Source organism: Mesorhizobium sp. B4-1-3, assembly GCF_006439355.1.
Lineage (GTDB): Bacteria > Pseudomonadota > Alphaproteobacteria > Rhizobiales > Rhizobiaceae > Mesorhizobium.
Genome location: NZ_VFTG01000024.1, coordinates 1 through 56,295 on the forward strand (window position 1 = coordinate 1; position 56,295 = coordinate 56,295).

Annotated in this window: 51 protein-coding genes and 1 tRNA gene (1 of these 52 only partly in view); 26 read left to right on the top strand and 26 right to left on the bottom strand. The window is 63.5% G+C overall.

Translation table 11 applies throughout. The annotated features are described in order from the left end of the window. Window positions 1-315 precede the first annotated feature (315 nt). The 3 genes from FJW06_RS23710 to FJW06_RS23720 are packed head-to-tail and all read left to right on the top strand — an operon-like array spanning window position 316 to window position 5,471. Complete coding sequence (locus FJW06_RS23710; protein ID WP_140755057.1) at window positions 316-990, top strand: response regulator transcription factor; 675 nt, start codon at window positions 316-318, stop codon at window positions 988-990. A gap of 8 nt (window positions 991-998) precedes the next feature. Continuing rightward, window positions 999-2,480: a HAMP domain-containing sensor histidine kinase gene (locus FJW06_RS23715; protein ID WP_140755059.1), complete on the top strand. Its 1,482-nt coding sequence runs from the start codon at window positions 999-1,001 to the stop codon at window positions 2,478-2,480. A 12-nt stretch (window positions 2,481-2,492) separates the two neighbouring features. Further along, window positions 2,493-5,471, top strand: a complete 2,979-nt coding sequence (locus FJW06_RS23720; protein WP_140755061.1) for a bifunctional [glutamine synthetase] adenylyltransferase/[glutamine synthetase]-adenylyl-L-tyrosine phosphorylase — start codon at window positions 2,493-2,495, stop codon at window positions 5,469-5,471. Here FJW06_RS23720 and FJW06_RS23725 read toward each other — a convergent pair. The 4 genes from FJW06_RS23725 to pepN all read right to left on the bottom strand — a co-directional run bounded on the left by FJW06_RS23725 (window position 5,456) and on the right by pepN (window position 11,374). Continuing rightward, window positions 5,456-5,893 (bottom strand): type II toxin-antitoxin system PemK/MazF family toxin, encoded by a 438-nt coding sequence (locus tag FJW06_RS23725; protein WP_140755063.1) that lies wholly within the window; start codon window positions 5,891-5,893, stop codon window positions 5,456-5,458. The two genes, FJW06_RS23720 and FJW06_RS23725, sit on opposite strands and share 16 nt — an antisense overlap. Next, a complete protein-coding gene (locus FJW06_RS23730) occupies window positions 5,890-6,150 on the bottom strand; it encodes a type II toxin-antitoxin system prevent-host-death family antitoxin (protein ID WP_140755065.1) in 261 nt (86 codons plus the stop codon). Before FJW06_RS23730 ends, FJW06_RS23725 begins: the two co-directional genes overlap by 4 nt. Window positions 6,151-6,228: 78 nt before the next feature. Next, window positions 6,229-8,550 (bottom strand): PAS domain-containing sensor histidine kinase, encoded by a 2,322-nt coding sequence (locus FJW06_RS23735; RefSeq protein ID WP_140755067.1) that lies wholly within the window; start codon window positions 8,548-8,550, stop codon window positions 6,229-6,231. 178 nt (window positions 8,551-8,728) lie between these two features. Beyond that, the gene (pepN, locus tag FJW06_RS23740) at window positions 8,729-11,374 is read right to left on the bottom strand and encodes an aminopeptidase N (RefSeq protein ID WP_140755069.1); all 2,646 of its coding nucleotides are present in this window, start codon (window positions 11,372-11,374) and stop codon (window positions 8,729-8,731) included. Between the two features lie 213 nt (window positions 11,375-11,587). Between pepN and FJW06_RS23745 the strand changes: the two genes are divergently transcribed. Next, on the top strand, window positions 11,588-12,535 hold the full coding sequence (locus FJW06_RS23745) for a DMT family transporter (RefSeq protein ID WP_140755071.1): 948 nt from the start codon (window positions 11,588-11,590) through the stop codon (window positions 12,533-12,535). 2 nt (window positions 12,536-12,537) lie between these two features. Here the strand turns inward: FJW06_RS23745 and FJW06_RS23750 are convergent, their stop codons facing one another. From FJW06_RS23750 to FJW06_RS23760, 3 genes are all read right to left on the bottom strand, one after another. Beyond that, entirely contained in the window at window positions 12,538-13,350 is an 813-nt protein-coding gene (locus FJW06_RS23750) for a helix-turn-helix transcriptional regulator (protein WP_140755073.1), read from the bottom strand. Window positions 13,351-13,434: 84 nt separating this feature from the next. After that, window positions 13,435-14,373, bottom strand: coding sequence for a uracil-DNA glycosylase (locus tag FJW06_RS23755; RefSeq protein ID WP_140755075.1), 939 nt, complete (start codon window positions 14,371-14,373; stop codon window positions 13,435-13,437). Window positions 14,374-14,419: 46 nt separating this feature from the next. Beyond that, the gene (locus FJW06_RS23760) at window positions 14,420-15,058 is read right to left on the bottom strand and encodes a hypothetical protein (protein ID WP_140755077.1); all 639 of its coding nucleotides are present in this window, start codon (window positions 15,056-15,058) and stop codon (window positions 14,420-14,422) included. Window positions 15,059-15,307: 249 nt separating this feature from the next. Here FJW06_RS23760 and FJW06_RS23765 point away from each other — a divergent pair, with 249 nt between their 5' ends. Further along, window positions 15,308-16,987: an electron transfer flavoprotein-ubiquinone oxidoreductase gene (locus FJW06_RS23765; protein WP_140755079.1), complete on the top strand. Its 1,680-nt coding sequence runs from the start codon at window positions 15,308-15,310 to the stop codon at window positions 16,985-16,987. Between the two features lie 183 nt (window positions 16,988-17,170). Continuing rightward, the gene (locus tag FJW06_RS23770; protein ID WP_140755081.1) at window positions 17,171-17,773 is read left to right on the top strand and encodes a DUF922 domain-containing protein; all 603 of its coding nucleotides are present in this window, start codon (window positions 17,171-17,173) and stop codon (window positions 17,771-17,773) included. A gap of 32 nt (window positions 17,774-17,805) precedes the next feature. Here the strand turns inward: FJW06_RS23770 and FJW06_RS23775 are convergent, their stop codons facing one another. The 5 genes from FJW06_RS23775 to FJW06_RS23790 form a co-directional block, all read right to left on the bottom strand. Beyond that, window positions 17,806-18,816, bottom strand: a complete 1,011-nt coding sequence (locus tag FJW06_RS23775; RefSeq protein WP_140755191.1) for an endonuclease/exonuclease/phosphatase family protein — start codon at window positions 18,814-18,816, stop codon at window positions 17,806-17,808. 217 nt (window positions 18,817-19,033) lie between these two features. Then, window positions 19,034-20,494, bottom strand: coding sequence for an AMP nucleosidase (locus tag FJW06_RS23780; protein ID WP_246674812.1), 1,461 nt, complete (start codon window positions 20,492-20,494; stop codon window positions 19,034-19,036). A gap of 275 nt (window positions 20,495-20,769) precedes the next feature. After that, window positions 20,770-20,964, bottom strand: coding sequence for a hypothetical protein (locus tag FJW06_RS23785; RefSeq protein WP_140755085.1), 195 nt, complete (start codon window positions 20,962-20,964; stop codon window positions 20,770-20,772). A gap of 65 nt (window positions 20,965-21,029) precedes the next feature. Further along, on the bottom strand, window positions 21,030-21,164 hold the full coding sequence (locus tag FJW06_RS30875) for a hypothetical protein (RefSeq protein WP_281404898.1): 135 nt from the start codon (window positions 21,162-21,164) through the stop codon (window positions 21,030-21,032). Window positions 21,165-21,361: 197 nt separating this feature from the next. Then, window positions 21,362-21,703, bottom strand: a complete 342-nt coding sequence (locus tag FJW06_RS23790; protein ID WP_140755087.1) for a DUF2147 domain-containing protein — start codon at window positions 21,701-21,703, stop codon at window positions 21,362-21,364. A gap of 433 nt (window positions 21,704-22,136) precedes the next feature. On the opposite strand from FJW06_RS23790, the gene FJW06_RS23795 reads away from it, so the two are divergent. Both FJW06_RS23795 and FJW06_RS23800 read left to right on the top strand, forming a co-directional pair. After that, window positions 22,137-22,403: a sel1 repeat family protein gene (locus FJW06_RS23795; RefSeq protein ID WP_140755089.1), complete on the top strand. Its 267-nt coding sequence runs from the start codon at window positions 22,137-22,139 to the stop codon at window positions 22,401-22,403. Between the two features lie 373 nt (window positions 22,404-22,776). Then, a complete protein-coding gene (locus tag FJW06_RS23800; RefSeq protein WP_140755091.1) occupies window positions 22,777-23,898 on the top strand; it encodes an ABC transporter substrate-binding protein in 1,122 nt (373 codons plus the stop codon). Window positions 23,899-23,955: 57 nt separating this feature from the next. On the opposite strand, the gene FJW06_RS23805 is transcribed toward FJW06_RS23800, so the two are convergent. The 8 genes from FJW06_RS23805 to FJW06_RS23840 all read right to left on the bottom strand — a co-directional run bounded on the left by FJW06_RS23805 (window position 23,956) and on the right by FJW06_RS23840 (window position 32,130). Then, window positions 23,956-25,920 carry an acetyl/propionyl/methylcrotonyl-CoA carboxylase subunit alpha gene (locus FJW06_RS23805; RefSeq protein WP_140755093.1) on the bottom strand — a complete coding sequence of 655 codons (1,965 nt, stop codon included), beginning with the start codon at window positions 25,918-25,920 and terminating at the stop codon, window positions 23,956-23,958. 49 nt (window positions 25,921-25,969) lie between these two features. Next, window positions 25,970-26,347, bottom strand: a complete 378-nt coding sequence (locus FJW06_RS23810) for a hypothetical protein (protein WP_140755193.1) — start codon at window positions 26,345-26,347, stop codon at window positions 25,970-25,972. Window positions 26,348-26,466: 119 nt separating this feature from the next. After that, on the bottom strand, window positions 26,467-26,997 hold the full coding sequence (locus FJW06_RS23815; RefSeq protein WP_140755095.1) for an O-acetyl-ADP-ribose deacetylase: 531 nt from the start codon (window positions 26,995-26,997) through the stop codon (window positions 26,467-26,469). A 2-nt stretch (window positions 26,998-26,999) separates the two neighbouring features. Beyond that, window positions 27,000-28,607: a carboxyl transferase domain-containing protein gene (locus FJW06_RS23820; RefSeq protein ID WP_140755097.1), complete on the bottom strand. Its 1,608-nt coding sequence runs from the start codon at window positions 28,605-28,607 to the stop codon at window positions 27,000-27,002. A 1-nt stretch (window position 28,608) separates the two neighbouring features. After that, on the bottom strand, window positions 28,609-29,772 hold the full coding sequence (locus FJW06_RS23825; protein ID WP_140755099.1) for an isovaleryl-CoA dehydrogenase: 1,164 nt from the start codon (window positions 29,770-29,772) through the stop codon (window positions 28,609-28,611). Between the two features lie 49 nt (window positions 29,773-29,821). After that, entirely contained in the window at window positions 29,822-30,463 is a 642-nt protein-coding gene (locus FJW06_RS23830) for a TetR/AcrR family transcriptional regulator (RefSeq protein ID WP_140755101.1), read from the bottom strand. 205 nt (window positions 30,464-30,668) lie between these two features. After that, complete coding sequence (locus FJW06_RS23835) at window positions 30,669-30,950, bottom strand: acylphosphatase (protein ID WP_140755103.1); 282 nt, start codon at window positions 30,948-30,950, stop codon at window positions 30,669-30,671. Between the two features lie 67 nt (window positions 30,951-31,017). Beyond that, on the bottom strand, window positions 31,018-32,130 hold the full coding sequence (locus FJW06_RS23840) for a pyridoxal phosphate-dependent aminotransferase (RefSeq protein WP_140755105.1): 1,113 nt from the start codon (window positions 32,128-32,130) through the stop codon (window positions 31,018-31,020). A gap of 135 nt (window positions 32,131-32,265) precedes the next feature. Here FJW06_RS23840 and FJW06_RS23845 point away from each other — a divergent pair, with 135 nt between their 5' ends. Together FJW06_RS23845 and FJW06_RS23850 are read left to right on the top strand one after the other, a co-directional pair. Continuing rightward, entirely contained in the window at window positions 32,266-33,927 is a 1,662-nt protein-coding gene (locus FJW06_RS23845; protein WP_140755107.1) for a sulfotransferase, read from the top strand. A gap of 64 nt (window positions 33,928-33,991) precedes the next feature. Then, a complete protein-coding gene (locus FJW06_RS23850) occupies window positions 33,992-35,671 on the top strand; it encodes a sulfotransferase (protein ID WP_140755109.1) in 1,680 nt (559 codons plus the stop codon). Window positions 35,672-36,023: 352 nt separating this feature from the next. Here the strand turns inward: FJW06_RS23850 and FJW06_RS23855 are convergent, their stop codons facing one another. Next, a complete protein-coding gene (locus FJW06_RS23855; RefSeq protein ID WP_140755111.1) occupies window positions 36,024-37,199 on the bottom strand; it encodes a porin in 1,176 nt (391 codons plus the stop codon). 337 nt (window positions 37,200-37,536) lie between these two features. Between FJW06_RS23855 and FJW06_RS23860 the strand changes: the two genes are divergently transcribed. The 3 genes from FJW06_RS23860 (at window position 37,537) to FJW06_RS23870 (ending at window position 40,472) form a co-directional block, all read left to right on the top strand. Next, a tRNA-Ser gene (locus tag FJW06_RS23860) sits at window positions 37,537-37,627 on the top strand. A gap of 388 nt (window positions 37,628-38,015) precedes the next feature. After that, entirely contained in the window at window positions 38,016-39,152 is a 1,137-nt protein-coding gene (locus FJW06_RS23865) for a porin (protein WP_140755113.1), read from the top strand. Between the two features lie 243 nt (window positions 39,153-39,395). Further along, window positions 39,396-40,472 carry a site-specific integrase gene (locus FJW06_RS23870; RefSeq protein WP_140755115.1) on the top strand — a complete coding sequence of 359 codons (1,077 nt, stop codon included), beginning with the start codon at window positions 39,396-39,398 and terminating at the stop codon, window positions 40,470-40,472. 77 nt (window positions 40,473-40,549) lie between these two features. Here the strand turns inward: FJW06_RS23870 and FJW06_RS23875 are convergent, their stop codons facing one another. Together FJW06_RS23875 and FJW06_RS23880 are read right to left on the bottom strand one after the other, a co-directional pair. Further along, window positions 40,550-41,446, bottom strand: coding sequence for an alpha/beta hydrolase (locus FJW06_RS23875; RefSeq protein ID WP_140755117.1), 897 nt, complete (start codon window positions 41,444-41,446; stop codon window positions 40,550-40,552). Window positions 41,447-41,555: 109 nt separating this feature from the next. Next, a complete protein-coding gene (locus tag FJW06_RS23880) occupies window positions 41,556-43,589 on the bottom strand; it encodes a lytic transglycosylase domain-containing protein (protein ID WP_140755119.1) in 2,034 nt (677 codons plus the stop codon). 291 nt (window positions 43,590-43,880) lie between these two features. Here FJW06_RS23880 and dapA point away from each other — a divergent pair, with 291 nt between their 5' ends. The 3 genes from dapA to FJW06_RS23895 all read left to right on the top strand — a co-directional run bounded on the left by dapA (window position 43,881) and on the right by FJW06_RS23895 (window position 46,061). Further along, window positions 43,881-44,762, top strand: coding sequence for a 4-hydroxy-tetrahydrodipicolinate synthase (gene dapA / locus FJW06_RS23885; protein ID WP_140755121.1), 882 nt, complete (start codon window positions 43,881-43,883; stop codon window positions 44,760-44,762). Window positions 44,763-44,787: 25 nt separating this feature from the next. Then, entirely contained in the window at window positions 44,788-45,267 is a 480-nt protein-coding gene (gene smpB / locus FJW06_RS23890; protein WP_041002108.1) for an SsrA-binding protein SmpB, read from the top strand. Window positions 45,268-45,356: 89 nt separating this feature from the next. Continuing rightward, complete coding sequence (locus FJW06_RS23895) at window positions 45,357-46,061, top strand: GH25 family lysozyme (protein ID WP_140755123.1); 705 nt, start codon at window positions 45,357-45,359, stop codon at window positions 46,059-46,061. Between the two features lie 2 nt (window positions 46,062-46,063). On the opposite strand, the gene FJW06_RS23900 is transcribed toward FJW06_RS23895, so the two are convergent. Further along, window positions 46,064-46,720 carry a uracil-DNA glycosylase gene (locus FJW06_RS23900; RefSeq protein WP_140755125.1) on the bottom strand — a complete coding sequence of 219 codons (657 nt, stop codon included), beginning with the start codon at window positions 46,718-46,720 and terminating at the stop codon, window positions 46,064-46,066. A 12-nt stretch (window positions 46,721-46,732) separates the two neighbouring features. Continuing rightward, window positions 46,733-47,314: an NYN domain-containing protein gene (locus FJW06_RS23905; protein WP_042637844.1), complete on the bottom strand. Its 582-nt coding sequence runs from the start codon at window positions 47,312-47,314 to the stop codon at window positions 46,733-46,735. A 301-nt stretch (window positions 47,315-47,615) separates the two neighbouring features. Between FJW06_RS23905 and rpoZ the strand changes: the two genes are divergently transcribed. From rpoZ to FJW06_RS23925, 4 genes are all read left to right on the top strand, one after another. After that, entirely contained in the window at window positions 47,616-48,011 is a 396-nt protein-coding gene (gene rpoZ, locus FJW06_RS23910) for a DNA-directed RNA polymerase subunit omega (RefSeq protein WP_140755127.1), read from the top strand. A gap of 172 nt (window positions 48,012-48,183) precedes the next feature. Continuing rightward, window positions 48,184-50,415, top strand: a complete 2,232-nt coding sequence (locus FJW06_RS23915) for a bifunctional (p)ppGpp synthetase/guanosine-3',5'-bis(diphosphate) 3'-pyrophosphohydrolase (RefSeq protein WP_140755129.1) — start codon at window positions 48,184-48,186, stop codon at window positions 50,413-50,415. 66 nt (window positions 50,416-50,481) lie between these two features. Next, window positions 50,482-51,060 carry an orotate phosphoribosyltransferase gene (gene pyrE / locus FJW06_RS23920; protein ID WP_140755131.1) on the top strand — a complete coding sequence of 193 codons (579 nt, stop codon included), beginning with the start codon at window positions 50,482-50,484 and terminating at the stop codon, window positions 51,058-51,060. Between the two features lie 75 nt (window positions 51,061-51,135). After that, complete coding sequence (locus tag FJW06_RS23925; RefSeq protein WP_140755133.1) at window positions 51,136-51,519, top strand: VOC family protein; 384 nt, start codon at window positions 51,136-51,138, stop codon at window positions 51,517-51,519. Here the strand turns inward: FJW06_RS23925 and FJW06_RS23930 are convergent. Further along, window positions 51,497-52,027: a GNAT family N-acetyltransferase gene (locus FJW06_RS23930; protein ID WP_140755135.1), complete on the bottom strand. Its 531-nt coding sequence runs from the start codon at window positions 52,025-52,027 to the stop codon at window positions 51,497-51,499. The genes FJW06_RS23925 and FJW06_RS23930 overlap by 23 nt on opposite strands. Window positions 52,028-52,240: 213 nt before the next feature. Here FJW06_RS23930 and FJW06_RS23935 point away from each other — a divergent pair, with 213 nt between their 5' ends. The 6 genes from FJW06_RS23935 to recO form a co-directional block, all read left to right on the top strand. Then, window positions 52,241-52,828 carry a DUF2062 domain-containing protein gene (locus FJW06_RS23935; protein WP_140755137.1) on the top strand — a complete coding sequence of 196 codons (588 nt, stop codon included), beginning with the start codon at window positions 52,241-52,243 and terminating at the stop codon, window positions 52,826-52,828. Beyond that, window positions 52,825-53,238, top strand: a complete 414-nt coding sequence (acpS, locus tag FJW06_RS23940; protein ID WP_140755139.1) for a holo-ACP synthase — start codon at window positions 52,825-52,827, stop codon at window positions 53,236-53,238. The genes FJW06_RS23935 and acpS overlap by 4 nt, the downstream gene beginning before the upstream one ends. A 79-nt stretch (window positions 53,239-53,317) precedes the next feature. Next, window positions 53,318-54,067 carry a signal peptidase I gene (lepB, locus tag FJW06_RS23945; RefSeq protein ID WP_140755141.1) on the top strand — a complete coding sequence of 250 codons (750 nt, stop codon included), beginning with the start codon at window positions 53,318-53,320 and terminating at the stop codon, window positions 54,065-54,067. Window positions 54,068-54,071: 4 nt separating this feature from the next. Further along, window positions 54,072-54,788, top strand: coding sequence for a ribonuclease III (rnc, locus tag FJW06_RS23950; protein ID WP_140755143.1), 717 nt, complete (start codon window positions 54,072-54,074; stop codon window positions 54,786-54,788). Continuing rightward, on the top strand, window positions 54,773-55,705 hold the full coding sequence (gene era / locus FJW06_RS23955) for a GTPase Era (protein WP_181178530.1): 933 nt from the start codon (window positions 54,773-54,775) through the stop codon (window positions 55,703-55,705). The genes rnc and era overlap by 16 nt, the downstream gene beginning before the upstream one ends. Window positions 55,706-55,760: 55 nt before the next feature. After that, window positions 55,761-56,295, top strand: partial view of a DNA repair protein RecO gene (recO, locus tag FJW06_RS23960; protein WP_140755147.1) — the 5' portion only. Its footprint extends 209 nt past the window's final position; only the first 535 of its 744 coding nucleotides appear in the window; it begins with the start codon at window positions 55,761-55,763; its stop codon lies beyond the right edge, outside the window.

Below are 56,295 nucleotides of genomic sequence, written 5' to 3' on the forward strand. Positions count from 1 at the left end.
GTCTCCAAGGCGATGACCGATGCCGCCAAGGCCGGCCGCAAGGCCGTGCTGATGCAGATCACCCGCGACGACTCGAATCGCTTCGTGGCGCTGCCGGTCGGCAAGGGCTGATCTTTAGGATCTCAACTTTTCCCTGCGGCGGTATCAACACCCCCGAGCCGCCGCCGGGAAAACATGGGGCCGAGCACGTAAGTCAGTCACCGTGTTTTGCTCCTGGCGGCAGCGGGTTTCCCATCACCCGCTGCCGCTTTAACTTGAAAGCAAGAAGATATGGCTGCCCCTCAATCTTCCAGTGAAATCGCGTATAACGGTCCCATGAAGATTCTCGTCATGGAAGACGATCGCGAGGCGGCGGACTACTTGCAGAAAGCCTTTGCCGAAGCGGGCCACACTGCCCATGTCGCTGGCGACGGCGAGACCGGCTTCGCGCTCGCCGATGCCGGCGACTATGACGTGATGGTGGTCGACCGCCTGATGCCGCGCCGTGACGGCCTGTCGGTGATCGCCGCCCTTCGCTCGCGCGGCAACACCACGCCGGTGCTGATCCTGTCGGCGCTGGGCGAGGTCGACGACCGCGTCACGGGCTTGCGGGCCGGCGGCGACGATTATCTCACCAAGCCCTACGCCTTTTCCGAATTGCTCGCCCGCGTCGAGGTGCTGAACCGCCGCGCCAGCGCGCGCGAGTCCGAGACCGTTTACCGCGTTGGCGATCTCGAGCTCGACCGGCTGTCGCATTCGGTCAAGCGCGCCGGCCGTGAGATCACGCTGCAGCCGCGCGAGTTCCGCCTGCTCGAATATCTGATGCGCCATGCCGGCCAGGTGGTCACGCGCACCATGCTTCTGGAAAATGTCTGGGACTATCATTTCGACCCGCAGACCAACGTCATCGATGTCCATGTCTCGCGCCTGCGCGGCAAGATCGAGAAAGGTTTCAACAAGCCGATCCTGCACACGATCCGCGGCGCCGGCTACATGCTGAAAGGCGGCTAGGGAGCAAGATGGCTCTTTCCCTGCCGGCCATCATGAAGACGACGGCCGCCCGGCTTTCGGCGCTTTATCTTCTGCTTTTTGCGCTCTGCGCGGTGCTGCTCGTCCTCTACATGACGTCGCTGTCGGCGCGCATGCTGACCGCGCAGACGCAGGAGACCATCAACGACGAGGTGCTGGGCCTGGCCCGCGCCTATCAGCGCGGCGGCCTGCCGGTGCTGGTGCGCGTCGTCGAAGCCCGCTCGCGCCAGCCCGGCGCCAATCTCTATCTGATCGCTGATGCCAATGGCCAGATCCTGACCGGCAATGTCCAGAGCCTGGAGCCGGGGGTGATCGAGACCGAGGGCTGGACGACGCAGCCCTTTTCCTACCAGCGCTTCGGCGAGGGCGAGCTCGACCGGATGCGTAGTGGGGCGACCGACCAGCCGGCGCCCCAGGCCGGCGACAGCGGCAACACTCCCCAATCCCAGGGAGAAAAGGGCCACAACGCCATCGCGCTGGTGCTTAGGCTGCCCAACCAGATGATCATGCTGGTCGGTCGCGACCTCGGCGAGCCGGAGCGCTTCCGCGCCGTCATCAGCCGTGCGCTGACGCTGGCGCTGGGCATGATGGGGCTCGGTGGCATCCTGATCTGGTTCTTTGTCGGGCGCGCGGCGCTGAAGCGCATCGACAGCGTCTCGGACGCCAGCCGCCGCATCATGGGCGGCGATTTGTCCGGACGGCTGCCGGTCACCGGCGCCGGCGACGAATTCGACCGTCTGTCCGAAAACCTCAACGCGATGCTGGCCAGGATCGCCATGCTGAACGAGGGGCTGAAGCAGGTCTCCGACAACATTGCCCACGATCTGAAGACGCCGCTGACCAGACTGCGCAACCGCGCCGAGGCGACGCTCGCCGGCAGGCACAAGACCGAGGATTACCGCCAGGCGCTGGAAGGCACGATCGCGGAATCCGACCAGCTGATCAAGACGTTCAACGCCATCCTGATGATCTCGCGCCTCGAGGCCGGCTATTCCTCGGAACAGACAGGTCCCGTCGATCTCGCCGCCACGGTAAGCGACGTCGTCGAGCTCTACGAGCCGGTGGCGGAGGAAGCGGGCGTCGCGCTGGAGGCGACCGTACCCGAGGCCTTGACGATCAACGGCAACCGCGAGCTGATCGGTCAGGCGCTGTCCAACATCGTCGACAATGCCATCAAATATTCGACCGATGCCGCCGAGGCGCCGAAAGTGCGTGTGGCGTTGGAGCGCGCCGGAAGCGAAATCAAGCTTACCGTCACCGACAATGGCCACGGCATTCCCGACGACGCCGATCGAGCCCGCGCCACCGAGCGTTTCGTGCGCCTGGAAAAGAGCCGCTCGCAGCCGGGCTCGGGCCTTGGCCTCAGCCTGGCCAAGGCAATCATGACTTTCCACAACGGAAGGCTTGATCTTTTACCCGCCGATCCCGGATTGTCCGTGGTCATGAGTTTCCCGCAGCGGGAGACGCACTGATGGCGCGGATGAATGGCGAAGAAGAAAATCGAATCCGAGTTGCGGCTTAGCCCGAGACTGGCGCTCCAGCCTCTGGACGCGGACCATGCCCGGCGCGAATTGTCGGAAATCGCCGATGCCGCCGAGGAAGCGGAGCTTTCCCGTCTCGCTGCCTTTCTGGCAGGCGAGGGGCCGTTGCAGGACCTGCTGGCGGCCGTCTTCGATCTGTCGCCCTTCCTGCGCGATGTGGCGCGCCGGCGGCCGGCAATCCTCGAGACGCTGTTCGACGGGACGGTCGAAGCGCGACTCGCCGCCATCGGCGCGGCGATCGGCAGCGCGGCCATGGCGGACGATGCCTCGGAATCCGGCCTGATGATGGCGCTGCGGCAATGGAAGACCGAAGCCCATTTCCTGATCGCGCTGGCTGATCTTTCGGGCGAGGCGGAGACCGCGGTAACGGTGCGCCGCCTCAGCGATCTCGCGGACGCCTGTACAAACGCCGCGGTCGATTTCCTGCTGCTCGACGCGCACCGCCAAGGCAAGCTCAAGCTGCCGAATCCGGCGGAACCGGCCAAGGATTCTGGCTGGATCCTGCTCGGCATGGGCAAGCTCGGCGCGCATGAGCTGAATTTTTCCTCCGACATTGACCTCGTCGTCTTCTTCGACCCAGAGGCGCCGGCCGTCATCGATCCGCTCGACGCGACCGAGCTGTTCTCCAGGCTCACCCGCCGGCTCGTACCCATCCTGCAGGACCGCACCGAGCATGGCTATGTCTTCCGCACCGATCTGAGGCTGCGCCCCGATCCCGGTTCGACGCCGCTGGCGATTCCCGTCGAGGCTGCGCTTCGCTACTACGAGGCGCGCGGCCAGAACTGGGAGCGGGCGGCCATGATCAAGGCGCGGCCGGTTGCCGGCGACCTTGCTGCCGGCGCGGCCTTCCTCAAGGAGTTGCTGCCCTATGTCTGGCGCAAATACATGGACTATGCTGCGATCGCCGACGTTCACTCGATCAAGCGCCAGATCCATGCCCACAAGGGGCATGGCGAGATCGCCGTGAAGGGCCATAACGTCAAGCTCGGCCGTGGCGGCATCCGCGAGATCGAGTTCTTCGTCCAGACCCAACAGCTCATCGCCGGCGGCCGCTTCCCGGAACTGCGCGGCCGCGAGACGGTGCCGATGCTCGCAACGCTCGCCGCGCGCGGCTGGATCACCGCCGACGCGCGCGATGCGCTCACCCGCCAATACTGGTTCCTGCGTCGCGTCGAGCACGCCATCCAGATGGTGGCGGACGAGCAGACGCATATCCTGCCGGAAGAAGACGAGGAACTGAAACGCATCGCGCTGATGCTGGGCTTTGCCGGCGAGGCCGACTTCACGCAGGCCTTCCGTGCCTCGCTGCAGCAGGTCGAGCGCCATTATGCGGCGCTGTTCGAGACGGCGCCCGAGCTTTCGGCCGGCATTGGCAATCTGGTCTTCACCGGCGATGTCGACGATCCCGACACGCTGCAGACGCTGCATGGCCTGGGCTTCCACCGGCCGAGCGATATCTGCCGCGTCATCCGCGGCTGGCATTTCGGACGCTATCGCGTCACGCAGTCGGCCGAAGCGCGCGAGCGGCTGACCGAACTGACGCCGGCGCTGCTCAAAGCATTCGGCCAGACGCGGCGCGCCGACGAGGCGCTGATGCGCTTCGACGAGTTCCTCGCCGGCCTGCCGGCCGGTATCCAGCTTTTTTCGCTGCTGCAGTCGAATCCGGCGCTGCTCAAGCTGATGGCGACGATCATGGGCGCTGCGCCGCGGCTGGCGGCCATCATCACGCGCCGCCCGCACGTCTTCGACGGGCTGCTCGATCCGGCTCTGCTCACCGAATTGCCTGACCGCGCCTATCTCTCGGCGCGGCTTGCGGCATTCATCGAAGGCGACCGCGCCTATGAGGATGTGCTGGATCGGCTGCGCATCTTCGCTTCCGAGCAGAAATTCCTGATCGGCGTGCGCCTGCTTGCCGGCTCGATCGATCCCGCGCGCGCCGGCCGCGCCTTCTCCGATCTCGCCGACCTCACCATAGAGGCCGCACTTCAAGCGGTGATCGCCGAATTCGCGCTGCGCCATGGCAGGATCGCCGGCGGCAGGGTGGCGCTGCTCGGCATGGGCAAGCTCGGCAGCCGCGAACTCACCGCGGGCTCGGACGTCGATCTCATCCTGCTCTACGACCATAATGACGCCGAGGACTCCGACGGCGAGAAGCCGCTGGCGCCTTCGCATTACTACACTCGCATGACGCAGCGTCTGATCGCCGCCGTCTCGGCGCCGACCGCCGAAGGCGTGCTCTACGAGTTGGACCTGCGCCTGCGCCCCTCCGGCAACAAGGGGCCGGTCGCCACCCATATCGACTCATTCAAGAAATATCAGCGCCAGGATGCCTGGACCTGGGAGCACATGGCGCTGGCACGGGCCCGCGCCATCGGCGGCGACGCCGAGCTCTGCGCCGAGCTAGAGATGGAAGTGGCGGCGGTGCTGGCGCAGCCGCGCGATGCCGCCAAGGTGAAAGCAGAAGCCGCGCACATGCGGGCGCTGATCGAAAAGGAGAAGCAGCCACGCGACCTCTGGGACATCAAGCTGATCCCCGGCGGGCTCATCGATCTCGAATTCATCGCCCAGGTCGCTGTCATCACAGGCAATGTCGAGGCCGGCCGCCGGGTCACCGCGACGGCCGACATTCTGGCGCGGCTAGCCCCCGTTTTCGCGGGCGGCGATGTCCGTGAAGAGCTTGGCGAGGCCTACCGGCTCTATCTGGCGCTGACCCAGATGATCAGGCTTTGCCTCACCGGCGAGTTCCAGCGCGACGATGTCCCGCCAGGACTTTCGGACCTGCTTCTTGCGGTCACCGACCTGCCGGATTTCGCTGTGCTGGAGGCGCATCTCAAGGAGACGTCGCGGAAGGTCAGGCTGGACTTCGACCAACTGCTTCGCGCGGGCGCGCAGAGACGCGAGCCGGGTTACTCGGAGCGTTGAACCTGGCGGAGCTTGCGCCGCGCATGCGCCTGCAGGATCCGATCGCGCAAATGGGCGTAGAAGTGAGGCGGTAGCATGCCGTAGTGGAAGCGGGCAGGACCGCTTCCCGGGATGGGCCGGAGATCGGGACCCGGCCACAGGAAATCATTGGTTTCGCTCACCAAAACCCAGGACCGCATGTCGTCGAGCTCAAGATGCGCCTTGAGCGGCGCCGGCAGTTCCATCGCATCGGCCGGGTCTACCGGAGGTGTATGAGTGATTGGAACGACCGTCACGACTTCGCGACCTTCCACGATCCGGCGCGCCGCAACGATGGCGCAGGGCCTGTTCTTGCGACCCTCTTCGAGGCCCTGCCTGTCCTCATCCGACCACAGGTAGGAATAGGAAATCACCAGGCCGGGAACAGGCTTGGGCAGGCTCACGGCGTCCAGTCTTTGAGCATCTGGTCCAGTTCGTCATGCTGGGAAGGGACCGCGCTCTCGGCAATGGCTTTCAACGTCTCGTCATCGAGTTCCTCGACGGGCCGGGCAACCCGTCCCTTGACCAGCACGTCGAACATCGCGGCTGAAAGAAGCACCGTGTGGGTTCGGCCATTCTTCGTAATCGCGACCGGCGCCCGCTGCGCGGCGTCCTGGAAGCGGCCGACATTCTGCTGGAATTCCGTTGATGTCACGCGCATGGAAAGTCACCTCTTATCCAAAATAGATAAAGTAGATAACTTTTTCAAGTTTGCTCGGGCAGCTGAGGATTTGCTTGATCAGGCCGCCGCCTTCACCATCGGCGGCGCTTTCTTCAGCGGAATGCGCACCGACACGATCGTGCCGACGCCTTCGGTCGAGCGGATCTTCAGCGCGCCGCCCTGCAGCTCGGCCAGTGAGCGCGAGATCGCGAGCCCGAGGCCCGAGCCGGTGTGGTTCTTGGAGAACTGGTTCTGGACCTGCTCGAAGGGCCGGCCGAGCTTGCTCAACGCCTCCTTGGGGATGCCGCAGCCATTGTCCTCGATGGTAAGCAGCAGCGCGCCCGACGTGTTGCGCGCCCTGACCGTGATCTTGCCGCCCTGTCCGGTGAATTTCACCGCGTTGGAAAGAAGGTTGATGGCGATCTGCTTGATGGCGCGGCGATCGGCGTAGACGCGCATCGCGTCGGCGATGCGCGTCTCGACATTGATCGACTTCTCCGCCGCCTGCAGCGAGATCACCCGCACGGTCTCCTTGATCAGCGGGCAGAGGTCGATCTCCTCGCGGTCGAGCGAGAACTGGCCGGCCTCGATCTTCGACATGTCGAGGATGTCGTTGATGACGCCGAGCAGATATTTGCCGCTGCCGTTGATGTCGGTTGCGTATTCCTCGTAGCGCTCCGAGCCGAGCGGCCCGAACAGACCCTGCTGCATCAATTCGGAGAAGCCGATGATGGCGTTGAGCGGCGTGCGCAGCTCATGCGACATATTGGCCAGGAACTCCGACTTGGCGCGGTTGGCCGCCTCCGCGCGCTCCGTTTCCTTCATGTATTTGCGGTTGAGCTCCACCAGTTCGCTGGCGCGTTCCTCTTCGGCGCGACGGGCGAGGCTGAGATCGTGGATCGTCGCCATCAGCCGGCGCTCGCTGTCGACCAGCTTTTCCTGGTGCAGCTTGATCTGGGTGATGTCGGAGCCGACCGAGACGATGCCGCCGTCGCGGGTCCTCAGCTCGTTGACCTGCAGCCAGCGGCCATCCGCGAGCTGGCGCTCGAAGCTGACGCCTCCCTGCGGCCCGTTGGCGTTGGCGAGCCTGCGCTCCGAGGCGAAGGCCAGCATCCGCTCCTCCACCGCGTCGCGGAGAATGCCGGGCACGACGTCGCGGTCCGACAGGCCGTTGTCCTTCTGGAACTTCGAATTGCACATGATCAGCCGCTCGGCGGCATCCCACAGCACGAAGGATTCATTGATGTTCTCGATCGCGGTCCTGAGCCGCATGTCCGCTGCTTCCGAACGCAGCGCCAGATGCCGCTGCTCGGTGACGTCGACGGCAATGCCGATCAGCTGGATCTCCGGCGCTTCCGGATCGATCACCTGGGCGCGAGCCCGCATCCACACCCACTGTCCGTCGGCGTGGCGCATGCGGAAGACCTGGTCGATATGATCGATCTCGCGCTCAATGATGCGGTTGGCAAGCTCGAACAGATCGCCGTCGTCGGGGTGGATGATCTCGTCGACTTCGCCGAAGGAAAGCATCGTGTCGCAGGGCTCGTAGCCCAGCATGTCGTACATCGAGCGCGACCAGTACATCTTGCCGCGCACCATGTCCCAGTCCCACAGGCCGCAACGGCCGCGCACCAGCGCCATGTCGATGCGCTGATGCGCCTCGAGATAGATGCGGTCCGCAGCCTGGGCGCGCGCCGCCTGGCCGAAATAGGCGTAGAGGATGACGATCAGCACGCCCGCCGTCAGCACGAACAATGTGACGTTGAGCGACATCGACTTGCGCCAGCTTTCGAACACCGCTTCCTGCGGCACCAGCACGGCGGCCGCGTGTTTGCGATCGCCGCTGAGGCTGACGGCGGCCAACCAGTCCTGTCCTGAGATGCTGACATCCATCACGCCGGCACGGTCGCCGAACATGAACAGCGGCTGGCCGCCCAGGACCAAACTGTCCAGCGTGCGGCCCTGCCAGCCCGTCGACAGCGGCGAGACGGCGATGACCTTGAAGCTGGCGTCGGTGATGGCGAGCACATGGGCGCGGCTCATGGCGCCCTGGCGGCTGGTGTTTTCCAGGAGGCTTACCGCGTTGGCGCCGGCCACTGTTGGGTCGGCGGTGATGGCCTGCGCCATCTGGCCGGCGCCCAGCGCCAGCACGGCCTTGGCGTCGCGCTCGATCTCGTCATGCTCGTTCATCAGCGACAGGAAGCGCAGCGCGGCGATGACGATCAGGAAGATGATGATCAGAGCCGGGATCGAACGGCGCAGAAAGGGCTCGGCGGCCAAGAGCCGCTGATAGGCAGGTTCGGCGATCAGGCGCGTATTTCCGGCAAGCCCATCGCTCCTTGCCTTGCGACGCGCAAAAGCCTTCCCTCCGGGCGCGCCCCACGCGTCCGCCTTGGCCATAAATGGCACTCCCCGATCTGCCGTATCTACTGGATGATCCGGTTACGCCGCACGCCCCGAATCGTCAGTAAAGAATCAAAGGTGATTCGCGTTGTCCAGAGGGCCGGGCGAAAAAGATTAAAAGTTGATTGAAATTTCTCCTTTTCCCTTCTCCCACCAGGGGAGAAGGCAGAGAGCGCTAAGCCAGTGTCCGCTCCACGATATCGCGCAGATCCGCCGACAGGTTCTCGACCTTGGCCATGTCGAGCAGCGCCTGCTTGGCCCTGGCCTGGCGTCCGGGCTCCAGCGAGCGCCAGGACCTGAGCGCCGTCGCCAGCCGCGCCGCCACTTGCGGGTTGCGCTTTTCCATTTCCAGCACCGTCTCGGCGAACAGGTGGTAGCCTTCGCCGTCGGCGCGGTGGAAGCCGGTCTGGTTGGCGCTGGAGAAGGTGCCGATCAGGGAACGCACCCGGTTCGGGTTGGCGATCGAGAAGGCCGGATGCCGCATCAACTCGCGCACCTTGTCGACGGTCTTCGCGCCCGGCACACCGGCCTGGATCTGGAACCATTTGTCAAGCACCAGCGCGTCGCTTCGATAGCGCGCCTCGAAGGCTGCCAGCGCCTCTTCGGCCTCGGCCCGGCCTGGATGGCGATGCGCCAATACGGCAAGCGCCGCGGCGCGGTCTGTCATGTTGGTGGCGGCGTTGAAGTGCCGCGCGGCAAGGGTGGCGCCTTCCGGCAGCAGCGACAGATAATCGAGCAGGATGTTGCGGAGCGCCCTGCGCCCTGCGCTCGCCGCGTCCGGGCTGAACGGACCCTTGTCGGCAAGGCTGTCATAGAGCGCCGAAAAGGCGTCGCTGTTTGCCTCGGCGATCGTCCGCGCCAGCGCCCCGCGCGCGGCAAAGATGGCGTCGGGGTCGATGCCCTTGCCGATGTCGCGGGCAATGTCGGATTCGCCGGGCAGCGACAGCGCCAGCGCCCGGTAGGCCGGCTCGAGCGCCTCGTCACCGGCGATCCTGCCGGCAAGCTCGGCGAGCTTTGGCGCGAAGACCGGCTGCTTGCCGCCGAGGATCTGGCGGAAAGCCGCGATCAGGGCATCGGTCAAAAGCATGTTGAACGCCTGCCAGCGCGAGAAGGCGTCGCTGTCATGCGCGGCGAGGAAGAACTGGTCGTCCGCCTTCTGCTGCACCGAAAGCGTGATCGGCGCCGAGAAGCCGCGGTTGAGCGACACCACGGGCCGCTCGGCGACACCGGTGAAGCGCACCGTGTGCCGGCGCTTGCGGATATGGATGACGCCGTCATCCACCGCCGCGCCCTCGACGGCCGCCCAGGTGACGGGCTTGCCGTCGGCGCCGACAAGTCCGAACGCAAGGGGAATATGCATCAGCCGCTTCCGGCTTTCCGAGGGCGTCGGCGGCACCGATTGCTCGATCTCCAGCGTGAACTCCCTGGCCGCTGCATTGTGGGATGAACTCACCGTCAGGTTCGGCGTGCCGGCCTGGTGATACCAGAGCGCGAATTGCGCGAGGTCGCGGCCCGAGACGTCCTCGAAGACTTTCAAGAAGTCTTCGATCGTCGCGGCTTCGCCGTCATGCCGCTCGAAATAGAGGTCCATGCCGGCACGGAAGGTCTCCGGCCCGAGGATGGTGCGGATCATGCGCACCACTTCCGAGCCCTTCTCGTAGACGGTCGCCGTGTAGAAGTTGTTGATCTCGCGGTAACGGCGCGGCCTGACCGGATGCGCCAGCGGCCCCTGGTCTTCCGGGAACTGGTGCGCGCGCAGCGTGCGTACTTCCGCGATGCGCCTCACAGCCCGCGAACGCTGGTCGGCCGAGAATTCGTGGTCGCGGTAAACCGTCAGCCCTTCCTTCAGGCAGAGCTGGAACCAGTCGCGGCAAGTGATTCTGTTGCCTGTCCAATTGTGGAAATATTCGTGCGCGATGATCGCCTCGATATTGGCGAAGTCGGCGTCCGTCGCGGTCTCCTCGTCGGCCAGCACATATTTGTCGTTGAAGACGTTGAGGCCCTTGTTCTCCATCGCCCCCATGTTGAAGTCCGACACGGCGACGATATTGAAGACGTCGAGGTCGTATTCGCGGCCGAAGGCGTCCTCGTCCCATTTCATCGAGCGCTTCAGCGCGTCCATCGCATAGCCGGCAAGCCGCTCCTTGCCGGGCTCGACATAGATGCCGAGCTCGACCTCGCGGCCGGACATGGTGGTGAAGCAGTCCGCCACCTTGCCGAGCGCTCCCGCCACCAACGCAAAGAGATAGGAGGGCTTGGGGAAGGGGTCGTGCCAGACCGCGTAGTGCCTGCCGTTGGCGAGCGTGCCGCGTCCGACGGGATTGCCGTTGGAGAGCAGGAGCGGCGCCTCGTTGTGTGGGGCTTCGATGCGCACGGTGTAGACCGAGAGGATATCGGGCCGGTCGAGGAAATAGGTGATGCGGCGAAAGCCTTCAGCCTCGCACTGCGTGCAATAGACATTGTTGGAGCGATAGAGGCCCATCAGCGCCTCGTTGCGCGACGGCGCGATCTCCGTCTCCAGACGAAGCTCAAAGCGCTGTGCCGCCGGCGGCTTCAGGATCGTCAGCCGGTCCGGCGTCGCCTCATAATCGCCGGCCTGCAGCGCCTGCCCGTCTATCGCCGCGCCAAGCAGCGTCAGCCCGTCCCCGTCGAGCACCAGCGGCGCTGAGGCGGCGACGCCCTCGCGCCGCTCTATGGTGAGCAGCGCGGTGACATGGGTGGCTTCCGGCGACAGGCGGAAGTCGAGGCTGGTCCTCGGGATGAGATAGTCGCTGGGGCGATAGTCTTCGAGCTTGAAGACATGGCCGGTATCGGTGCGCATTCCTTGGGCTTTTCCTGTCGATTTCGGGCGGAGGGCCAGCGTGGCTGGTCCAAGAATTTTGAGGTGCGCGCTCTTTACACGAAACGGCCACTCGACAAAACTGCGGCATAGGTTGTGTTTCGCAATTCCGGACGGAAAACCGTTACGCACTTTCCTGGAATTGCTCTTGGCCTATTTCACGGCTTCGTTCTCCGACCATCACCACGAGGCAAGATGACCGTCGATCATGCCGTCGGCCACAGCGCGCTGCGCGGCATCACTCTGAAGATCGTCTCGGTGACGGTTTTCGTCGGCATGCAGACCTGCATCAAGGCGGCCGGCGACGTGCCCGCCGGGCAGATCGTCTTCTTCCGCTCCTTCTTCGCCATCTTCCCGATCATCGCCTTCCTGGCTTTCAAGGGCGAGCTCGCCACCGCCTTCACGACCAGGCGCCCGTTCAACCACATCGCGCGCGGCCTGGTCGGTGTCGGCGCCATGGGGCTCGGCTTCTTTGCGCTGACCAGGCTGCCGCTTCCCGAGGCGATCACGCTGAACTATGCGCAGCCGCTGCTGGTCGTGGTGTTCTCCTCGGTTTTCCTCGGCGAGACGATCCGCGTCTATCGCTGGAGCGCGGTCGCGGTCGGTCTTGCCGGCGTATTGATCATCTCCTGGCCGGAACTGACGCTGCTCAATTCCGGCGCGGGCCTCGACGACCAGGAGGTGCTGGGCGTCATGGCCGCGCTGATCGCCGCGGCGACCTCGGCCGTTGCCATGCTTCTGGTGCGCAATCTCGTGCAGACGGAGAAGACGGCGACCATCGTGCTGTGGTTCTCCTCGACGGCTTCGGTGCTGTCGCTCTTTACGCTGCCCTTCGGCTGGCAGGCACTGACGCTGATGCAGGCGGCACTGCTTGTTTTCGCCGGTTTTTGCGGCGGACTCGGCCAGATCCTGATGACGGCGGCCTATCGCCACGCCGAAGCCTCGGTCGTGGCGCCCTTCGAATACACCTCGATGATTTTGGGCGTCGTCGTCGGCTATTTCGTCTTCGGCGACGTGACCTCGTTCAACACGCTGATCGGCGGCATGGTCGTGGTCGCCGCGGGCATTTTTATCATCTGGCGCGAGCGGCAGCTCGGCCTGGAGCGCACGCGCACCAGGACGGCCGCGCCGCCGCAGGGGTAAGGCTACGAGGCTGACACTCGCTCTTTCGCCAGCCGCACTAGCACGGCGCGGGTCTGCTCATCGGCGGGGAAAAAGGATTCGATCGCCAGTTCCGACAGCGTGACATCGAGCGGTGTGCCGAACACGGTGATCGTGCTGATGAAGGAGAGCACCTGATCGCCATGCGCCAGCCTGAGCGGGTGCACGATGCCGCTCGGCTCGACCGGTGCCGGACGTCCGCTCTTCAAGCCGGACGGATAGGCGCGCAATTCGCGTTCGAGCTCGATCAGCACCGGATCGCCGGTGGCGTCGTTCTGCTGCTTCAGTCGCTCCAGAAGATGCGCGCGCCATTCCGCCAGATTAACGATACGGGGCGCGACACCGCCTGGATGCAGGCTGAGCCGCAGCACATTGACCGGTGACTGGAGCAGGGACGGCTCGGAAATATCGGAGAGGAATGGGGCGATCGCGGCATTCGCGGAAACGAGGTTCCAGTGCCGGTCCACTGCCAGCGCCGGAAAGGGCTCGTGGCCCTTGAGCACAGTCTCGACGGCGGCCATCGCCGGCGCTAACGTGGCGTCGGTCAGTGGTCTCTCGCTGAAGCTCGGCGCGAAGCCCGCCGCGAGCAGCAACTGGTTGCGTTGCCTGAGCGGGATCGACAGCTGCTCGGCCAGATGCAGCACCATCTCCCGCGACGGCTGGGCGCGGCCGCTCTCGACGAACGAGAGATGCCGTTGCGAGATATCGGCCTCCATGGCGAGATCGAGCTGGCTCATGCGGCGACGCGTGCGCCATTCGCGGATGAGGCTGCCGGCGGACGGTTCGGATGTGGTCATGGACGGATGAGTAGGGCGGCGGGCGGCGCAATTCAATTACCTGGGAGGTTATAGCTCCCTTCTTCCAAGAAAGGTGAGGGCGCCTTATCCCAACGCCCGCAACTTCGCCTTGACCTCGAGAAAATCCCGCCAGGCCAGCTTCTTGTGCGCCGGCGTCCGCAAGAGATAGGCCGGATGCAGTGTCGGCATCGCAGGAATGGCAATTCCGGACGCCGTCATGTGCACCCGCCAGTTGCCGCGCAGTCGCAGAATGCCTTCGGTCGTGTTGAGCAGCGTCTTGGCCGACGGGCCGCCGAGATTGACCAGCACTTTTGGATTGACCAGCTCGATCTGCCTTTCGATGAAGGGACGGCAGATTTCGGTCTCGTGCGGCGTCGGCGTGCGGTTGCCCGGTGGGCGCCATGGGATGACGTTGGCGATATAGGCGGAGTTGCGGTCGAGGCCGATCGCCGCCAGCATGCGGTCGAGCAGCCGGCCGGACCGGCCGACGAAAGGCAAGCCTTCGAGGTCCTCGTCCCGTCCCGGCGCCTCGCCGACCAGCATCAGGTCGGCGTTGGGATTGCCGTCCGCGAACACCAGGTTCTTGGCGGTGAATTTGAGGTTGCAGCCATCGAAGGTGGCCATGAGTTGGCGCAGCTCGTCCAGCGTCGAAGCGCTCGCGGCAAGCTGCCGCGCCAGCAGGGCCTGTGCCTCGTCGGGAACGGCCGCGGCCGCCGGCATCCGGGTGGGTGCGTCCGGAATATTGCTGGCGTCGAGGCCGGATAAGGGAGCTGGCGGGTTCTCAACGCGTTCCGGAACCTGGTCTGGTGCCGTTCGGCTTTCGGGCCTGGTTTCGCGTAGTGGCGCTGCCGGCGCCCGCTCGGCAGGCCTGCGTTCGGCCGGCCCCCGTCCAACTGGCATTGCCGCCGCTTCGGCGAACCGGTTGATCGGCGCGTCCTGGAGCGCGTCGTCGACGCCGGCGCTGGCATAGAAGGCGAGCAGTTCTGCGATCTCGGCTGGTGTGCTGGGGGAGGCGGCAGTCATGGCGCCACCATCGTCCGCGCGGCGAGGTTTTGCAACCGTGGAGAGATCAGCCGGTTGGAATCCTTGGATCCTGCACGATGTAAAACGTCCAGCGCGGCGTGTAGTCGGTGACCAGGAAATCGAAGGTCGCCGTCTTCAGCGGGTCGATTTTGCCGTTTTTGAACAGCAGCCGGTCATAGGGTTCGAACCGGCGGTCGAAATCCGCGAAATTGCTCGACCAGATGTTGTCGGGCGTCTTGTTGCGCTGGTCGAAGGACAGGCCGTCGCCGAACACGCTGGGTTGGTCAAGAATCTCCTGCAACTCGAACTGGAACTCCACCCAGGGGAGCGCGCTGTTGTTGAGCACGTCGATGCGCATATACATCACGCCGTTGGCGACCTCGCCAGCCTTGCCGAAGGGCTCGATCGGCTTGGTCGCGCGGATGGTCAGCGTCACCGGCGTGGCCGTGTTCAGCTCCTCCTTGATGACCAGCGGGTCTTCCTTGGTGCCGATGCCGGAGGCTCCGGTGATGCGGAAGCCGCCCAGCTCGTCGGAGAAGGAATAGGCGCCCGTCGCCCACACCTTCACCGGATCGGCCTCAGCCGGCACGCTCAAAAAGAGGAGCGGAAGAACCGCGCGCCAGGCCGCGCCTGGCGTGAAGAGTAAGCGCTTAGATGGAAAGCCGGGCGGCTCTGGACTGCGCATGGCGCCAAGTATTGCCGATAACCAAGCCGTCGAACAATTAAAAACATTCCGGGGCCGCCTGGTCTGCCAACCAATTGGCGCTGGCCTATGCTTGGCCATGGCCTGTGCTGCTGCCTTTTCGTAGGAAACCGCGACTTTTTGTCGAAATCGGCGTTGTCACGTCCGCGCCGGTTTCGCGTCGCGAATTGATGCGCTATGCAGCGCATGAGCCAGCACAATGCGAGAATGCGGCAAGCTATAGAGGGGCCGATGAGCGAAATCGAACGCGAAAGCATGGAATTCGACGTGGTGATCGTCGGCGCCGGTCCCGCCGGCCTTGCCGCGGCGATCCGTCTGAAGCAAGTCAATCCGGACCTCTCGGTGGTCGTCCTGGAGAAGGGCGGCGAGGTCGGCGCGCATATCCTCTCCGGTGCGGTCGTCGACCCGATCGGCATCGACCGGCTGCTGCCCGGCTGGCGCGAGGAAGAGGGTCATCCGTTCAAGACGCCTGTCACGGCGGACCATTTCCTGGTGCTTGGCCCGGCCGGTTCGTTCCGCCTGCCCAACTTCCTGATGCCGCCGCTGATGAACAATCACGGCAATTACATCGTGTCGCTCGGCAATGTCTGCCGCTGGCTGGCGGCCAAGGCCGAAGCGCTGGGCGTCGAGATCTATCCGGGCTTCGCCGCCGCAAGCCTCGTCTACAACGATGCCGGCGCCGTCACCGGCGTCATCACCGGCGACATGGGCGTCGAGAAGGACGGCACGCATGGCCCGGCCTACGCGCCCGGCATGGCGCTGATGGGCAAATATGTGCTGATCGGCGAGGGCGCGCGGGGCTCCTTGGCCAAGCAGCTCATCGCCAAATACCAGCTTGCCGATGGCCGCGAGCCCGGCAAGTTCGGCATCGGCCTCAAGGAACTCTGGCAGGTCAAGCCGGAGAACCACAAGCCGGGCCTGGTGCAGCACTCCTTCGGCTGGCCGCTCGACATGAAGACCGGCGGCGGCTCCTTCCTCTACCATCTCGAGGACAACCAGGTGGCGGTCGGCTTCGTCGTCCACCTGAACTACAAGAACCCCTATCTCTCGCCCTTCGAGGAGTTCCAGCGTTTCAAGACGCATCCGGCGATCGCCGGCACCTTCGAAGGCGCCAAGCGCATCGGCTATGGCGCGCGCGCCATCACCGAGGGCGGCTGGCAGTCCGTGCCGAAGCTGTCTTTCCCGGGCGGCGTGCTGATGGGCTGTGCGGCCGGCTTCGTCAACGTGCCGCGCATCAAGGGCTCGCACAATGCGGTGCTGTCCGGCATGCTGGCGGCCGAGCATGTGGCCGAGGCGATCGCCGGCGGGCGCGCCAATGACGAGCTTGCGTCCTACGAAGAAGCCTGGCGCGGCAGCGACATCGGCAAGGACCTGAAAAAGGTGCGCAACGTCAAGCCGCTGTGGTCGCGCTTCGGCACCATCGTCGGCGTCGGCATCGGCGGGCTCGACATGTGGCTGAACACGCTGTTCGGCTTCTCGCCCTTCGGCACCATGAAGCACGGCAAGGCAGACTATGCGACGCTCGAGCCGGCATCCAAGCATCAGAAGATCGCCTATCCGAAGCCGGACGGCGTGTTGACCTTCGACCGTCTCTCCTCGGTGTTCCTCTCCAACACCAACCATGAGGAAAACGAGCCGGTGCATCTGATCGTCGGCGACATGGCGCTGCAGCAGCGTTCCGAGCACGATGTCTTCGCAGGCCCGTCGACCCGCTATTGCCCGGCCGGCGTCTATGAATGGGTGGACAAGGACGGCAACGCCGCCGCCGATCCGTCGGCCAAGGACGTGCGCTTCGTCATCAACGCGCAGAACTGCGTCCACTGCAAGACATGCGACATCAAGGATCCGAACCAGAACATCAACTGGGTGCCGCCACAAGGCGGCGAAGGCCCGGTCTACCAAGGCATGTGAGCCGTTCCGACCGGGCCGTCTCGACCGCCGCTCCAACAAAGCCGGCGAGGGTCCGGTCTACCAGGGCATGTGAGCCGCTCCTCCGATCGGCAACCATCCGCGGTTCCGGTCGGCTGGGTTCCTTACGCTTGAAATTGCAGCTTGCTTATAGTTCCTTCTCTGCGGATAAGGAGCAAATGGGCCATGCGCCTGGCGGTTCTTACATGTCTCATCATGGTTGGTGGCCTGTGCGGCGGTGCCCCGCAGGCCCTGGCCGGCACCAAGGTGCTGGTCACGACGCGCAGCTATGACATCGCCGGTGCGACAGGCGCCGCGCTGGTCGAAGCGATGAACCGCAAAGGTCCCAAGCACGGCTTCATGACCCGCGCCATCGCCGACACCAGCTACATCGTGAACTGGAAGCTCGACGTGGGCCGCGCCGACGGGATCTGCAGGTTGCGGGGCGCCGACGGAACGATGGAACTCACCTACACTTTTCCTCGCCTGGCTTCGCCGCCGAAACCCGAGCTCGAGCGGCGCTGGCGGCGCTTTCTCGCCGGCGTCCACGCCCACGAGCACCAGCACGGCCGCATCGCCAAGGCCATGATGCGCGCCACCGATAAGTCCATTGCCGGCCTTAAGCTGGCCGACAACTGGTTCTGCACTGCCACCCATCGCGAGGCCAGGCGCCGGATCGACGCCGTCTACACGCAATATGAAGCGAAACAGAACGCCTTCGATGCGCGCGAGCATCGCGACGGCGGCCATGTCGACCGGCTGGTCAATGCATTGATGGGGAAGAACTGAAGCTTCGGCCCATTCGCTTAAGAGACGAAGTGTCAGCCCTGCGGTTTGTCCGGCGCCTCATTCGCCGCCAGCGCCGACTTATGCTCGTCCTCGGGCGGGTCGCTGGCGGGTGGCAGCGTGAATTCGATCAGCACCGGCAGATGGTCGGAGCCGGTATCCTCCAGCCGGGCCGACGACAGGATCGTCACCCCGCCCTTGCTGAACACCTGGTCGATCGGCAGGCCCGCGTAGCGGCGCAGGAAGTCAGGCAGCGTGCGGTGGATCCAGGTCGGGCCGGCCGAGGGCATCAGCGTCATGCCGCTGAGCCGCGCCACCCGTCGCACCGCCGCGCTCCACGGCACGGCATTGCAATCGCCGGCCATGATGGCGGTCTCGCCGAGTCCGGCCAGCGGTTCGGCCAGCTCGCCGATCTGCCACGACTGTTCCTTCGGCCACGGCCAGCTGAGATGGATCGCGGCGACGTCGACGGGGACGCCGTTGAAGTCGACGGTGGCGGTCGCCATCGCGCCGCGCGGCTCGCAACGCGGCGCGGTGCCGGCGGCGAAGGGACGGCGCGACAGCAGCGCGACGCCGAATATGCCGTTGGGGTAGTCGCAAAGGATGCGATAGGGATAGGCGCTGGCAATATAGCCGAGCTCCTTCGACCACATCCCCGACACTTCATCGAGCGTGATGACGTCCGGATTGGTCCGGCCGATCAGCGACAGCACCTTCTTCGGCGTCGGATTGTTGAAGCGCAGGTTCATCTGCAGCAGGCTGTAGACCATCCGGTCTGCCGGCTTCGCGAGCGCCTGCTGCGTCGACAATTTGGGCAGCGCGCTAGTCGTCGTGGCGAAGCAGCCGATGGTGAAGACCAGCGCCGCGACGGCCTGCAGCCGGTGGGGACCGGCAAGCAGCGCCAGCGCGAGCAGCACCGTCAGCACGCTCAGATGCATGCGGAAATGCGAGAAGGAATCGAAGGCCGGATGCAGCGCGCCGAAGAACCCGGCCAGCAGCGCGGCCGAGCATGCCATCATCGCCAGGAATGTCAGCTGAGCCATCATGCTCAAGCGCGCGCCGCCCGTAGTCATCTGCTCCGACCCGCCCAGGACATTTCACCGTTTCACGGAACGCCGAAAGGCCCTGTTTCCTTGTTCCGACGCGATTTCGAACGGAAACCGCTCGCGTTCTTCCTGAATTTGCTCCAGCTTCCCGTTCTGACCGCTTATCGGCCAAATTACGGCTCAAGCAAGACGACCGATTGCCCCGCCGGCGGCTGGCCTACTGGAACGCTGTCTCGGAAAAGCTTCTGAGCTTGCGCGAATGCAGCCGCTCCATCGGCATTTCGGCGAGCTTCTCCATCGCCCTGATGCCGATGGTGAGATGCTGCGCCACCTGCCGCTTGTAGAATTCGGTGGCCATGCCGGGTAGCTTCAGCTCCCCGTGCAGCGGCTTGTCGGAGACGCACAGCAGCGTCCCGTAGGGCACACGGAAGCGGAAGCCGTTGGCGGCGATGGTGGCCGATTCCATGTCGAGCGCGATGGCGCGCGACTGCGACAGACGCTGCACCGGTCCGCGCTGGTCGCGTAGCTCCCAGTTGCGGTTGTCGATGGTGGCGACGGTGCCGGTGCGCATGATGCGCTTGAGATCGTAGCCGGACAGGCCGGTGACTTCGGCGACCGCTTCCTGCAGCGCCACCTGGATCTCGGCCAGCGGCGGGATCGGCACCCAGACAGGCAGGTCGTCGTCCAGCACATGGTCTTCGCGCACATAGGCGTGCGCCAGCACATAGTCGCCCAGCGCCTGCGTGTTGCGCAGGCCCGCGCAATGGCCGAGCATGACCCAGGCATGCGGCCTCAGCACAGCGATATGGTCGGTGATCGTCTTGGCGTTGGACGGGCCGACGCCGATATTGACCATAGTGATGCCGCCATGGCCGGGCTTCTTCAGGTGATAGGCCGGCATCTGCGGTAGGCGCTGCGGCGGCGTGCCTTCGCTCGGCGAGCCGGCTCCGGCCTTGGTCACGACATTGCCCGGCTCGACGAATTCACTGTAGCCGCCTCCACCGCTCTCCATCAGTTCGCGAGCCCGCGCGACGAATTCGTCGATGTAGAACTGGTAATTGGTGAACAGCACGAAATTCTGGAAATGTTGCGGGCTGGTCGCCGTGTAATGCGTCATGCGGTGCAGCGAATAGTCGATGCGTTGCGCGGTGAACGGCGCCAGCGGCCGCGGCTCGCCGAACGCCACCTCGAAGGTGCCGTTGGCGATCTGGTCGTCGGTGCCGTCGAGATCCGGCACGTCGAACAGGTCGCGAATCGGCCGCTTGATGCGCTCGGCGGCCGCGCCGTCGACATAGGTGCCTTCCAGAAAGGCGAAATGCAGTGGGATCGGCGTGGTCGATTCCGACACCGTCACCATCACGCCGTGATTGCGCATGATGAGCTGTAGCTGCTCGACGAGATAGTTCTCGAACAGTTGCGGCTGGGTGATGGTGGTGGCGAAATGCCCGGGCGTCGGCATGTGGCCATAGGCCTGGCGCGAGTCGATCTGGCTGAACGAGGTCGTGGTGACGCCGATCTGCGGATAGAAGGCCCGGTAGCGCTTGCTCTCGTCACCGCCCGCGGCAAGGGCCGCGAAAGAATCGCGCAGGAACTTGGTGTTGCGGTCGTAGAGCGTCTGGAGCGCCGCAACCGCCTTCTTGGCGCCGTGGAACTCCTGCTTGCCGAAGGGCTCCGGCATGACGACCGATTCGATGGCTTGGGGGTAGATTCGCTTTTCCATGGCCCAATATAGAGATTTGGAAGAGCGGTTGGGAGGGGTGAGCGGACGGGAACCGTAGCCCAGCAGGAGATTTTTGTTATCGCTCGGATTGAAGGTGTGTCGAGATTCAGGTCAGGCCGAGTCGAGAATGGTGGTTTCCGAGAACCGGAGCGGAGCGTACTCAATGTACGTGAGCACCGGAAGCGCAGGAAGCCGCCTTTCGCAGGCCGGCCTCACCTGAATCTCGACACACCTTACCCGCGCTGCAGGCTGATCAGCAGCACAAAGCCCACGCTGGTGTTCTTGTGGGCCGGCGCCTCGATCGTGTGGCCCGTATCGGCGCGCATCATAGGCACCGCCAGCACCGGCGCGGCGAGCAGCATCAGGATGAGCATCGCCCGCGGCAGCAGCCTGAGGATATTCATTGCGGTGGCGCCGGTGCGGTTCATTTTGGTGGTATCCGATTCTCAACGTGGTCGATTTTCAGCTTTGTCGTTTCGGCGCGTCATTTGGTTCACGGAGCCGAGAACGAAGCCACGGGCCGTTCCCACAAGCGGGCCGAGTGGCCGCCCTCGGCCACCAGGATGGCGAAGAACATGCCGAACAAGCTCATCAGCAGGCAGACGATGGTGAAGCGACGCGCGAGCATTTCCCTCTCCTTCAATGCGGGAGAAAATGCCTGACGGCCTCTGAACCGGTTCTGAGACCGGTATTCATCTGCGGTTCAAATTGATTGACAAGGACTTGAAAGGGCGCGGGAGACTTGGTGCGGGTCAGCGAAAGCGCTGACGCTGCAAAGAAAAACGGGGCCGCTTAGACCCCGTTTGGACGATCTGAGATTGGCGATCAGAGCTTGTGCCAGGTCTGGCTCTTGCAGATCAGGCCGCCGAGCACGCAACCGCTCATCTTGAGCGTCGTGCCTGTAAGGGTCGCCTTGCCGGAATAGGTCTTGTCGTTCGCCGGGTCGGTGATGCTGCCGGCATATTTGTTGTCGCCGGCCGCTTTCAGAGAGCCGATGGTCTTGCCGGCATATTTGCCTGTCTTGAGCGTGATGGAGAATGAGCCGCCGCCGCCGATCGTCGCGGTCTCGCCGGATTGCGTCTTCCAACTGCCTTCGATCGGGTCGGCCCACGCGGCACCCGCCATTATCAAGGTGGCAGCCAGGGCCAGGCTCATCGTTCGAAACATCTTGTCCTCCTCCCAATGGGCATGCGGCGGGCTCCGGTCCGCCTTCCCTTACGCAAAGGTAAAGCTAATCCAGCTCCGGCCAAAACGAAAGCGGTGCCGCCACGGAAGGTCGTAAGGATTTTCGCGCCGGCTATCGCCCGAAATAAACGAAACCCGAAAAGCGCTTTGGTTTCCGTGGTTAGCGAAGTCTTGATTCCGATCGCGGCAATTTTCGTCGAATTTGATGCAAAATGGCTGAAACGCTGGATTCCCATGCTTAACGAATTTCTGCGTTTACCTCTTGTTTTAGCTTTGTTTTCCTCAAATTAAGCACGCCATTTAACGACGGATTCAAAGCCAGGCTTCATCCTCGAAAGCATCGAAAGAGCGGCTCGCCCCGAGGGACACCAAGGGAAAAAGGAGGCAGCTCTCGGGAGCCAGACAGGGGATTGAAATGGCACGCTTTGAAATGCTCGAAGACGGCTTCGGCGCCATGGGGGCGACCGCCCAGGCCGACATTCTTTTCGAACTGGGCATGATGTATGCGACCGGCCGCGATTGCGAGACCGACGTCGTTGCCGCCCACAAATGGTTCAACATCGCCGCAATCAAGGGCTCGGTCCGCGCCGCCGAGCTACGCTCGGAACTGTCGGCCACCATGTCGAAGCTCGAGATCGCCAAGGCGCTGCGCGAAGCGCGCGAATGGATGACGATGCACTGATCCCGCGGGTGTAGCGCTCGAAAGTCTTCAGGGGAAAAGGCCGCGATAAGACGGCCGATCAACAACAACAAGAATGCAGAGGGCGAACTCGCCCGACTGCGCGACAAGACAGGGAAGCGAGCGGGTTTCAGGCGTGGGGCCGTCTGGGGAGCTCGACTGCAAAAGCCGCGACCGGCCGAAAACAAGGCCGGCGCGGCTTTTTGCATTACGCGAGGTAATCACGGGGCGCGTGGCCCAAGCAATCCCGGCCGAAATGAACCAAAAGCTTCTGAATTGTCCTCTCGACAGTTTCAGCGAAGGGTGAAATTGTCCCGGCTCTGTGAAGGAAGCGCGGCCGGGATGGCCATGCGCAAGTGGAGGAGTTCTTATAGTCATGAAAAAATTGGGTATTTTGAGCGCGGCCGCATTTGGTCTGATGATGAGCGCGCCGGTTGCCTTCGCCGACGACATCACCATTTCGGTGGTCGGCCCGATGACCGGCCAACTCGCCACCATCGGTGACCAGTTCAAGCAGGGCGCGCAGGCTGCCGCCGATGCGATCAATGCCGCCGGCGGCGTCAACGGCTCCAAGATCAAGCTCGACATCGAGGATGACCAGTGCGATCCGAAGCAGGCTGTGTCGGTGGCCAACCGCATCGTCGCCAATGGCGTCAAGTTCGTCGACGGCCATGCCTGTTCGGGCTCGAGCATTCCGGCCTCGGCCGTCTATGCCGAAGCCGGCACGTTGATGATGAGCCCCGCCTCGTCCAACCCGGTGCTGACCGACGCCGCCGCCAAGGCGGGCTGGCCGACCATCATGCGCCTTTACACGCGTGACGACGCGCAGGGCGCCTTCATCGGCCCGTGGATCGCCAAGAAATATGCCGGCAAGAACGTCGTCATCCTGCACGACAAGAGTGCTTACGGCCAGGGCGTCGCCGATGCCGTGAAGGCGACGATGAATGCCGGCGGCCTCAAGGAAGTCGACTACGAAGGCATCAATGCCGGCGAGAAGGACTATTCGGCTCTGGTCACCAAGCTGAAGCAGCTCAAGGCCGACGTCGTGTATTTCGGCGGCTACCACCCGGAGGCGGGGTTGATCCTGCGTCAGTCGGCCGAGCAGAACGTCAAGTTCCAGCTGATCATGCCGGACTCGATCGCCTCGCCGGAATTCTGGCAGGTCGCTGGCCCGGCCGGCGAAGGCACCATGTTCGTCTTCCCGTCGGACCCGCAGGCCAAGCCGGAAGCGAAGGACGCGGTCGCCAAGATCAAGGCCGGCGGCTTCACGCCTGAAGGCTTCACGTTGTTCTCCTATGCCGTGATCCAGGCCGTGGCCGAAGGCGTCAAGCGCGCCGGCAGCGACGATCCGGCCAAGGTCGCGGAGGCGCTCAAGGACGGCAAGCCGATCAGCACCGTCGTCGGCGACGTCATCTTCGACGAGAAGGGCGACCTGAAGAACGCCAGCTACGACATCAACCAGTGGCACGACGGCAAATACGCGCCGATCAAGCCGTAAGTCGGTTCTGCAGCTATCGAGGAAATGGCCGGGCTCGTCCCGGCCATTTTCTTTAAATCAGGTCTGACTGTCCTCGACAAAGCGCACCAGCACCGTGCCGTCGCTGACCTGCGCGCCTTCGGCCATGATCTCGGCGATCACGCCGTCATGCGGGGCGGCGATCGTGTGCTCCATTTTCATCGCTTCGAGGATCAGAAGCGGTTGGCCCTTGATCACGGCATCGCCCGCTGCGGCCCGCACCAGCTTGACCAGCCCCGGCATCGGCGCGCGCAGGCTGCCCGAAGCGGCTCCGGCTTCGTCGGCCTTTGCGAGAGGATCGGGAACCGTGAAGGTGTAACCGACCGCGCCCTCGAAGACGGTGACGTGGCCGGGCCAGCGGACGGCGCGCGGCATGGTCCTCAGATCATGCGTGTTCACCGCGTCATGCGGCACTTCCAGCGCCACCTGGAAGCGGCCGTCCGGCCGTGCCGAAACCCTGGCCAGAATGTTCTCCTCGCCGTGGCGCAGGTGGATGCGGCGCGCGAGCGTGTGGAAATGGGCGTAGCCTGAAAGCGTGGACCACGGATCGGCGGCGGGACCGGGCGCGCCGGCATCCGTCGCGGCAAGCGCCGCAGCTGCGATCGTCTCATCGCGCGGCGCGGGAACGGCGGTGAGCGCTTCCTGATGCCGGCCGATCAACCCGGTATCGACATCGCCGGCGGCGAAATCGGCATCGGCGGCGAGCGCCGCCAGGAAGGCGGTGTTGACGGTCGAACCGGCCACTTCCGTCCGCGCCAGCATCTCGCGCAGGGCATTGAGCGCCGAGGCCCTGTCCTTGGCATGCACGACCAGCTTGGCGATCATCGGATCGTAGAAAGGCGAGATCGCATCGCCGGCGCGTACGCCGGTCTCGATGCGCATCGCGGCGTTTTCCGGCGCCGCGTCGGGGAATTTGAGATGGTGCAGGGTGCCGGTCGCCGGCAGGAAGCCTTTCGCGGCGTCCTCGGCATAGAGGCGCGCCTCGAAAGTGTGGCCCGACAGAGTGATTTCATCCTGCGTCTTCGGCAGTTTTTCGCCAGACGCGACGCGCAACTGCCATTCGACCAGATCGACGCCGGTGACCATCTCGGTGACGGGGTGTTCGACCTGCAGCCGCGTGTTCATCTCCATGAACCAGAAGCGGTCGGCTTTCAGTCCTTCGGAAGCATCGACGATGAATTCGATCGTGCCAGCGCCCGAATAATGGATCGCCTTTGCGGCCTTCACGGCCGCTTCCGTCATCGCCTTGCGCAGTTCCGGCGTCATGCCGGGGGCGGGCGCCTCCTCGATCACCTTCTGGTGGCGGCGTTGCGCCGAGCAGTCGCGTTCGAAAAGATGCACCGCATTGCCGAAATTGTCGCCGAACACTTGGCACTCGATATGGCGCGGCTTGTCGACATATTTTTCGACGAGCACGCGATCGTCGCCGAACGCAGCTTTCGCTTCGCGCCGCGCTCCGGAAAGTGCTTCCGAGAAATCGTCGGGGTGGTCGACGCGCCGCATGCCCTTGCCGCCGCCGCCGGCGCGCGCCTTGATCAGAACGGGGTAGCCGATCTCGCGCGCCTTGGAGGCAAGCAACACGATTTCCTGCGCTTCGCCGTGATAGCCGGGCACCACCGGCACGCCGGCCGTTTCCATCAGCCGCTTGGCGGCGTCCTTCAATCCCATGGCACGGATCGAGGCGGCGGAAGGGCCGATGAAGACGAGGCCTGCCGCCGTCACCCGGTCGACGAAGTCGGGATTTTCCGACAGGAAACCGTAGCCGGGATGGATGGCTTCGGCACCGGTGGCGAGTGCCGCGGCCACGATCCTGTCGCCCCGCAGATAGCTTTCTGCGACGGGCGAGGGGCCGATATGCACCGCTTCGTCGGCCATCTGGACATGCAAAGCCTTGGCGTCGGCGTCGGAATAGACGGCCACGGTGCGCACGCCGAGCTTGCGGGCAGTGCGGATGACGCGGCAGGCGATCTCGCCGCGATTGGCGATCAGGATCTTGCCGAACATGGGGCCTCCCGGCTTTGCTTGGGGCGGCACCAGTCCTGCAGGCGCCGGCCTATTTCGAAGCGGCGATGGCGCAGCCGCCGCTCGCGGTTCTGACCTTCCACTTTTTCAGGCCGTATTGGCAGTTGCGCAAGGCGATCTCTTCCGCCGCCTTCTGGGTCGGCGCGTTGAGTTTCGCGCCGCAGATTATGTAAAGATCGACGACGCGCGAATAGAAGGTCGTCGCATAGGCCGAATGCCCGCTCGCCGCTTTGTAAGCGAGATAGGCTTTGTAGCAAGCTTCCTTTGGATCCAGCGACAAATTCGGAGCAAACCGTTTGTTGCCGATCTTGCCCGCCAACGATTCTGCCGCCACGGGGGCAGGCACCGCAAATATTAGAAGTCCGAAAAGTATCCAGGCAATCGACTTGCCGCAATATTTCAAGATCATTTCCACCCAACCCCATTCGCCCAATGCAAGATGAGGAATAACGAATATCTTTCACCTGCGCCACCAGGCGTCTGGAAATTCGCATTTGCCTGCATTGAGGAATCGGTTGGCCCATAAGTTCAGCCTTCACCTGTATCAGCAACGGTCCGCCGGTAAACCTCCGCCGTCTGCTCATCGAAGCAGCAGAAAGTAATGACATCCGGCACCGCGTTTTCCCGCAGGAAGGTGCTTACGGTGCCGACGGCGATCTCCGTAGCCTGGTCTTTCGGATAGCCGTAAATACCGGTCGAGATCGCCGGAAATGCCACCGTCTGGCAATCATGGTCACGCGCGATTTCGAGCGAGCGCCGGTAACAGGAGGCGAGCAGCTCGGCTTCGCCCTTGCTACCGCCTTGCCAAACCGGGCCCACCGTGTGGATGACATAGCGCGCCGGCAGGCGATAGGCTTTGGTCAGCTTGGCGTCGCCGGTCTTGCAGCCGTGAAGCGTGCGGCATTCGGCAACCAGCTCGGGCCCTGCCGCGCGGTGAATAGCGCCGTCGACACCGCCGCCACCGAGCAGCGAGGAATTCGCTGCGTTGACGATCGCGTCGACCGCGAGCCTGGTGATGTCGCCGGTGTGGATGCGGATCCTGTCGCCGAGAGCGCTCATCATCACATCCTGAACACGCCGAACTTCGTCTCCTCGACCTCCGCATTGAGCGCCGCCGAGAGGCTGAGCGCCAGCACGTCGCGGGTCCTGGCCGGATCGATGATGCCGTCGTCCCAGAGCCGCGCCGAGGAATAGAGCGGGTGGCCCTCATGCTCGTATTTCATCAGGATCGGCTTCTTGAACTTCGCTTCCTCCTCGGCGCTCCATGCACCACCCTTGCGTTCGATGCCCTCGCGCTTGACCATGGCGAGCACCGTCGCCGCCTGCTCGCCGCCCATCACGGAGATGCGCGCGTTCGGCCACATCCACAGGAAGCGGGGCGAATAGGCGCGGCCGCACATACCGTAATTGCCGGCGCCGAACGAGCCGCCGATGATCACCGTGAGCTTCGGCACCTTCGCGGTGGCGACCGCCATCACCAGCTTGGCGCCGTCCTTGGCTATGCCGCCGGCCTCGTATTTGCGGCCGACCATGAAGCCGGTGATGTTCTGCAGGAAGACCAGTGGAATGCCACGCTGGCAGCAGAGCTCGATGAAATGAGCGCCCTTCAGCGCGCTTTCGGAAAACAGCACGCCGTTGTTGCCGAGAATGCCGACCGGCATACCGTGCAGATGCGCGAAGCCGGTGACCAACGTCGTGCCGTAGTTCTGCTTGAACTCGTCGAACTCCGAGCCGTCGACGAGACGCGCGATCACTTCGCGCACGTCATAGGGCTGGCGCAAATCCGTCGGCACGACGCCGTAGAGTTCCCGCGGATCGTAAAGCGGTTGAATCGGCTTCTGCAAATTCAGGCTTAGGGCCTTGTTCCGATTCAGGTTCCGGATGATGCGCCGGCAAATGGCCAAGGCATGTTCGTCGTCCATGGCGTAGTGGTCGGCGACGCCGGAAAGCCTAGTGTGGACATCGGCGCCGCCGAGTTCCTCGGCGCTGACATCCTCGCCGGTCGCGGCCTTCACCAGCGGCGGGCCGCCGAGAAAAATGGTCGCCTGGTTGCGCACCATGATCGTCTCGTCCGACATCGCCGGCACATAGGCGCCGCCCGCCGTGCAGGAACCCATCACGCAGGCGATCTGCGGGATGCCGGCCGCCGACATGTTGGCCTGGTTGTAGAAGATGCGGCCGAAATGCTCTCGGTCGGGGAAGACCTCGTCCTGGTTCGGCAGATTGGCGCCGCCGCTGTCGACCAGGTAGACGCAGGGCAGGTTGTTCTGCAGCGCGATCTCCTGTGCCCTGAGATGCTTCTTCACCGTCAGCGGATAATAGGTGCCGCCCTTCACCGTGGCGTCGTTGACGACGACCATCACCTCGGTGTCCTCGACCCGGCCGACGCCGGTGATGATGCCGGCCGCTGGAATGTCCTCGCCATACATCGACCACGCCGCGAACTGACCGATCTCGAGGAAAGGCGAGCCGGTGTCGAGCAATTGCGCCAGCCGCTCGCGCGGCAGAAGCTTGCCGCGCGAGACGTGGCGTTCACGCGCCTCATCCGAGCCGCCGCGCTCGACGCTTGCAGCCTTCTCGGCGATGTCGTCGACCAGCGCCCGCATGCGCTCGGCATTGACTCGGAAGGTGTCGGAGGAGGGGGAGATTTGGGTTTGCAGTGTGGCCACGTTAAACCCCCTCCGCCATGATCTCGCGTCCGATCAGCCAGCGGCGGATCTCGCTGGTGCCGGCGCCGATCTCGTAGAGCTTGGCGTCGCGCAGCAGCCGTCCCGTCGGGTAATCGTTGATATAGCCGTTGCCGCCGAGCAGCTGGATGGCGTCGAGAGCCATCTGCGTCGCCTTTTCTGCGGCGAAGAGCACGCAGCCGGCGGCGTCCTTGCGCGTGGTCTCGCCGCGGTCGCAGGCGGCGGCCACCGCATAGACGTAAGCGCGCGCAGCGTTCATCGTCGAATACATGTCGGCGAGCTTACCCTGTACCAGCTGGAACGTGCCGATCGGCTGGCCGAACTGCTTGCGCTCATGCACGTAAGGCACAGCGACGTCCAGGCAGGCCGCCATCAGCCCGATCGGTCCACCGGAAAGCACTGCCCGCTCATAGTCGAGCCCCGACATCAGCACCTCGACGCCGCGTCCTTCTTCATGCAGCACGTTCTCGAACGGCACCTCGACATCCTTGAACACCAGCTCGCCGGTATTGGAGCCGCGCATGCCGAGCTTGTCGAGCTTCTGCGCCACCGAAAAGCCGGCCATCGTCTTTTCCACGATGAAAGCGGTGATCCCGCGCGAATGGCGCTCCGGATCGGTCTTGGCATAGACCACCATCGTTCCGGCGTCGGGGCCATTGGTGATCCACATTTTCGAGCCGTTGAGCACATAGCGGTCATTGCGCTTTTCGGCGCGCAGCCTGAGCGACACCACGTCCGAGCCGGCGCCCGGTTCCGACATCGCCAGCGCGCCGACGGTCTCGCCCGAGCAAAGGGTAGGCAGATACTTCTCCTTCTGCGCTGGCGTGGCCCAGCGGTTGATCTGGTTGACGCAGAGATTCGAGTGCGCGCCATAGGAGAGGCCGACCGAGGCGGACGCGCGCGAAATCTCCTCCATCGCCACGACATGCGCGAGATAGCCCATGCCGCTGCCGCCGAAATCGGGGTCGGCCGTGATGCCGAGTAGGCCGAGCGCCCCGAGTTCGGTCCACAGATGCGCGGGAAACTCGTTGGAGCGGTCGATCTCGGCCGCGATCGGCGCGATCCTGTCCTGGGCGAAGCGCCGCACCGTATCGCGCAACGCCTCGATATCCGGATCAAGTCCGAAGCTGAGCGTGTTCGTGTACATGCCGTTCCTCCCTGCGCACCCCCCGGTCTTCGCGGGGACCATGCCTCAATCAGAGCGCCACGGCGGCGCGCCCGGAAGGACGCGCGGTGCCATGGCTGATTGTCGCGCCGACAAGGCGCATTGTCATCGAAAGATATGATGCCGTGACTTCGGCGATCGACAGCCGCGCGCCCGGACGGAACCAGACGATGACGCCGGTCATCATCTGGATCAGCGCCATGGCGGTTAGCCCGGTGTCGTCGACCTGAAAGACACCGGCCTCGGCGCCGTCGCGCAGGATCATGCGCAGCTCCTTTTCATAGGCCGTGCGCATCTTGAGGATCTGCGTCAGCCTTTCATGCGACAGGCTGCGCAACTCCATGTTGGAGACATGGGTGGCGTGGCGCCGCTCGATGTGGAAGGCGATGTGGTTCTCGACATAGGCTGCAAGCCGGGTGACCGGATCGGCGTTGGCCGGTCGCGCCGCGCTCCAGGCCTCGAGCAGACCTTCCATATGCTCACGCATCAGCGTGAACAGAAGATCCTCCTTGGTTGGAAAATAGCGGTAGAGCGCGGCCGCCTGCACGCCGACCTCCGCCGCCAGCTGTCGCATCGACATCGCCTCGTAGCCCAGCCGCGCGATCAGGCTGACTGCCGCTTCGCGGACGGCGGCCTCGGTCTTTTCCCCATCGGAACCTGTAGTGCGCGCCACGCTTACCTCCGGTACCCGCCGCGGCATTAATAAAACGAACGTTCAATTAATTCAAGATGTGCCATGCACTTGTCCCCCGCTATGGTTTGCAGGACAAGATGAGGCTAGAGCATGATCCCGAAAAGTGGGAACCCGTTTTCGGAGAAAGATCATGCTCCAACAAAGAGTTAGATCGTGAGGGCGATTCAACGAAACGCCATCACGTCTAGACGATGATCCTGAAATCCACGGGCGCGTCGTCGGCCGCTTCCTCGATCTCGACCTTCGAGACAAGCGCGCCCCGCGGCCCTTGCCACAGGCGTTCAATCATTGCCGTGACGGCGCCATCGGCGCCGGCGATCAGTGCGGTGACCGAGCCGTCGCGCTCGTTGCGCACCCAACCCGTCAGCCCAAGACGCACGGCTTCGCCTCGTGCCCAGACGCGGTAGCTCACGCCTTGCACCGCACCGGAAACGCGCGCCCGAACGATTCTGTGTTCGCCCTGCATTGCCTTATTCCGCGTTGCACTTGGCGGAATCTGGCACGGCAAAGGGCAAAGGCAACAAGGGACTGGATCAGTTCCCCCGCGCCGCCGCCAGGGCGCCCGGCAGTTCCTCGGCGAAGATGTCGAGCTCATGGTCTAGGCCGACGCTCACCCTTATGCAGCGGTCGAGCCGTGGCGCCATCGGCTTGCGGATGAACACGTCGCGCGACAAGAGGTTCTGCATGACCTTCAGCGCGAAGGCGCCGTCGCGGCCGCAGTCGATGGTGACGAAATTGGTCGCAGACGGCAACGGCTTGAGATCGTTCTGCCTGGCGATGGTTGAAATGCGCTCGCGGCCCGCCGCCACGCGCGCCACCACCGACCGCAAATAGTCCTGGTCGGCAAGCGCCTCGAGGCCGGCGATCTGCGCCATGCGGCTGACGCCGTAATGATTGCGGATCTTCTCGAAATCGCGGATCACCTCCGCTTCCGCGACCGCATAGCCGCAGCGTATGCCGGCCAGTCCGTAAGCCTTGGAGAAGGTGCGCATGCGGATGACGTTCGGCCGCGCGACATCGATCGCCGGCAGCGCGGAGGCCGGTCCCAATTCGCCATAGGCCTCGTCGAGCACCAGCATGGTGGTTTCCGGCAGCGCTTCGATGAAGCGGACGACATCCGGTGCCTCCCACCAGCTTCCCATCGGATTGTCGGGATTGGAGAGATAGACCAGCGGCGCCTTTTCGCTCGCGACCTTGGCGAGAAGCCCGTCGAGATATTCCTTATCGTTGGCATAGGGGACCGTCACCAGCCGGCCGCCGACGCCGGCAATGTGGAAGTTGAAGGTGGGATAGGCGCCGAGCGAGGTGACCACGGCTTCGCCGGGACCGACATACATGCGCGCTACCAGGCCGAGCAGGCCGTCGATGCCTTCGCCCACGACCACGTTTTCGACGGCCACGCCGTGATGCGCGGCGGCCGCCACCTTGAGTTCGTAATTGTCGGGATCGCAATACATCCACTGGTCGCGGGCAACGCTCTCCATCCGGGCGATGACGCGCGGCGAGGGGCCGAAACTGCTTTCATTGGCGCCGATGCGGGCGCGGAACGGCCGCCCGCGCTCACGCTCCTGCGCCTCCGGACCGACGAACGGCACCGTGGTGGGAAGCGCGCCGATGATCGGCGTGAGGGAAGGGCGACGAAGCATGGCACAGGCTCGCGTAGAAAGGGGCGTTCTTGCTAGCGTGATCCCCCGACCGGCGCAAGCTTGGGTGGGACCCGCTGGCGAGGCATGGTCTCGAGCGGGCTGGATTCCGGCGGCTTCTTTTGCTAGCGAAACGCCATGAACAACCGTCTCCCACCCGCCTGGGCCAAACACATCAAGTCCGGTCCGGCGCCCAAACCCCGATTGCCGCAAGCGAATCCCTCGAGACCGGACGCACGCGCGCAGTCCGACGACCTGCTGCTGAAGCAAGCTTATGAGCATAAGCAGGCCAAGCGTCCGGAGCAGGCTCAGGATCTGTGCCTGCAGGTTCTGGCGCGCACGCCGAACCATCCGGGCGCCCTTTTTATCATGGGAACTATATGCCTGGGCTATGACGACGAGACGGCGTTGCAATATTTTGCCCGCGCCATCGCGGAGGAGCCGCGCAATGCCTATTATCACCTCAGCCTGGGCGACGCCTATCTTAAGGTCGGCGAACACTCGCCGGCGATCGAGCATATGCGATACGCCCTGGAACTGCAGCCCGATCTTGTCGCGGCTCTTTGTGCCTTGGGCCGTGCCTATGTGGAATCCGATAAGCCAGACCTGGCTTTGCCGCTTTACGAGAAAGCGCTGAAAATCGACCCCGATCACCCCGAGATCAGAGTGGGGATGGCCAATGCCCTCAGCAGCGTGGGCCGCATGGATGAAGCCGCCGCCTGTCTGAACCAGGCGATAGAGCGGCGCATGGACCTGCCGGGCGCCTATTACCGTCTTGCGCATACGCGGAAGTTCACTCAGGAGCCTCCGGAACTCCGGGCCATTCTTCGTGAACTTGGCAATGCGAAACTCGGACCGGACGGCGCTCGGCTGCTCCACCATGCCGCCGGCAAGATGCTCAACGATCTCAAACGCTACGATGAAGCGTTCGATCATTTCCGGAAGGCGAGACAGGCTTCTCAACCATTCGACATCGACCGGTATCGTCGGTGGGTCGACGCGCTGATCGAGGTCTTCACACCGGGGCTATTTGCCGCCGCCGAGCACAGCTTTGGCGATTCCTCCGAACAGCCGGTTTTCGTGGTCGGCATGCCGCGCTCCGGGACGACGCTGACGGAACAGATCCTGGCCAGTCATCCCGATGTCTACGGCGCGGGGGAGCTTGCCAAATTGGGGCGAGTTGCGAATGCCATCGGCCTCAAGCCCTCATTGGCTGGCAAGTTAAGCGGGATTGTCGATTCGATCACGCCGGAACTGTCGAAAACGCTCGCCATGGAGCATTTGTCTTATCTTGCGAAACGGTCGGCCACGGCGCTGCGTATCGTCGACAAGATGCCGCACAATTTTGAGCTAATCGGCCTTATTGGCCTGCTCTTTCCCAAGGCGCGCATCATTCACTGTCGTCGCGACGCCATCGACAATTGCATTTCCTGCTTCGTTCTGCCGTTCAATGGTTATCACAGCTACAGCAATGACCTGAGAACCCTGGGCTTGTACTATCGCGAATATGACCGCTTGATGCGGCATTGGAATGAAGTGCTTCCAGGCCGCATCTTCGAGAATCGCTATGAGACGCTCGTTGACGACCAGGAGGCACAGTCGCGCCGGCTGATCGACTACATCGGCTTGCCGTGGGACGATGCCTGCCTGCGCTTTTTCGACAAGGAGGGTTCCGTGACCACGGCGAGCCGTTGGCAGGTCCGGCAGCCGATCTACAAGACATCGGTCAAGCGCTGGAAGAACTATGAAAACGAAATTCAGCCGCTGATCGAGGCGCTTGGCGATCTCGCGGATACTTGAACGACAGGCTCGCGCTCACCAAGCTTTGACTGGATTCCTTCGGCGGTTATTGATAGCAGACCGGATGAGCAATCGTCTGCCGCCTGCCTGGTCAAAACACCTCAAATCCGGCGCTGCGCCGAAACCCAGATGGCCCCAGGCAAACCCGCCACAGCCAGGCCTGCCGAAAGCAAATTCGTTCGCGCGCGCGCAGGCCGATGATGCGCTGCTGAAGAAAGCTTATGAGCATCAACAGGCCAAACGGTTTGCTGAAGCGCAGGATTTATGCCTTCAGGTGCTGGCGCGGACGCCGAACCATCCGCTGGCCCTATACATCATGGGCACGGTTTGTCTGGGCTATGACGACGAGGCGGCTCTGCGCTATTTCGCGCGCGCGGTCGCCGAAGACCCGAAAAATGCATATTACCATCTCAGCTTCGGCGAAGCCTATGCGAGAGTGAGTGAATTCTCGGCAGCCATCAGGTACATCCGGCATGCCCTGGAAATACAGCCCGATCTTGTCGAGGCCCTTTGCGCCCTGGGGCGTGTTTATACCGAGTTCGACAAACCTGACCTGGCATTGCCGCTTTATGAGAAGGCGCTGAAGATCAACCGTGACCATCCCAAGGCGCGTATCGGGATGGCTGCTACGCTAACCGGCCTGGGACGTATGGACGAGGCCGGCGCCTATCTCAATGAGGCCATCGAACGACGCGTCGACGTAGCGGCCGCTTACTACGAGCTCGTGCAGAGCCGGAAATATAGCGAGGAGCCCCCGGAACTCCAATCGATCCTTCGAGAGCTCGACCGTCCGGGGCTCAACGCGGAGGCGGTGCAGAGCCTTCACTATGCCGCCGGTAAAGTGCAGAACGACCTCAAGCGCTACGCGGAAGCATTCGACCATTTCAACAAGGCCAAGCAGGCCGCCGGCCACAAGTTCGACATCGATCAGTATCGTCGTTTCGTGGACTCGATGATTGAAATCTTCACGCCCGGCCTGTTTGCTGCCGCGTCCGGCTTTGGCAATCCTTCCGATCTCCCTGTGTTCGTGGTTGGCATGCCTCGTTCCGGAACGACGCTGACGGAACAGATCCTGGCCAGTCATCCTGGGGTTCATGGCGCGGGAGAACTTGAAAAATTAAGGCGGGTGGCAAATGCAATCGACCTCAAATCGTCGGCTGACGATTTGGGCAAGGCCGTCAATTCTCTTACGCCGGAGCTGGCCAGGACGCTGGCCGAAGAGCATCTATCCTACCTCAGGGAACGGGCGCCTGCCGCGCTCCGGGTCGTCGACAAGCAGCCGCACAATTTTGAGCTGATCGGTCTTATCGCCCTCCTGTTCCCCAATGCGCGAATCGTTCAGTGTCGTCGCGATGCCATCGACAATTGCGTGTCATGCTATGTCTTGCCGTTTAGCCCGGCGCACAGCTACAATACCGACCTGAAGGTACTCGGCCAATACTATCGGGAATATGACCGCCTGATGCATCACTGGAACGAGGTTTTGCCAGGTAGTATCTTCGAAAATCGCTATGAGACGCTTGTCGAGAATCAAGAGCCACAGTCGCGCCGGCTCATCGATCATCTCGGCCTGCCTTGGGACGACGCATGCCTGCGCTTCTTCGATAGGGAAGGGGCGGTCACCACGCCCAGTCGCTGGCAGGTCCGCCAGCCGATCTACAAATCGTCCGTGAAGCGGTGGAAGAATTACGAAAGTGAGATCCAGCCCTTGATTGAAGCCTTGGGCGACCTCGCCGAGGTTTGACTTCGATCACGGGGTGCGGCTGCTCCGGTTTGCCGTCTAACGGAATCCAAAGCTTTCCACCGCCGCTGCGCCGCAATCGGGTCGAACGCCTGGTGGCACTGCACAGGGACTTTGACCGCCCAGCTCGGTTTGCGCTGGCAGGTGGCACGCCCTGGAGATTGGCCGAAACGCCCATCGCGATCGTTATTCTGTGGTCTGCGCCGCGTAGCTTTGCTCCTTGCTCCACCATTGACGAGATTGGGGCGGCTTCGACCACCCGAACCGCGCAGCGCTTTTGAGACACCCATCCAAACAAAAAGAAAACCCGGCGGTTGCCCGCCGGGTTCTCCCGTCTCTCCAGAGATATCTGGTCCTAGAAGTCGCGCTGGAAGCGGATGATGCCGCCGACGGAGTTCTTCTTCTCGGCGCCAGCCCAAACGTTGCCGGCGGCAATGGCGCCCGAACCGACGTGCTGGTAATCGACTTCGGGCGTGATCGTGAAGCCAGGAACGACGGTGTAAGCCACGTTGGCGGCGATACCGTAGTCCTTCCACTGGTCACCCGACACCTGAAGGTTGAACGACGCCTTGTCGCTGAACTTGTAGGTGCCGCCAGCCCAGAAGCCCCAGTGACCGCCCCACGGCTTGTAGAAGCCGCGACCGAACGCCGGGTCTGCGCCGAGATCGTTAAGCTTTCCTTCGCTGGCGTAGCCGAACATGCCGAACAGCGACAGCTGGTTGTTGATGTTCACATCCAGGCGAACCTTGCCGGACACATATTCGTAGTTGCTGTCGTAGGCGACGACGCCGACGACATCACCCCAGCCCTGCGTGTACTTCACGCCGCCCACGACATGCGGAACATAGCTGTCGATCGTGCTGCGGCCATAACCGTAGGTGCCAGTACCCCGGGCGAGCGCGCCGCCGCCGGAACCCTCTTCGAGAGAGGCCATCGCCGAGAAGCCGTTGCCGGCGTCGAAGTAGTACTGAACGACACCGGTCTTGAACCCGCCATAGGGAACGATAGTGTCGTTGATGACGTTGCCGGCGTAGCCGACGAACGTGTCGAATGCCGATTCGTCCAGGCCCACCCGCAGGCCGCCAAGCTGAATCCAGGCAAAGTGCATATCGAAGCTGTTATGAGCACTATTGCCAGCCCCGTTGTCGAAGGGCGAATTTTGGAAGTTCATGCGCGTTTCGGTATAGGTCTTCAACGTGCCGAGTTCCGTTTCCTGGCCGGTCCAGGTCTTCAGCGTGAAGCGGGCGTCCTTGTACCAGGTGCCCTGGTTCTTGCCGGTGACGACGTCGTCGGCGCGTGCGCCGGTGAAGGTGCCGACATCGCCGAAGCCGGCGTCATAGCGGACATAACCGCCGATGCGCAGGCAGGTCTCTGTGCCCGGGATGTAGAAGTAGCCGGAGCCGTACACGTCGCAGATCTTGACGTATTCGGCGGGTTCCGGCTCGGCGACGGTCACCGCGTCGGCGGCGCGAGCACCGGAAACTGCGATCAGGGCCGCAGCTGAGCCGAGAAGAAGGCTCTTGATGTTCATTTTCTGACCTCCAGTCAGAATCGAGTGGAAGCGTTAGGCGTCCTCCGTCGAAATCACCATCAATGCTTTGTTATTGCTTTCTTTTTCGCCTTAGGCAGCGAAGCCAAAGGTATTTGCTCGGGCGATTGCGCGTCCGGTTCCCGGTGTGCGACGGGAGTTTGAATGAGTCGCCGGGACTTGGCTCGAAAAGGCTGCGCAAGCCCCGATCTGCCGCTCATGATCCGATGTCATGCCGGTACGGCGCCCGCTGTCGCAGCTGCCGGACCAAGGATTTTTCGGCGATTATGGCCCCGGCTTGTTGATTGTCCCCGCGCTTTTCTTTATCCAGCGGCGCAACGGAGAGGTGGCCGAGTGGTCGAAGGCGCTCCCCTGCTAAGGGAGTAGAGGTCAAAAGCTTCTCGTGGGTTCGAATCCCATCCTCTCCGCCATCTTCCCCCGCGCCGCGCGCGACAAATCTTCCCTTGCAAGGCGATTCTCTGGCAACAACCTGGCAGCGCGACTCGCCAGACCGCCACAATGCAGCCAGTTGATCGCCGGATTCGCCCGGATTCAGGGCCCAAGGGCCTCGATGGTTAACGAGAGCTTTCTGAGTGAGGCCAAATCGTGTCATTTGTGCAACAACGCCCGGCGATAGCGCCCGGACAGCCCTTGCGGCGGTACGATCGTGGTTGAACGGCGCCGGCTCATGGGTAATGTCAGCTTCGAAGGAGCGGCGCGGTGCGCATCTTTTTCGGTAGTGGGGATGGGGCAGGGAACGCTGTCCTTCAGCAAAAAATACCCAGACCCGTTTTTTAACTTTTGACTGGAGGTCAGAAAATGAACATCAAGAGCCTTCTTCTCGGCTCAGCTGCGGCACTGATCGCAGTTTCCGGTGCTCGCGCCGCCGACGCAGTGACCGTCGCCGAGCCGGAACCGGCCGAATACGTCAAGATCTGCGACGTCTACGGCGCTGGCTACTTCTACATCCCGGGCACCGAAACCTGCCTGCGCATCGGCGGCTATGTTCGCTATGACGCTTCGGCTGGTGAGCGGGGCTCGTTCACCGGTCGCGGCACCACCGACGTCATGGACGGCGACTCGCAGCGTTCGTGGCACAAGAACGCCCGCTTCGCGCTGAAGACCTGGACCGGTCAGGAAACCGAGCTCGGCACCCTGAAGACCTACACGGAGACCCGCTTCGACTTCAGCGACGGTGCTTCGTCGGTCAATACCCACTTTGCTTGGGTCCAGCTCGGCGGTCTGCGTATCGGCGCTGACGAATCGGCCTTCGATACCTTCCAGGGCTATGCCGGCGCGGTCATCAACGATACGATCGTGCCTTACGGCGGCTTCGACACCAACCTGATCAGCTACACCTTCGATGCTGGCAACGGCTTCTCGGCGATCATCTCGTTCGAAGAGGGCAATTCGTACGGTGGCTATCACGACGCAAGCCCTCGTACCACTGACGGCACCGGGACGTTCCCGGGTAGCGAACTCATCGACAGCTACGTGCCGCATATCGTCGGCGGCGTGAAGTGGACGCAAGGCTGGGGCGGCATCAGCGGTGTCGTCGCTTACAACAGCAACTGGGAAGAGTGGGCCGGCAAGGTTCGCTTGGACGTGAACGTCAACGATGCCTTCTCGCTGTTTGTCATCGGCGGCTACGGCACGGACGACAACGCTCCACGCAACTTCTACAAGCCGTGGGGCGGCAATTGGGCTGTGTGGGGCGGTGGCACCTACAAGTTCAACGAGAAGACGTCGTTCAACCTGCAGGTTTCGTATGACGAAGCCAAGGAGTTCGGTCTGGCGGCGAACGTTGCCTACACGATCGTTCCTGGCTTCTCGGTCATCACCGAACTCGACTGGGCTCACAACGACCACGACAACAACGACTACAACTGGACGAACATCGCTCCGGGCAAGAAGAACGCCCTCGGTGGTTTCGTCCGCTTCCAGCGCGACTTCTAAGGGCTGGTATCCTACAGGTGAAATCCGGCCCGGGCGCTTCCACGCCCGGGCCGTTTTTGTTTTCGCGATTGCTGCAATCAACGAAAGGATGGGGGTGAATACGGTAAGCTGACGATCCCGTAGGGCGGTTTCGTGGGATTCGCCTCCTGGCGGATGGAATCACAACTGCGTGATCAAAACTCTTGAAAGGATGCTCCCGAGCGGTTAGGGCTGGTCCCTTAACCACAGGGGGTGTGGCTAGAAATGTCGAACGAAGCGGTTCAAGAGGCCGAGGCCTCTGGTCATTTTGCGTTCTTTTCTTCTCAGAATTCGAAGTTTAACTACACGTATAACAAGGTCAGAGAAGTAAGATCGTATAGGGTCGGAGAGCTTTTCGCAGCTTATCGAGATATACTCTGGGATGATGGGCGGCATAAATACAATGTCAGCTCTTTCATCGGTGAAATAGACGAGATCCTGCTCGGAGAGCGTTTCAGCACCTTTGACCAGAACACCCTGGACAATCTTATCGGTACATTGCGCCAGCGCGGCAACAGCAACGCAACCATCAATCGCAAGATGGCTGCCCTCAGCAAATTGCTGCGTAAGGCGCATAAGATGGGAGATATCCACAGCCTGCCCGAGTTCCGCCGCCAGAAGGAGCGGGCGGGACGGATTCGTTTCCTCGAAAGGGACGAAGAGGCGAGGCTGTTCGCGGCAATCAGGAGCCGCAGCGAGGATGCCTATAGGCTTTCCGTCTTCCTGATCGATACCGGCTGTCGTCTCGGCGAGGCACTCGGCCTGATCTGGAACGACATCCAGGAACACCGGGTCTCCTTCTGGATCACCAAATCCGGGCGCAGCCGCACCATTCCGATGACCGAACGCGTCAAGGAAGTGATCAAGCTTCCGCCGAACACGGAAGGGCGCCGACCGAAAGGCCCGTTCACCAAGCTGACCCAGGCGCAGTACCGTGCGATCTGGAACGAAGCGAAGACGGAAGTCGGTCTCGGCGCCGATGAACAGGTGGTGCCGCATATCTTGCGTCACACTTGCGCTTCACGCCTCGTCCAGGGCGGTATCGACATAAGGCGCGTCCAGATGTGGCTGGGCCACCAGACATTATCGATGACCATGCGTTACGCGCATCTGGCCACCAACGATCTCGACGGCTGCGTCGTCGTTCTGGAAAAGCCGCGCGGCGGTGAAGCCTCGCCGCGGTCGGCGGAGAACTCTGTGTTCGCGTCGCCCCTCACCACGCCGACCTCTGCCCCATCGTCTCGGAAAGCGAAAGGGTCGGAACCGGTCAAGGCGTCCCGCAAGCGCTCGAAAGGCGAATAGGCTGTCGGATCGGCGCCGCTGGCGCGTAAAAATTCTATACTTCAGCACAAAGCCCGGGGGCCGATAAGTCTCGGGCTTTACTTTTCGTTGACCTGATTTTCTTCTCGATCGAGGAATGCGGCGATCTTCTCCGGCAAATCGCCGGTTTCGAGGAAGGGCGCGTGGCCCTGACCTTCGGCGGTGATCGTTTCCATGCCGGGATGCCGCTTCTGCATCTCGTTAAGCGTTGCCGTGGAAAGCAGCTTCGAGTTTGCGCCGCGAATGGCAAGCAGCGGAATGGCCGCAAGCGGGTCGAATTGCGGCCACAGATCCGGCAGTGGCTTGCCGAAGTCGATGCCGGCCAGCGTGTCGACCAGGGCCGGATCGAAATCCGGCACCCAGCCGACCTCCGTCTCGCGGCAGATTGCCCGGACCATTCGCGCCCAGTCGGCGTCGGCTAGCGCCGAGAAGTCGGCGCCATGCACGCGCCGCTGCGCATCCACCGCCCCGGCGAAGGTCTTCGGTTTCGGCGCGCGGTCGAGATAGGAGCGGATATGGGCAAGGCCCTCCGCCTCGATCACCGGGCCGATGTCGTTCAGCACGATGGCCTTCAGCACGGCAGGCTTCAATGCGCCGAGCACATGGATGATGAGGCCGCCGCGCGAGGTGCCGATGAAGGCGGCCTGCTCGACGTCGAGCGCGGACAGTCCGGCAAGCACGTCGCCGGCTTCAACCCCGACATTATAGTGGCCGATATCGGGATCGTGGTCCGATTGCCCGCGTCCGCGATAGTCGAAGGCGACGACCTTGCGCGGATTCTTGGCCCCATTGGAAAGATAGAGGGCCAGTTCATGGAAGTCGCGCGCGTTACGCGTGAGGCCGGGCAGGCAAACGACCGGCCAGCCCTTGCCATTCGCCTCGCCATAAATCCGGGCGTGGAGCTTCAGGCCGTCAGGCGCGGCGTAGAAAAAGTCAGAAAAGCCGTCGCTCGCCATCGGAATACCGCTCCTCGCTGGGGATGGCCGACAGCTACAGGCGAGGGCGGGAATCGTCAAATGAGTAGTTCTTTCCTTCTCCCCCAAGGGAGAAGGGAATGGCGCTGCCTCAGCTGCGTCCGTTCACAAGGTCCCCTACGATGTCGTATTTCCCCGAAATGCGCATCCTGTAGACCTCGTAATTCTCCATCACGCGCTGCACGTAACTTCTTGTTTCCGTGTACGGAATCCGCTCGATCCAATCGACGACGGCGTCCACGTCCTTGCCACGCGGATCGCCGTATTTCGCTACCCATTGGGCGGCGCGGTTCGGGCCCGCATTGTAGCCGGCGAAGGTCAGCACATAGGAGCCGCCGAAGCGGTCGAGCTGCTCGCCGAGGAAAGCCGAGCCCAACGTCGCGTTGTAGCCGGCATCGCTCGTCAGCCGCGCCTGCGAGAAACTCATGCCGGCCTTCTTCGCCAGCTGCTTGGCCGTGCCCGGCATCAACTGCAGCAGGCCGCGCGCGCCGGCGCTGGAAACGGCGCCGACGTTGAACTCGCTTTCCTGGCGGGCGATCGCATAGGCAAGCGCCTTACCCGACCCCGAAATATTGGCCGAATCGGGAATGACGCCCAGCGGATGCGACAGCGCGCCGACATCTATGCCGCGCTGGGCGGCGATCTTGCCGACCTTCAGCGCCATGAAATGGTTGCCCTGACTTTCGGCCAGCACCGCAAGCAGCGCCAGTTCGCCCGGGCTGGTCAACTGTCCGGCAAGGTCGCGGTAGAGCGTTTCGGCGTAGCGGTCATAGCCCGCCTCCTGCAGCCGCTTGATCGCGGCGACCGCCTCGCGGCCGTCAAAGCTCTGGCGGTCGGCGGCGCTCGGTTTCGGATAGACGATGTTGAGCGTCCTCAAGCCCACGCGCTCGCCCGCGAGCTGGCCGTAGAAGGTGGTGCCGTAGCTGGCCGCGCGCGTGAAATAATCCTTGGCGCTGCCCGGGCCGCCGACTTCCGCCGCGCGGCCGAGCCAGTAATAGGCGCGCGACAGCGACACCGGTCCCTGCGCGAGCTCGGCGATGCGCTTGAAGTGGATGGCGGCGGTCGCCGGATCGTTGAGGCCGCGCAGTGCGTACCAGCCGGCATGGAATTCAGCCTCGGCGGCATTGGCCGGGCTTTCGGCCGCGTGCATGGAGACGATTTTGTAGGCGGTTTTCATGTCGCCCTGGTCGACCAGCTCGCGCGAGAGCACGCGGCGTTCGACCCACCAGGCATCGGGATCGACCAGCGCATCGCGGTCCGCCGGCGCCTTCATCACGACAGCGGCGGCATCGGCGAATTTCTGCTGCCTGCGCAGATATTCCGCCTCGGCGAAGAAATAGCCTGCCGAGCGCTGCGCAGCGGGCACCGCCCTCAACAGCTTGGCGGCGTTTTTGTCGCCCTTGTCGACTGCCGCCCACGCATCCGCCAGCGGCTGCGCGCCGGCGAGGCCGGCGACCCGTAGCGCCGAGGACGGCCGGTCGGCATAGAACATGCGCTCCATGCGGTAGCGATGGTCGGCCGCCGGGATAAGCGTGCCGAACTCCTTGATGATGGCGTTCTCATCCTTGGCTTCCAGCTTCTCGCTGCGCCAAAACGGCACCAGCACCGCGCGAGCGGCGGCCTGGTTGCCAAGCGCCACCTGCGAGCGGGCAAGGATGATGACGCCCTCCGGCGTCAGTGGCTGGCTGCGGCCGAAAGCTTGCACCACCACTTGCGGCGGTGGATTCTCGCGATAGAGCGCGCGCTCGCTGTTCTTGCGCAGCGCGATGGTGCCCGGCCACCCGGGAAGCATCTTGGCGGCGTCGGCAATCTCGCCGCTCGGCACCTGGTCGCCGCCATAAAGCGCGATCGCCCAGGCCAGGATATGCCGGTCGAGCGAAATGGCGGGCAGCGTGTCGCGCGCATTGCGCGCCCCGACGATGTTGTTGGCGGCGAGCGCGTCGAGGCCGCTCTTCAGTTGCGCTATATCGGCGGACGGAGCGGTGGGGCCGGGCGCCGGCGGTGCATCGGGAGCCGGGATCGAGGCAGTCACGCGCGCGTCGACGCTGCCGCCGATCGCCATGCCTGGCATCAGCGCGACGATCGCGCCCAAAAGCGCGAAGAGATGAGGCCGCCTCGTCGGCATTTTACGACCCTAGCACATTGTCAGCAGGCGCGGGCACTCGAGAACCCGATGCGAAGCCTAAACTTAGGTCGTGAAGGGCTCGTAAACAAAAGGTTATCAAGGCCGTTCGAATTGCGCTTGCTGGCACCATAGTGATCCTTGCCGCTGAACAATGTCGAGACTATGGTGCGCGGCTTCGCTTTCGGTTAGAAGGCGCGCGCACAAGATACCGACGTATGTCGCCCAAAGTGGAAACCGGTTTTGGGATGAAGACATGCATAAACAAACGAAGTTCCAAGGAGTTTGGACGATATGCTGAGAGGCTCGCTCACCGCGCTCGTGACACCGTTCGAAAAGAGCGGGCGCTTCGACGAGAAAGCCTTTCGCGCTTTCGTCGAATGGCAGATCGCCGAGGGCACCAAGGGCCTCGTCCCGGTCGGCACCACCGGCGAGTCGCCGACGCTCTCGCATGAGGAGCACCGCCATGTCGTGAAGGTCGCCATCGAGGTGGTCAAGGGCAGGGTTCCGGTCGTGGCCGGCGCGGGCTCCAACAACACCGAGGAAGCGGTAGGCCTGGTGAAGTATGCCGAACAGGCCGGCGCCGATGCCGCCCTTGTCGTCACGCCTTATTACAACAAGCCCACGCAGCGCGGCCTTTATGAGCATTTCGCCGCCGTCGCCCGCGCGACCAGGCTGCCGATCATCATCTACAACATCCCGCCGCGCTCGGTGATCGACATGTCGCCCGAGACGATGGGCCGCCTGGCGCATGACTTCAAGAACATCGCCGGCGTCAAGGATGCCACCGGCAAGGTCGAGCGTGTCTCCGAGCAGCGCATGACCTGCGGCAAGGACTTCATCCAGCTCTCCGGCGAGGATGCTTCTGCGCTAGGCTTCAACGCCCATGGCGGAGTCGGCTGCATCTCGGTGACGTCCAACGTCGCGCCGCGGCTCTGCGCCGAGTTCCAGGAAGCCACGCTCTCCGGCGACAGCGCCAAGGCGCTCGAGCTGCAGGACCGGCTCCTGCCGCTGCACAAGGCGATCTTCATGGAGCCCGGCGTTTCGGGGTCGAAATATGCGTTGTCGAAGCTGGGCAAGATCGAGAACGTGGTGCGCTCGCCGCTAGTGACGGTCGAGCCCTCGACCGCGGAAAAGATCGACGCGGCGCTGAAGCACGCCGGCTTGATTAATTAGTGATGAGGCGCCACCTCTCCGCATTATGAATCAAGTCAAGAAAGCCGACCCGAACAACAGGACGGTCGCCGAAAACCGCAAGGCGCGCTTCTCCTACGAGGTGCTCGACACGATCGAGACCGGCCTGGTGCTGACCGGCACCGAGGTCAAGTCGCTGCGTCAGGGCCAGGCCAACATCCAGGAGAGCTACGCCTCGGCCGAGGGCGGCGAGATCTGGCTGATCAACTCCTATCTGCCGGAATATCTGCAGGCCAACCGCTTCAACCACGAGCCGCGCCGGCGCCGCAAGTTGCTGGTCTCCAAGCGCGAGATGGCGAAACTCTCGCAAAGCGTCGAGCGCGAGGGCATGACGCTGGTGCCGCTGAAGATCTATTTCAACGATCGCGGCCGCGCCAAGCTGCTGCTCGCGATTGCCCGCGGCAAGAAGCTGCACGACAAGCGCGAGACCGAAAAGCAGCGCGATTGGTCGCGCGAGAAGGGCCGGCTCTTGAAGGAGCGCGGCTGAGCCTCCAGGGCTGGCAGCGCCGGCCGCCCGAAAAAGCCGCCGGGCGGTTCTCTGGTCCGGCGCGTACGCGCCTTCCGACGGGGGATGTCTTGGGCAAGCGGATTGTATTCTGGTGCCTTGCCGGCGTGGTTGTCGTCTGTGCCGTAGCGGCGGGTGCGTTCTTCTGGTTCCGTGGCTTTTCGCCGGACCGCGCCGAGTTCCCGATCCGGGGCATCGACGTTTCCCATCATCAGGGAAAGATCGACTGGCCCCGCGTCGCGGCCGACGATGTCGCCTTCGCCATCATCAAGGCGACCGAAGGCGGCACCCATGTCGACACCCTGTTTGCGACCAATCTGCGAGAGGCGCGCGCGGCCGGCCTGGCGGTCGGCGCCTATCACTTCTTCACCTTCTGCCGCCCAGGCGCCGATCAGGCGAAGAATTTCATGGCGGTGGTGCCGCGCGGCGAACCGCTTCTGCCGCCGGTGGTCGACATCGAATTCGGCGGCAACTGCCCGCAACGGCCGTCGCCCGAGCAGTTGAACGCGGAGCTTGCCGCTTTCCTCGGCCCTGTCGAGGCGGCGTTCGGGAAGCAGGCGATCTTCTACCTGACCGACGAGGCGGCCGACGCTTATTCCGGCACTATCATAACCCGTCAGCGCTGGCTGCGTTCGCTGGCGCTGAGGCCGCGCGAGAACGACTGGATCTACTGGCAATATCACAATATGGGCCGCGTCGACGGCATCGCCGGCGATGTCGATCTGAACGTTCTGAAGGGCAGCCGCGAGACCCTGGCGGCGTTGTTCGCGCCCTGAATCTAGTTCTTCAGGAACGTCGCGATCTCGCTGAACACGTTGACGAACATCTCTTCCGTCAGCACGCCCGTATTGGTGTTGTAGCGCGAGCAGTGATAGCTGGAGAACAAGGCGATGCCGCCGGCTTCTTGCCTTCCGCCATGGCGGAACGGCAATGCGGCGACGCGCCCGCCCAGCGCCCGCACGGTCGCCTGATGCGCGATCGAACCCAGCGTCAGTATGGCGCGCAGATTGGGGAAGCGTGCAATCGTCGGCTTTAGAAAAGTCCGGCAGGTGGCGATCTCGGCGCCCACCGGCTTGTTCTCCGGCGGCACGCAGCGCACCGCATTGGTGATGGCTGTGCCGACAAGCTCGAGTCCGTCATCCGGCCTTGCCTTGAACTCCCCGCGCGCCAGGGCATGCTTAATCATCGTGCCGTAGAGCAGGTCGCCGGCATAGTCGCCGGTGAAGGGGCGTCCTGTGCGGTTGGCACCGCGCAGGCCAGGCGCCAGCCCGACGATCAGGAGTTTGACTGCATTCTCGCCTTCCGGCGGCAGGAAAGTCGGCACCGGCGCGTTGAACCACCCCGGCTCACGCTCGCGCCAGGCGGCGATGAAATCATGCAGCCGCGGGCAAAGCGGACAGTCACGGCTGGGTTCGGGGGAGGGCGCGGCGCTCAAGGCCGCCGCCCGTCAATAATCGTCCTCGTCGACTTCGGCGGGTTCCGGCCGCCGCGCCGGCCGCTCGGACGGGTCGCGGCCGACTTCGCTCTTCAGCGTCATCAGGTCGATGAAATGGTCAGCCTGGCGGCGCAGATCGTCGGAGATCATCGGCGGCTGCGAGGCCATGGTCGAGATGATCGACACCTTGCGGCCGCGCCGCTGCAGCGCCTCGACGAGCGTGCGGAAGTCGCCGTCGCCGGAGAAGATCACATAATGGTCGACGACATCGGCGAGCTCCAGCGCGTCGACCGTCAGCTCGATATCCATATTGCCCTTGATCTTGCGGCGGCCGGTCGAGTCGGTGAATTCCTTGGCGGGCTTCGTCACCACCTTGAAGCCGTTATAGTCGAGCCAGTCGATCAGCGGCCGGATCGAGGAATATTCCTGATCTTCGACCAGCGCGGTGTAATAATAAGCGCGCAAGAGATAGCCGCGCTTCTGGAAGCTCGACAGGAGCTTGCGGTAGTCGATGTCGAAGCCCAGCGCGCGGGACGTGGCGTAGAGATTGGCACCGTCGATGAAAAGGGCGATCTTTTCACGGGGATCGAACATTGAAAAACATCCCTTTCAAAAATTTCTGTCGTCTAAAAGCGTTGACGAATAGGTCCGTTAAATGGACCCCGATACCGTCGCATCCGAGATAACGCGCAATTTGTGGATATCCAAGGGCAGCGCCGGCATTGCAAGCAATTGTGATCGCGACTATCTAAGCCCACCAAGGCGCGCTCAGATGATGAGCCGGGTTAGGGGCGGTCAAGCTTGCGCCGGCGCCATAAAGCTTGTGTTTCGTCCGCGCCCGCGTTATGGAGCGCGCCAGCTTTCCACTAAATCCATCGCATGAAAGGGGCAGTCCATGGCCCGCGTAACCGTTGAAGATTGCATCGACAAGGTCGACAACCGTTTTGAACTCGTGCTGCTCGCCGGCCATCGCGCCCGCCAGATCAGCCAGGGCGCGCAGATCACCGTTCCGCGCGACAATGACAAGAACCCGGTCATCGCGCTGCGCGAGATCGCCGACGAGACGCTCTCTCCCGACGACCTCAAGGAAGACCTGATTCACTCGCTGCAGAAGCATGTCGAGGTCGACGAGCCGGAGGCCGAGGGCGAGGCGATCACCGACCAGACCGGCACGACCGCTGTCGCGGCCGACGACGCCGAGGAGAACATCGCTTTCGACCGCATGAGCGAGGAAGACCTGCTCGCCGGCATCGAAGGCCTGGTACCCCCGGAAAAGAGCGACGACTACTAAGAGCTTTTGATAATTCTGCTCAGCCGGTTGTTGAGCGGATTCTGAAAAAGCTTCCGAGTTCGCCTGGATCAAGCATCCGGTACTTCCGTCTGGTAAGTTTCGTGGCTATCTATGAGATGCGTCGCACGTCGGTGCGGCGCATCAATCATTTCAGCACCGCGAGATCCCGCCCATGATGCGTCAGTATGAGCTTGTCGAGCGCGTGCAGCGCTACAAGCCTGACGTCAACGAGGCGCTGCTCAACAAGGCCTACGTCTATGCCATGCAGAAGCATGGCCATCAGAAGCGCGCCTCGGGCGATCCCTATTTCTCGCACCCCCTCGAAGTCGCCGCCATCCTCACCGACATGCACATGGACGAGGCGACCATCGCCGTCGCGCTGCTGCACGACACGATCGAGGATACGACGGCGACCCGGGCAGAGATCGACGAGCTCTTCGGCCCCGAAATGGGCAAGCTGGTCGAGGGCCTCACCAAGCTGAAGAAGCTCGATCTGGTCTCCAAGAAGGCCGAGCAGGCCGAGAATCTGCGCAAGCTTCTGCTCGCGATCTCCGAGGACATTCGCGTTCTCCTGGTCAAGCTCGCCGACCGCCTGCACAACATGCGTACGCTCGACCATATGCCCGAGTCCAAGCGCCTGCGCATCGCCGAGGAGACGATGGACATCTATGCGCCGCTGGCCGGGCGCATGGGAATGCAAGGCATGCGCGAGGAGCTGGAGGAGATCGCCTTCCGCTACATCAATCCGGAGGCTTATCGTGCCGTCACGGCAAGGCTTGCCGAGATTTTCGAGCGCAACAAGGGCGTCCTGCAGGAGATCGAGACGGCGCTGTCGGGCTTGTTCGAAAAACACGCCATCAAGGCGAGCGTGAAGAGCCGGCAGAAGAAGCCGTGGTCGGTGTTCCGCAAGATGGAGGCCAAGGCGCTCTCCTTCGAGCAACTCTCCGATATTTTCGGCTTTCGCGTTATTGTCGACACGGTCGACGACTGCTACCGCGCGCTTGGCGCCATTCACACCACCTGGTCGATGGTGCCAGGCCGCTTCAAGGACTACATCTCGACGCCGAAGCAGAACGACTACCGTTCCATCCACACCACCATCGTCGGGCCGTCGCGCCAGCGCGTCGAATTGCAGATCCGCACCAAGGAGATGAACAAGATCGCCGAATATGGCGTCGCCGCGCATTCGATCTACAAGGATACAGGCGGTAAGATGAACGGTGCCGCCCATGCGATCTCCAGGGAGACCAACGCCTATGCCTGGCTGCGGCGCACCATCGAGCAACTGGCCGAGGGCGACAATCCGGAGGATTTCCTCGAGAACACCAAGCTGGAGCTGTTCCAGGACCAGGTGTTCTGCTTCACGCCCAAAGGCATGCTGATCGCGCTACCGCGCGGCGCCACCCCGATCGACTTCGCCTATGCCGTCCACACCGATGTCGGCGACACCTGCGTCGGCGCCAAAGTCAATGGCCGCATCATGCCGCTGATGACGGAGCTGAAGAATGGCGACGAGGTCGAGATCATCCGCTCCAAGGCGCAGGTGCCGCCTGCCGCCTGGGAATCGGTCGTGGTCACCGGCAAGGCGCGCGCAGCCATCCGCCGCGCCACCAAGAACGCGATCCGCAAGCAATATTCCGGCCTTGGCGCCCGCATCCTCGAACGCGCCTTCGAGCGCGCCGGCAAGACCTTCACCAAGGAAAGCCTGAAACCGGTGCTGCACCGGCTGGCGCGCAAGGATATCGAGGACGTGTTGGCTTCCGTCGGTCGCGGCGAATTGAGCTCAACCGACGTGATGAAAGCCGTCTTCCCCGACTATAAGGACGAGCGCGTCACCGTCGCCCCGCCCAAGCCGCGCGAGGAAGGTTGGTCGAAGATCCGCAACGCCGCCGGCATGCTGTTCCAGATGCCCGGCACGCGCGCCGCGCGCAAAGGCAAGGACCAGCTGCGCGACGGCGCGGTGCCGATCCGCGGCGTGCGCGGCGACCTGCCGGTGCGCTTCGCCCCGGAAGGTGCCGTGCCGGGCGACCGCATCGTCGGCATCATCCAGCCGGGGACCGGCATCACCATCTATCCGATCCAGTCGCCGGCGCTGCAGGCCTTCGACGACCAGCCCGAGCGCTGGATCGACGTGCGCTGGGATATCGACGAACGCACCAAGGAGCGGTTCCCGGCGCGCATCTCGGTCACCGCCATCAATGCCCCCGGTTCGTTGGCCGACATCGCCCAGGTGGTGGCGTCCAACGACGCCAACATCCACACGCTGTCGATGATACGCACGGCGCCCGATTTCACCGAGATGCTGATCGACCTCGAGGTCTGGGATTTGAAGCACCTCAACCGGCTGCTGTCGCAGCTCAAGGACAATTCGAGCGTCAGCGATGCGCGGCGTGTTAACGGCTAAATGATTGGAGCCCGGCTCCGAAAACTGATTTTCGGAAGGCTGCAGTCAAAGATAACGGGGGACGAAATGAACACCGACGAAGTGCTTGGCATTTTCCGCGAGGCCGGCGCCGTTCTTGAAGGCCATTTCATCCTGACGTCGGGCCTGCGCAGCCCGGTCTTTCTACAGAAGGCGCGCGTCTTCATGCATGCCGACAAGACCGAGCGTCTCTGCAAGGCGCTGGCCGAGAAGATCCGCGAGGCTGTGCCCGGCAGGATCGACTATATCGTCGGTCCGGCCATCGGTGGCCTGATCCCGGCCTATGAAACCTCGCGTCATTTGGGCGTCCCGGCGATCTGGGTCGAGCGGGAAGGCGGCGAGTTCAGGCTGCGCCGCTTCGAGATCGCCAAGGGCGCGCGCGTCGTCATCGTCGAGGACATCGTCACCACTGGCCTGTCGATCCGCGAGACCATCGATTGCCTGCGCGAGCTTGGCGCCGAAGTCGTGGCGGCCGCCTGCATCATCGACCGTTCGGCCGGCAAGACCGATGTCGGCGTGCCGTTGATCGCGCTTGCCGAATATGAAGTGCCGGCCTATCCCGCCGACCGCCTGCCGCCGGAACTTGCCGCCATTCCAGCCGTTAAGCCGGGAAGCCGCAACATCTGACTCCGCAATGTATGAAAACAAGCACTTGGGCGCGCCGCTTGAATCTCTCTGGCAGCGGCCCGCGCCCGGGGCGCGATGATCGCCGGTATCGACCATTTCGTGCTGACGGTCCGCTCGGTCGAAGCGACCTGCGACTTCTACGGGCGCGTGCTCGGCATGCGGCGGCTCGATGAACCCAGCCGGCCGACCGCGCTTCTGTTCGGCTCGCAGAAGATCAACCTGCACCAAATCGACCGCACGTTCGAGCCTAAGGCGAAGACCCCGACGCCCGGCTCCGGCGATTTCTGCCTCGTCGCCGCCGTGCCGCTTGCCGAGATCCAGGCCAGCCTAGCGGCCAATGGCGTGGCGGTAGAAGTCGGCCCGGTCTCACGCGCCGGCGCGCGCGGCCCGATGATCTCAGTCTATTTCCGCGACCCGGACGGCAATCTGGTCGAGGTCAGCGAGTACCCGTTCGACTGAGATCGAGCCGCATGGCGCAGCGCTGGTCCAAAGCCATGCCGTGCTCGGCCTCGTCGCTGAGCAGCCTGGCCAACCGTGCGTCGATCTCGGCGCCTCCCAGGATACGAAAGCCGAACTTACGATAGAAGGGCGCGTTCCAGGTAATGGCGCGAAACGTGGTCAGCGTCATCGCGGCCAGACCGCGCCGCCTGGCGTGCGCGACCGACCGTTCGAGCAAAGCGCGGCCGATGCCCTGGCCCTGCCGGTCGAGGCGCACGTCCAATTCCCAGACATGCAGCGCATCGCCCTCGACCCCGGCGCTCAGGAAGCCGACCGGCCGGTCATCTTCGTCCGCGGCAACCCAACATGCGCCCGCGGCGATCAGCGCGCGGTGTCGCTCGACGCTGACATTGTCGCCGTCGGCTAGCCACGCCAGTTCCGGAATGGCGCGGAACGCCAGTCCGGCCGATTGCTCGATCGCCGGCAATGCCTCCGCGTCCTCGGCTCGCGCCGGTCGAATGGTGATCATTTGCTCCGCATTTCGGTTGTTTCCTCAGTTTCGCCAGAATGATGGCCTTGTTACAGCCTGCGGCAGACCATCGCGGCGACGTTTCGTTGTTACGATGCCCGCCCGTCTCTATATCAGAGACTTGTTGCCTTTCTGCGCCATCGAAGCGCAAGATATGTGTGGCGCGTCCCGGTGGGCAGGGGCAGCGCGTGTTGGACCGGGAACTGGAACAGAGTGCTTTTTCGACGCCGAGAGCCTGATGGCCTCCTGGAGCGGGTGCGTACTTATCTATGGCCGCGCCGCTCGTTCTCGCGTTCCGTGCAATATTTCTCCAAACGCATCCTGCGGCTGAAGGCGACGCCGCATTCGGTCGCCGCCGGCGTCGCCGCGGGTGTTTTTGCCTCCTTCTTCCCGCTTGGCGTCCATTTCGTGGTTGCTGCGGTGCTTTGTTGGGTGATCGCCGGCAATCTGGTCGCTGCGGCGCTCGGCGCGGTGTTTTTCGGCAATCCGCTGACCTCCCCGCTGCTGTGGGGCGCCTCCTGGGAAACCGGCAAACTGATCCTGCATGAGCATTTGCCGAAGCACGGCCCTCCCGAGCATCTCGGCGAAATGATGCACAAGCTCTCCTTCGCCAAGCTCTGGGTGCCCGTTCTGGAGCCGATGCTGATCGGCGCGGTGCTGCTCGGCCTGATATTCGGGCTGGTGTTCTACGGCATCACCCGCTGGGGCATGACCGTGTTTCGCGAGCAGCGCCGGAAGCGCATGGCCGAGCGTGCCGAGAAGAAGGCGCGGCAGGGCGGGCGGGAAGTGCCGGCGGAATGATCATCGGCATCGGCAGCGACCTGATCGACATCAGACGCATCGAAAAATCGCTGGAGCGCCACGGCCAGCGCTTCGTCCAGCGCATCTACACCGAGGTCGAACAGGCCAAGTCGGAAAAGCGCGCCGCCCGCGCCGCTTCCTATGCCAAGCGCTTTGCCGCCAAGGAGGCCTGCGCCAAGGCGTTGGGCACCGGCATGGCCGAGGGCGTGTTCTGGCGCGACATGGGCGTGGTCAACCTGCCGAGCGGCGCGCCGACCATGGCGCTGACCGGTGGCGCCGCGGCCAGGCTGGAGAAAATCCTGCCGAAAGGCCGCCGCGCGCTGATCCATCTCACCATCACCGACGATTTCCCGCTTGCTCAAGCCTTTGTGATCATCGAGGCAGTGCCCGCCGAACAAGCGCCACATTGATTCCATCTGACCACCAGCGGCATGACGTTGCCCAGCGCGCGCCAAGACTCTATACCAACATCGCACAATTGAGGACGACATGAGCGTGGCTGAAAAATCGCAGAAGAAATCCGGCGGGCTTGGTGAAACCTTCTCCGTCATCATCCAGGCTCTGCTGCTCGCGCTCGTCATCCGCACGCTGCTTTTCCAGCCCTTCTCCATTCCGTCCGGCTCGATGCGGCCGACGCTGCTCGAAGGCGACTATCTCTTCGTCACCAAATGGGCCTATGGCTATTCGCGCTATTCGCTGCCTTTCGGTCCCGATCTCTTCTCGGGCCGCATCTGGGGCTCGGAGCCAAAGCGCGGCGACGTGGTGGTGTTCAAGTTCCCGCCGGATCCGTCGGTCGACTACATCAAGCGCGTCGTCGGCCTGCCCGGCGACAAGATCCAGATGAAGGACGGCCAACTCTTCATCAACGACGTCGGCGTGCCGCGCGTGAAGACCGGCCAGATCGACAATCCCGACGTCACCGAGGAAAACCGGCCGATCGATGTCTATCGTGAAACGCTGCCGAACGGCGTCAGCTACGACACGCTCGACATCAATTCCGATTCGATCGGCGACAACACGCGCGAATTCGTCGTGCCGGCCGGGCACTATTTCATGATGGGCGACAATCGCGACAATTCCTCCGACAGCCGCTTCGCCGTCGGCTTTGTGCCGGCCGAGAATCTCGTCGGCCGCGCCAACCTCATCTTCTTCTCGATCGCCGGCAAGGCGAGCCCGCTCGAGATCTGGAAGTGGCCGTCGCTGATGCGCGCCGGGCGCCTGTTCCATTTCGTCCACTAGAGCGATGGCGGCCGGCAAGCGTTTGACCGCCGATGCCCTGGCCGAAGCGCTTGTCGAGCGTACCGGCCATGCCTTCGCCGACCGCCAGCGCCTGCAGCGGGCGCTGACCCATGCCAGCGCCCGTTCGACCCATGCCGGTGTCGACTACGAGCGCTTCGAATTCCTGGGCGACCGCGTTCTCGGCCTCGTCGTCGCCGACATGCTGTTGGCTACCTTTCCCGATGCCGCCGAGGGCGAGCTGTCGCTGCGCCTCAACGCGCTGGTCAATGCCGAGGCGCTGTCCGAAATCGCCGAGGAGATCGGCCTGCCGGAGCTGATCCGCGCCGGCTCCGATGTGCGCAATCTCGACGGGCGCAAGCGCACCAATCTGCGCGCCGATGCGCTGGAATCCCTGATTGCCGTGCTTTACCTGGACGGTGGCCTTGAGGCTGCCCGCGCCTTCATCCATCGCTACTGGCAGCCGCGTTCGCAAGCGATCGGCGCTGCGCGGCGCGACGCCAAGACCGAGTTGCAGGAATGGGCGCATCAGGCCGCGGCCGGCGCCGTGCCGGCCTACCGCGTCGACGGCCGCGAGGGACCGGACCACGACCCGCTGTTCACCGTCAGCGTCAAGGTCGGCGCCTTCGCTCCGGCGACCGGCAGCGGCCGCTCCAAGCGCGAGGCCGAGCAGGCCGCGGCGGCTACTCTTTTGCTGCGCGAAGGCGTATGGAGCGCAGCATGACAGAAATTGAAACCTCTGAAGCCCCCCCGACGCGCTCCGGCTTCGTCGCGCTGATCGGTGCGCCTAATGCCGGCAAGTCGACGCTGGTCAACCAGCTTGTCGGCGCCAAGGTGTCGATCGTCACGCATAAGGTGCAGACCACCCGCGCCATCGTGCGCGGCATCGCCACGCATGCCAACGCGCAGATCGTCTTCGTCGACACGCCGGGCATCTTCAAGCCGAAGCGGCGGCTGGACACCGCGATGGTGACGACCGCCTGGGGCGGCGCCAAAGATGCCGATGTCGTCGTGCTTCTGATCGACGCCGAGCGCGGCATCAAGGGTGACGCCGATGCCATCCTCGACCGGCTGAAGGACGTCAAGCAGCCGATGCTGCTCGTCCTAAACAAGGTCGACCGCGTCAAGCCGGAGACGCTTCTGGCTTTGGCCGCGACCGCGAACGAACGCGTGCCGTTCAAGCGCACTTTCATGGTCTCCGCGCTCACCGGCTCCGGCTGCAAGGACCTGCTCGACTATCTCGCCGAGACGTTGCCCGCTGGCCCCTGGTACTATCCGGAGGATCAGATCTCCGATCTGCCGATGCGCCAGCTCGCGGCCGAGATCACGCGCGAAAAACTTTATCTGAGGCTGCATCAGGAACTTCCCTATTCCTCGCATATCGAAACCGAGAAATGGGAAGAGAAGAAGGACGGCTCGGTTCGCATCGAGCAGGTCATCTATGTCGAGCGAGACAGCCAGAAGAAGATCGTGCTCGGCCATAAGGGAGAGACGATCCGCGCCATCGGGCAGGCCGCGCGGATGGAGATTGCTGCCATTCTGGAGCAGAAGGTGCATCTCTTCCTGTTCGTGAAGGTGCGCGAGAATTGGGGCGACGACCCCGAACGCTACCGCGAGATGGGGCTGGAGTTTCCGAACTGAGCAGGTTTGCCTCACCGGCTTGATTTCGCCATCCAACAGGTGAAAAGCTCTGGCCATGGAATGGCGCGACGAGGGAATAGTTCTCGGCACCCGCAAGCATGGCGAAACCAGCGCCATCCTCGAGGTGATGACGCGCACACATGGCCGCCATCTCGGCCTGGTGCGGGGCGGGCGCTCGCGCAAGCAGCAGCCGGTGCTGCAGCCCGGCAACCGCGTCGACCTTTTGTGGCGGGCGCGGCTCGACGAGCATCTCGGCGTCTTCCAGGCCGAGGCGATCGAGATGAATGCCGCGCGACTGATGGACAGCGCGGTCGCCGTCTACGGCCTGCAGACCATGGCCGCGCATCTCAGGCTCCTGCCGGAACGGGACGCGCATGGCGGGCTTTACGAGGCGCTTGCCGTGATGATTTCTCATCTCGACGATGCCGATGCGGCCGGCGAGCTGGTGGCGCGCTTCGAACTGCTCATCCTCGATGAGCTGGGCTTCGGCCTCGACCTCAGCCAATGCGCGGCGACCGGCACCAGGCAGGATCTCGCTTATGTCTCGCCGAAATCCGGACGCGCCGTGTCGCGCGAGGCCGGCGCGCCCT

What these genes read in the sequence shown, in the direction of transcription:
- FJW06_RS23710 (WP_140755057.1), top strand. Translation starts at nt 316, where the DNA reads ATGAAGATTCTCGTCATGGAAGACGATCGCGAGGCGGCGGACTACTTG.
- FJW06_RS23715 (WP_140755059.1), top strand. Translation starts at nt 999, where the DNA reads ATGGCTCTTTCCCTGCCGGCCATCATGAAGACGACGGCCGCCCGGCTT.
- FJW06_RS23720 (WP_140755061.1), top strand. Translation starts at nt 2,493, where the DNA reads ATGGCGAAGAAGAAAATCGAATCCGAGTTGCGGCTTAGCCCGAGACTG.
- FJW06_RS23730 (WP_140755065.1), bottom strand. Translation starts at nt 6,150, where the DNA reads ATGCGCGTGACATCAACGGAATTCCAGCAGAATGTCGGCCGCTTCCAG.
- FJW06_RS23735 (WP_140755067.1), bottom strand. Translation starts at nt 8,550, where the DNA reads ATGGCCAAGGCGGACGCGTGGGGCGCGCCCGGAGGGAAGGCTTTTGCG.
- pepN (WP_140755069.1), bottom strand. Translation starts at nt 11,374, where the DNA reads ATGCGCACCGATACCGGCCATGTCTTCAAGCTCGAAGACTATCGCCCC.
- FJW06_RS23745 (WP_140755071.1), top strand. Translation starts at nt 11,588, where the DNA reads ATGACCGTCGATCATGCCGTCGGCCACAGCGCGCTGCGCGGCATCACT.
- FJW06_RS23750 (WP_140755073.1), bottom strand. Translation starts at nt 13,350, where the DNA reads ATGACCACATCCGAACCGTCCGCCGGCAGCCTCATCCGCGAATGGCGC.
- FJW06_RS23755 (WP_140755075.1), bottom strand. Translation starts at nt 14,373, where the DNA reads ATGACTGCCGCCTCCCCCAGCACACCAGCCGAGATCGCAGAACTGCTC.
- FJW06_RS23760 (WP_140755077.1), bottom strand. Translation starts at nt 15,058, where the DNA reads ATGCGCAGTCCAGAGCCGCCCGGCTTTCCATCTAAGCGCTTACTCTTC.
- FJW06_RS23765 (WP_140755079.1), top strand. Translation starts at nt 15,308, where the DNA reads ATGAGCGAAATCGAACGCGAAAGCATGGAATTCGACGTGGTGATCGTC.
- FJW06_RS23770 (WP_140755081.1), top strand. Translation starts at nt 17,171, where the DNA reads ATGCGCCTGGCGGTTCTTACATGTCTCATCATGGTTGGTGGCCTGTGC.
- FJW06_RS23775 (WP_140755191.1), bottom strand. Translation starts at nt 18,816, where the DNA reads ATGATGGCTCAGCTGACATTCCTGGCGATGATGGCATGCTCGGCCGCG.
- FJW06_RS23780 (WP_246674812.1), bottom strand. Translation starts at nt 20,494, where the DNA reads ATGCCGGAGCCCTTCGGCAAGCAGGAGTTCCACGGCGCCAAGAAGGCG.
- FJW06_RS23785 (WP_140755085.1), bottom strand. Translation starts at nt 20,964, where the DNA reads ATGAACCGCACCGGCGCCACCGCAATGAATATCCTCAGGCTGCTGCCG.
- FJW06_RS30875 (WP_281404898.1), bottom strand. Translation starts at nt 21,164, where the DNA reads ATGCTCGCGCGTCGCTTCACCATCGTCTGCCTGCTGATGAGCTTGTTC.
- FJW06_RS23790 (WP_140755087.1), bottom strand. Translation starts at nt 21,703, where the DNA reads ATGTTTCGAACGATGAGCCTGGCCCTGGCTGCCACCTTGATAATGGCG.
- FJW06_RS23795 (WP_140755089.1), top strand. Translation starts at nt 22,137, where the DNA reads ATGGCACGCTTTGAAATGCTCGAAGACGGCTTCGGCGCCATGGGGGCG.
- FJW06_RS23800 (WP_140755091.1), top strand. Translation starts at nt 22,777, where the DNA reads ATGAAAAAATTGGGTATTTTGAGCGCGGCCGCATTTGGTCTGATGATG.
- FJW06_RS23805 (WP_140755093.1), bottom strand. Translation starts at nt 25,920, where the DNA reads ATGTTCGGCAAGATCCTGATCGCCAATCGCGGCGAGATCGCCTGCCGC.
- FJW06_RS23810 (WP_140755193.1), bottom strand. Translation starts at nt 26,347, where the DNA reads ATGATCTTGAAATATTGCGGCAAGTCGATTGCCTGGATACTTTTCGGA.
- FJW06_RS23815 (WP_140755095.1), bottom strand. Translation starts at nt 26,997, where the DNA reads ATGAGCGCTCTCGGCGACAGGATCCGCATCCACACCGGCGACATCACC.
- FJW06_RS23825 (WP_140755099.1), bottom strand. Translation starts at nt 29,772, where the DNA reads ATGTACACGAACACGCTCAGCTTCGGACTTGATCCGGATATCGAGGCG.
- FJW06_RS23835 (WP_140755103.1), bottom strand. Translation starts at nt 30,950, where the DNA reads ATGCAGGGCGAACACAGAATCGTTCGGGCGCGCGTTTCCGGTGCGGTG.
- FJW06_RS23840 (WP_140755105.1), bottom strand. Translation starts at nt 32,130, where the DNA reads ATGCTTCGTCGCCCTTCCCTCACGCCGATCATCGGCGCGCTTCCCACC.
- FJW06_RS23845 (WP_140755107.1), top strand. Translation starts at nt 32,266, where the DNA reads ATGAACAACCGTCTCCCACCCGCCTGGGCCAAACACATCAAGTCCGGT.
- FJW06_RS23850 (WP_140755109.1), top strand. Translation starts at nt 33,992, where the DNA reads ATGAGCAATCGTCTGCCGCCTGCCTGGTCAAAACACCTCAAATCCGGC.
- FJW06_RS23855 (WP_140755111.1), bottom strand. Translation starts at nt 37,199, where the DNA reads ATGAACATCAAGAGCCTTCTTCTCGGCTCAGCTGCGGCCCTGATCGCA.
- FJW06_RS23865 (WP_140755113.1), top strand. Translation starts at nt 38,016, where the DNA reads ATGAACATCAAGAGCCTTCTTCTCGGCTCAGCTGCGGCACTGATCGCA.
- FJW06_RS23870 (WP_140755115.1), top strand. Translation starts at nt 39,396, where the DNA reads ATGTCGAACGAAGCGGTTCAAGAGGCCGAGGCCTCTGGTCATTTTGCG.
- FJW06_RS23875 (WP_140755117.1), bottom strand. Translation starts at nt 41,446, where the DNA reads ATGGCGAGCGACGGCTTTTCTGACTTTTTCTACGCCGCGCCTGACGGC.
- FJW06_RS23880 (WP_140755119.1), bottom strand. Translation starts at nt 43,589, where the DNA reads ATGCCGACGAGGCGGCCTCATCTCTTCGCGCTTTTGGGCGCGATCGTC.
- dapA (WP_140755121.1), top strand. Translation starts at nt 43,881, where the DNA reads ATGCTGAGAGGCTCGCTCACCGCGCTCGTGACACCGTTCGAAAAGAGC.
- smpB (WP_041002108.1), top strand. Translation starts at nt 44,788, where the DNA reads ATGAATCAAGTCAAGAAAGCCGACCCGAACAACAGGACGGTCGCCGAA.
- FJW06_RS23905 (WP_042637844.1), bottom strand. Translation starts at nt 47,314, where the DNA reads ATGTTCGATCCCCGTGAAAAGATCGCCCTTTTCATCGACGGTGCCAAT.
- rpoZ (WP_140755127.1), top strand. Translation starts at nt 47,616, where the DNA reads ATGGCCCGCGTAACCGTTGAAGATTGCATCGACAAGGTCGACAACCGT.
- FJW06_RS23915 (WP_140755129.1), top strand. Translation starts at nt 48,184, where the DNA reads ATGATGCGTCAGTATGAGCTTGTCGAGCGCGTGCAGCGCTACAAGCCT.
- pyrE (WP_140755131.1), top strand. Translation starts at nt 50,482, where the DNA reads ATGAACACCGACGAAGTGCTTGGCATTTTCCGCGAGGCCGGCGCCGTT.
- FJW06_RS23925 (WP_140755133.1), top strand. Translation starts at nt 51,136, where the DNA reads ATGATCGCCGGTATCGACCATTTCGTGCTGACGGTCCGCTCGGTCGAA.
- FJW06_RS23930 (WP_140755135.1), bottom strand. Translation starts at nt 52,027, where the DNA reads ATGATCACCATTCGACCGGCGCGAGCCGAGGACGCGGAGGCATTGCCG.
- acpS (WP_140755139.1), top strand. Translation starts at nt 52,825, where the DNA reads ATGATCATCGGCATCGGCAGCGACCTGATCGACATCAGACGCATCGAA.
- lepB (WP_140755141.1), top strand. Translation starts at nt 53,318, where the DNA reads ATGAGCGTGGCTGAAAAATCGCAGAAGAAATCCGGCGGGCTTGGTGAA.
- rnc (WP_140755143.1), top strand. Translation starts at nt 54,072, where the DNA reads ATGGCGGCCGGCAAGCGTTTGACCGCCGATGCCCTGGCCGAAGCGCTT.
- era (WP_181178530.1), top strand. Translation starts at nt 54,773, where the DNA reads ATGGAGCGCAGCATGACAGAAATTGAAACCTCTGAAGCCCCCCCGACG.